Source organism: Endozoicomonas ascidiicola (genome assembly GCF_001646945.1).
Lineage (GTDB): Bacteria > Pseudomonadota > Gammaproteobacteria > Pseudomonadales > Endozoicomonadaceae > Endozoicomonas > Endozoicomonas ascidiicola.
Map to the genome: position 1 here is coordinate 98689 of NZ_LUTV01000010.1, position 57671 is coordinate 156359.

Consider the following 57671-nt stretch of genomic DNA (forward strand, 5'->3'; position numbering starts at 1 on the left):
TTAGCCGACAGACTCCATACCAAGACGTCTCTTGACGAGGAGGAAGAGGTGCTCAGAAAACCGGTTAAGCCAAAACCAAAATAAAACCGATGGTTTCAAGTGAGTTTTGGTTTAATTCGATCTGCAATACTTCAGGCCAGTGAAGAAAATGGTGCTGGCATCCAGTCATGGGAGGCTTTTACTCATACTCCCCCATCAGAGGCTCAAGGCAATGGGTTCTGGACCTGGCTAGAAAAACCATCCAGCTGGATACCAGAAGCTCAGGGAGCTGCAGCAAAATACACTGAACAAGCCTGGATAAAAGCACTAAACCTTGCGAAATCTCATCCGGAACAGCAGGTCATTGCCTACAAAGGCGGCTTTGGTGCTGGCAAAACCTCCCATGGCAAAGCGGAGTTTGGAGATCAATTTTCGGGTAGTGTAGCGCCGGATAGCGCAAAGAGAGTTGTTCGTAAAGCACTACCCGTGTCGCACGCCACTGCACATACTCAGGGCTCAGATATGGCCTTTAAACTATTTAATGGTCTGATCAAACGCCCTATGGGCACCATCATTTATGATAGCTCCCTATCTTCCGCAGGCGATGTCAAAGATTTAAGCAGAAAATCCTCAAACGCAGGCAAGCCGTTGAAAGTCATTGATATCACCAGAGACGATAAAGCAAGAGCTTTAGCCGTCCTGGCACGAGAAATAGATGGAGAAGACCCAAGAATACCACTGAGTTTTATAGAGATGGGAGCCGAACGGGATAGAAAACAACGGCCTGATTGCATGAACGCCATTTTAGACAGTCAGCAAGTTACTACCATTGAGTCAAAGTCAACGCCCAAAAAAAACAGACCACACACCTATGAATTTCATTGTGCCGATTCTCTTGGAGCTGATCGTCAGCTGGTATGCACCCTCAAATCGGGCAAGTCACCAATCTGGAATGAATCGCTTACAAAAGATGAAATTAATACACGATTAGCCAGTCAAGGCATAAAATTCAACACCGATACTGATCGGTTTGAGCAACTAAATCCCAATGAGGTATGGAAAGACAAATTGAGAGACCAGTTAAAAAAACCTGTTCACGAGTTGATCCAAGGACTCTCTGATGGAGAAGCAAAAATAAGACGCGCCTGCTTTTCAGAACGCTCTCTCCCTCTAAAGTTCAATCTGTATGAACTCACACCAAGAACACTTTATACGAAGTTAACTGCCGATATTAGAAGCAAAATTTCAGTAGAAGCCTTTGAAGCCAGCTTTGAGCCACTTTCTGAACAAGAACGAATAGACACCCTCAAGCTCTTCCAACAACCCATTAATACCGAAATAAGTACGACATACCTGGATCTGCCCGCTGTCGTAGCAATAGAATTGCATAGGGCTTTTCGTTCAACACCAGAGTGCTGGAAAACAAACAATAAATCTTGAACATAAAAAAGCCGGTTCATTTTAAAATGAACCGGCTTTTTTACCAGTAAACGTCACTTCACCACTTTAAGATGAGGTCGTCCTGGCTTAGGCGGTTTGGAAGGTTCATCCGTCGCTTCAGGCTCATCAGTTTCCGGCTCCTGAAACGCGTCTTCTTCCTCTTCATAGGGCTCAGTTTCAAACACCATGCCCTGTCCATTCTCCTGAGCGTAGATAGCCATCAGGGCTGGAATCGGTACAACAATCGTCAGAGCGCGACCACCAAAGCGGCCATCAAACATAACGAAGTCATTAGCGATATTCAGAGTTCGCACCGCAGTAGGGGAGATATTCAGAACAATCTGACCATCCTTAACATATTCCTGAGGTACCTCGACACCTGGTCGATGAGCATCCACCAGAATGTAAGGGGTACAATCATTATCAAGAATCCACTCGTACAACGCTCTGGCAATGTACGAACGACTACTGGTCATTGTCATATCTATCTCCGGGCCACCACTCTATGCTCAGAACCTTTTGCGACAGCATTACTGATCACAAACACGCTTACTCGCGCATTTCCTTTTCAAACTCAGAAAGGCTTTCCTGGAATGATTCGCGCTCAAACAAGCGATCAGCATAGTCCAGAATTGACTTGCCCTGTTTCGGCAGCTCAACACCCAGAATCGGCAAACGCCAGAGAATCGGTGCAACGCAGCAATCAACCAGAGTGAACTCTTCACTCATAAAGAACGGCATTTCTGCAAAGATTGGCTCCACCGCCAACAGGCTTTCACGCAGCTCTTTACGAGCACGAGCCGCTGGCGTCTCTTTGGTCGCCGGATTCAGAATAGTGTCCACCAGGGCACACCAGTCTTTCTGAATACGGTGCATCATCAAACGGCTCTGGGCACGACTGACCGGATACACTGGCAACAGTGGTGGGTGCGGGAAACGCTCGTCAAGATACTCCATCATGACGTTTGGTTCATACAGAACCAGCTCCCGATCAACCAGAGTCGGCACATTGTTATAAGGGTTCAGATCGGAAAGTTCCCTGGGTGGGTTTTCCGGGCTTACATTCTGAACATCAACAGCAACGCCCTTCTCAGCAAGGACGATACGAACCCGGTGACAATAATGGTCAACTGGATCCGAGAAAAATATCATGGATGACTTTTTGGCAACTACGGCCATGAAGTACCCCCGCCTTCATGAAAAGGATGAGAGAATTCGGCAACAATCCCTACCGATCGGTCATTAGCAACTTTTCTAACCACTGCTGATCACTGATCGATGGGCAATTCAGCCGCCCGTGAAATAACGGTGTATCATAGCAAACTTTGCCTACATCATCATAGCCCTGCTTGCGTCAATTCCGAAAGATTCCTCCGAAACACCGTTATTCCCCCAACCAATCTACTTACCTCACCATGCAGAGGGGGAAATACTCATCAAAAAGCCTATTCTGAAACCGTTTCTTCATTTGCACCGTATAGGCTGATCTGATAACCATTAGTGATAAGAAAAATAACTACGTATGGAAACACGTCATTGAAGCCGGATCTTCCGCCGAGCATCACCTGACACTCAACGAGGATAAATCCCTTGGATATTACTGCCAGCACCCTTGATAACACCAACACCGAAGCGATCACTCGCACGCCGATACTGAACACAGGCACCCCAGAAGCAAAACGCAGTGAGCTGCTGAATTACTTTCAGGCCACCTGTGATCAATACGAGCAACTCTTCCAAACTCTGGCCAAAGAGGATGCCTGGTTTGAAAAAGCCATCCCCCTGCGTCACCCGCTGATTTTTTATTACGGCCATACCGCCGCTTTTTTCGTCAACAAGTTAATGACTGCCAAGCTAATTTCGGAGCGTGTAGATCCTTACATTGAATCCACTGTTGCCATCGGTGTGGATGAAATGTCCTGGGATGATCTGGATGATAAAAATTACCGCTGGCCCTCTGTGAAACAGGTTCACGAGTATCGTCAGAAAGTGCGGGCAGTGGTGTGCGATTTTATAGAGTCAATGCCCATTGAAATGCCCATCCACTGGGAAAGCCCGGCATGGATTATCCTGATGGGCATTGAGCATGAGCGCATTCATCTGGAAACTTCGTCGGTACTTATTCGCCAACTCCCGATCTCATGGGTCACTGCAAATGATGATTGGGCACCCTGCCCAGAAACCGATATAGCCCCCGAAAACCGTTTGATTAATGTGCCAGGGCAATCCCTAAAACTCGGCAAAGATTACGATAACGAGCTTTACGGCTGGGACAATGAATACGGCCGTTTCGAGGTAAATGTCGCACCTTTCAAGGCCAGTGAGTTTCTGGTGAGCAATCAGGAATTCAAAACCTTTATGGACGCCGAAGGCTACGACACCGAACGATGGTGGACCGATGAAGGCTGGGCCTGGGCCACCTTCAGCAAAACCCGCCACCCCGAGTTCTGGGTATCGGATGGCAAGAATTATCGCTATCGCACAATGCTCGAAGAAATAGAAATGCCCTGGAACTGGCCCGTGGATGTCAATTGCCACGAAGCACAGGCTTTTTGTCGCTGGAAATCGGAAGTCAGCGGGAAGCAGATTCAACTGCCCAGCGAAGCGGAGTGGTATTGTCTGCGGGAGTCTATCGATACCGACCAACCCTATTGGGATACAGCACCGGGCAACATCAATTTGGAATACTGGTCATCCTCCTGTCCGGTGGATCGTTTTCGTACCGGCGACTTCTGCGATGTTATTGGCAATGTCTGGCAATGGACGGGCACGCCCATCGATGGCTACGACGGATTTCGGGTTCACCCTTGCTACGATGATTTTTCCACCCCGACCTTTGACGGCCGGCACAACCTGATCAAAGGTGGCTCATGGATTTCCACCGGCAACTACGCTATCAAAGATTCTCGCTACGCCTTTCGAAGGCACTTCTTTCAACATGCAGGTTTCCGATACGTGGAGTCCACCGCCGTGACCGATACTTCTGATAATCCCTACGAAACTGATGAACTGGTTGCGCAGTATCTGGCCTTCCACTTTGGAGAAGACTATTTCAATGTCACCAACTACCCCAATGCCTGCGCACAAATCTGTCTTGAAGCCTCAAAGAGCACTGCGCAAACACGAGCACTGGATCTTGGCTGTTCAGTCGGCCGAACCAGTTTCGAGTTAGCCAGGGATTTTCAACACGTCGACGGCATCGATTTTTCAGCTCGTTTTATTTCTGCGGCCGTAGAGCTTCAGGAAAAAGGCAAAGTTCGCTACTTCATCCCAACGGAAGGTGAACTGGGCGATTACGCCGTTGCCGATATTACTGAACTGGGCTTCGATGATATTGATATAGGCCGAATCCGTTTTACTCAGGGTGACGCTTGCAATCTGAAACCCATTTACAACGATTACGACCTGATTTTTGCGGGCAACCTGATTGACAGGCTCAACAATCCAACACAGTTTCTCAGCACAATCCACGAACGACTTCGCCCCGGTGGCATTTTGGTGATTACGTCACCCTACACCTGGCTGGAAGAATACACACCGAAAAAGAATTGGCTTGGTGGAATACGGGAAAATGGTGAGGCTGTGGACACCTACACCGGATTACAAAGAGTGCTAAACGAACACTTTGAAGAGGTGCAAGCGCCTCAGGACGTGCCTTTTGTCATCCGTGAGACAGCACGAAAATATCAGCACAGCGTGGCACAGTGTACTGTCTGGCAAAAAAAATAGGCTTCATTAATGAATAAGGGCAACGTGCTGCTGCCCTTATTCATTAATGCTCTCGCTTACGAATCCAGAAAACATACTGATTATCCTGCTCATTCTGGTCCAACAAAGGATGATCCAGAAAATTGCAGAACTTCGGAATATCTCTTTGGGTAGAAGGGTCTGTGGCAATCACTCTGACCACTTCGCCACTTTTCATATCCCGAATCTTATTGTGCAACATCATCACCGGCTCCGGGCAAAACAGGCCGCAGGTATCCAGCTCATGATGCACTTCAAACGCTTCATTTTTTACAACAGCCGTCATATCAGACTCATTACACACTTAAGGGAGAAGAAATAAAGAATTTACCAAACACCCGTCATTCCCACGTAGGTGGGAATCCACCACGAACAGTGGATCCCCGCCTTCGAGGCTGTTGCAAAAGCCCAAACATCTCGTTCCCATGCTCCGCGTGGGAATGCATACCTCTTAATTTTCAAAGAGATAGATGTATGGGTTCCCACGCAAAGCATGGGAACCAGTGCTTTTGCGACAGCCTCCTTCGCGGGGATGACGATGGGATGAAACTGAATGCCTCTCCCTTAGTATCTCTCAAACCAGTTCCTGCCGGTGGGCAAACCACCTATCCCGAGCGCTGAATCGTCGGAAGACCCAAATCAGGCCAACACCTCGCGCGCCCATAAACAGGGTATAAGCCAGCCACAACCCCTGATTCCCCAGCCCTTTAAAGGCAAACCACAAGGGAAGGAACACCAGAACCGTAGCCGCCAGCATCGTGTGCTGCATCATATCGGTTCTGACGGCACCAATAAAGACGCCATCCAGCCAGAAACACCAGACAGCAATCAGCGGCATCACCACCAACCATGGCAGATAAACCGATGCTTGATCCACCACTTCTGGAATATCGGTCAACAGCCCCAGCAAGGCATGACCACCAACGCCCAGAATAAGGCAGAATAAACCACCGCAGATCAGGGAACACCAACCCGTCACCCGGATCACTTGCGCAAACAGTTTACGATCTTTTCTTCCGATGGCTTCACCGGTCAGCGCTTCTGCTGCATGAGCAAAACCATCTAGGCCATTAGAAATCAACACCATCAAATTTAATAACAGGGCATTAGCGGCCAGAATGTCATCGCCGAGCCGAGCACCCTGGGCAGTGAAGAAACTCTGAACAAACAACAGACACAGAGTTCGTACAAATAAGTGGCGATTCAACAACACCAGCCGGCGGAACCCAACGGCATCCAGCAGCATCGCCCATGAAAACTGGCCGCCGGTTTCCTGAAGTGTTCGATTTACAATGTATAACCCACCAGCCAGTGCCATATAATCCGCAATCACGGTGGCCAACGCAGCGCCCTGTGTCGCCCAGCCAAGCCCGAGCACAAACCAGAGATCCAGCACAATATTGACCACATTACCCAGCACCAGAATAAACAGCGGGCCTTTGGGTTTCTGTATTCCGATCAGCCAACCAATCAACGCATAGTTAATCAATACTGCCGGCGCGGAAAAAATACGGGCGGAGAAATAGATGTCAGCCTGCCGGGCAACCACAGCACTGGCATCAAAATAAGGCAGCACCACTGAAAAGATCGGTGACGAAAAGAGAATCAACAACACCCCAATCGCTGCAGCACAAGCCACGGACTGCAACAGCCATTTTCGGCAGGCATCTCGATCACCACGACCTTTTGCCTGAGCCACCAGGCCGGTCGTCCCCATCCGCAAAAAACCAAATGCCCAAAACACCATGCTGAACAAGGTTGCAGCAATGGCAACACCGCCTAAATATTCAGGTGAAGGCAGGTGACCCAGCACCGCTGAATCCACTAAACCAAGCAGTGGGACTGAAATATTTGAAACGATTGCTGGCCAGGCAAAGTACCAGACTTTACGCCTTATAGAAAAAGACAACGCAGCAGCCTCACTGAATCTAATCATCAAAAAAGCATTCTAGTTTTTTCACCGCCCGATCAAAATAGTAAAATTCAACCTTGCAAATTCAACTTTCTCATAGCTTGTCGTATATCCTCTCGCTCTTTTTCTGCTTCCTCAAAAATAACATCCGCCTGATTTGCAACAACACCAGCCTTTAATTTATGATGACTTTCGCCACAACTTGCAATTATCGCCATGCGTTCTTTAATGGTCGTGAACGTAGACTGATCCAACATCATAGAACTTATCTTTTCAGAAGAATCACGCAGCATATTTTCGAATTTTGCGCTCTGCAGCGCTGGCAATCTTGCATCCAATTTTCGGGCTTTTTCGCGAATTTCGTTATCATTGCTGCCTTTAGCAAATATCAAATCATCTAACGCTTGAAGGATCGTTTTTCCATCGACTATTGACTCATTCTCCAGAACCTCACTGGCATTGAGCAAGCACGCTTTTGCCAACAACACCTCAACTTCTTTAAAACCCTCACTATAAACGGTTCTCAAGTGTTGCAATACGGGTTCTGACATCTTTCCGGTCTTTAGCAAATGCAATGAATGCAGGTAAGTCATTCGAAAATAGCTCTGAACTATCACTTCATTCGCTGGATATTCTCCCACTATTTTTCGTAGTTCATCTATTAACTCGATGGATCCAAGCTCCAGACATCTCTCCAGCTTCTTTAATCGAATACGGCAATCGAGCATACGAAGCTGTTCGATCTCATACTCGCAATCCCAGCCATAATTCTCGGCCTCATAAAACGCATCCATAGCGAGCTCACGGTCAAATCCGGGTATGCCCCCTTCATACCCGCGCTTATACTCCTGTCCAATCCAATATTGGGACTTCGCATAAAGCTCCCTATAACCACCCCCTTTGCCTACCAATCCCAATAGCGCCTCCGCATCGTGGGCAAAAGAACAAAGATTGTCGAGATTAAGACATTCGTCACCTGCAGTTATCCTGACAACCCATTCAAGCACCTTATGGAAAGCATTTTTTCTGCCCCCCCATTCCTTAACATAAGGTTCGACATCCTCAACTCTGCCAATGTCTCTTTGACAAATATCACAGTGGATGATTGAGCTTCCCTCCTTATCTCGCATTTTCAATTCCAGACACTCTAAATGCATCAGGTGGGGGCCTTCACATCTGCCAACACCAACAACACCCAAAGATCTGTACTGCCATGTTGTCAGGCTCTGAAGATATATCTGAGCATCATCCAAAAATGGTTCTTTACAAATAGAGCAACTCTTTTCTATATTTTCATCAAAAGGGGCCTGATAAACAGGTGCTGCTGAAACGGGCATATAAAACCTTATCTGATACCAATAAATATGCTCAGTATGGACAACTCGTTTTATAATTTGTTCAAACAAATATCCACCATATTGATTTCTAAAAATTATAATTTTACGATTCACCCGTTGAATGATGGATAAACAATCAACTAAATATTCAGGCTTGACCTGACGCCCCAGCAAAGCAGTAAAAACCTTAAGGCTATAACCATGCCAACCCCCCAAACCGGAATATTACCCAACGCCAATACGGATGCACTGTTTATTGTGATTTCGATCAACAGCACTAACAATCTCGGGCTGGAACGCATCAAACAGAATCTATCCTCAATTCCTGCGCTAACCCGAACCCTTAGCAATCAACATCCTGATGCGCAACTGAGCTCTACTGTCAGCATTAGCAGCAAAGCCTGGGATCAACTGTTCCCCAACACCAAGCCTGTAAATTTACACCCATTTATCGCCCTGGAAGATGGCCATAGAAAAGCCCCCGCAACAGCTGGCGACACACTCCTGCACATCCGCTCCAACCGAAAAGACCTGAACTTTGAATTAATGCAGCACGTGATGGGGTTGTTTGGCGATACCGTAAAAGTTGAAGAAGAAGTGTATGGCTTCCGCTATCTGGACTGCCGCGACCTTACCGGCTTTGTAGACGGCACTGAAAATCCGGAAGGCGACAACCGTGCAGCCGTGGCGATTGTCGGTGAAGAAGACAGCGATTTTGCCGGCGGCACGTACATTCACACTCAGCGTTATGTGCATGAGCTGAAACAGTGGGCACAGTGTCCGGTTCACCAACAGGAAACCATGATCGGGCGAAGCAAAGAAGAGAACATCGAATTCAGCTCTGACGACAAATCACCGGATGCCCATATCAAACGGGTCAACCTGAAAGATGCAGATGGAAAAAGTATGGAAATACTCCGCCACAGCATGCCTTATGGCGATTCAAAAGAATCGGGGTTGTACTTTGTTTCTTACTGCAGAACACCGGTGCATTTTGAGCTGATGCTAGAAGCCATGATTCATGCAGACAGCGAGGGTCACTACGATCACCTGATGAAGTTTTCAGACGCCGTTACCGGCTGTGCGTTCTTTGCACCATCGATTGAGTTTCTGGAAAACGCTTCAAACTAAAGCGCCTTCCTTTAACAAGCCGCGCAAAACTCGTGAATACAAACAACACTGGTTTGCAGATGATCTTCGTGAGAAAAGCCTGATACCTTTCTGGGTTTCAAGTCATGATTACCGTCTGCCAGCCAGTGAATACTCACATTAGGAGACAATAAATATTCACCGACAGTTTCCCTATCTCCCATGGCATCCCGCTCACCCTGCATCACCAATATAGGCATATTTATTTCCTGTAAATGGTCAATTCTGGGTTTGTCTTGCTTACCTGAGGCATAAAAGGGATACCCCAGACAAACCACACCCTTAATAGGAACCGGACTTTCCCTCCCCTCACTTTCATACTGAGCAACCAATAATGTTGCCATTCTTCCGCCCATGGATTTGCCACCAATAAACACCGGCCTGCCCACTTCTTCATACACTGCGTCTAACACCCGCTCCCAACAAGCCAGTAATTTTGGCTGACGATCTGGCGGTCGACGAGAACCTGTTTCCCGACGCTGCTGCATATAATCGAATTCAAAACGGACGACAGTGACTCCGGATTCACAGATCAATTCAGCCATTCGTTCCATAAACTCGCTGTCCATTGCCGCACCTGCGCCATGGGCCAGTATCAGTACTTCCGCATTATCTGATGCTTTATTCCAGATTAATTCCATATAAGAACCTCAGGCTAGTCGTACATAAATACCACTGGAACCACGATTAAGTACAGACCGAAAAAGCATTAGCGGGCACACCTATATTTCGGTATCATGGCGGCGGAATGTGGGGGCATCCTCTTACAAGATGCTCTGATTCCGATGAGGATAACTGAAGCGTTAAATGACCAAAAAAGAGTCATACACGGCTGAGAAAAAGAAAGTCAGGACTGTTACGACAAGACGTCTGTTTTTATAAGTAGGTTTTATAGAACAAGAGTAAGCAGGAGCTGGTGTTTGCAATTTTCTTTCAGCATGATGTTGGCTGCACCATCATACGAAAAGTAATTCAAAAGACACGGTTCATCTTCCACTTTTTCAAACTGTTTACATGGACGAGAACGGTCGTTCACTGGAACTGCTTCGCAAAACAGATAACGCTACAACACTTCTGCCTTCCAAACAAAGCCCTCAGGCTCAGTTTTTGACCGGATACTGATCTGTGTCAATACAATTCCATTTCGGTTTACCCACAATATTACGAACTCTCATAAGTATAACCCGAAGGTAACATGGAGCATGAGTACTGCAACGTTACAGCCGAGCTATCAAGACACGGCATATAACTACAACGTAGTTCGGCAGTTTGCCATCATGGCCGTGGTCTGGGGTGTTGTCGGTATGGCGGTAGGCCTGCTGATCGCATCTCAAATGGTCTTTCCTGAACTCAACCTGGGCCTGCCATGGACCAGTTTTGGACGCTTACGACCACTGCACACTAATGCGGTGATTTTTGCGTTTGGAGGTTGCGTATTGTTCGCCACTTCCTACTACATCGTACAGCGCACCTGTCAGGCGACACTGGCTCTGCCAAAGCTCGCTGCCTTCACCTTCTGGGGATGGCAACTGGTGATCGTGCTGGCCGCCATCACATTGCCACTGGGCATGACCTCTTCTAAAGAATACGCCGAGCTGGAATGGCCCATTGATATTTTGATCGCTGTGGTCTGGGTCAGTTATGCGATCGTGTTCTTTGGCACCATTATGAAGCGTAAGAGCAAGCACATTTATGTGGCGAACTGGTTCTTTGGCGCGTTCATTATCACCGTTGCGGTTCTGCACATTGTCAACAGTGCCTCTCTGCCGGTGAGCTGGACCAAATCCTACTCCGCCTATGCCGGTGCAATGGATGCCATGATTCAATGGTGGTACGGTCACAACGCGGTAGGCTTCTTCCTGACGGCGGGCTTCCTGGGCATGATGTACTACTTCGTACCGAAGCAGGCGGAACGTCCGGTTTACTCTTACCGTTTGTCCATCGTGCACTTCTGGGCACTGGTGGCGATTTATATCTGGGCTGGCCCTCACCACCTGCATTACACCGCTCTGCCTGATTGGGCTCAGAGTTTGGGCATGGTGATGTCTCTGGTGCTGCTGGCGCCTTCCTGGGGCGGGATGATCAACGGTATCATGACGCTTTCCGGCGCATGGCACAAACTGCGTACCGATCCAATTCTGCGCTTCCTGGTTGTCTCTCTTTCCTTCTACGGTATGTCTACCTTTGAAGGCCCAATGATGGCGATCAAAACCGTTAACGCCCTGTCTCACTACACCGACTGGACCATTGGTCACGTGCATTCCGGTGCGCTGGGTTGGGTTGCCATGGTGTCCTTCGGTTCTCTGTATCATCTGATTCCGAAACTGTACGGCAAAGAACAAATGTACAGTGTCAGCCTGATCAACACGCACTTCTGGCTGGCGACTATCGGCACCGTGTTGTATATCGTTGCCATGTGGGTGAACGGCATCATGCAAGGTCTGATGTGGCGTGCAGTGAACGAAGACGGCACCCTGACTTACAGCTTTGTTGAGTCTGTTGAAGCCAGCCACTTTGGTTATGTGGTACGGGCGATTGGCGGTGCATTCTTTGTGCTGGGCATGCTGTTGATGGCTTATAACGTCTACCGCACAGCCACTGAAACAGAAGACACTTCTGTGAATGAGAATGCTCAGCCGGTTGCAGGGAGCTAATAACAATGATTAAACACGATATTGTTGAAAAGAACATTGGCTTGATGGTGATACTGGTGGTGGTTGCCATCAGTTTCGGCAGCCTGGTGGAAATCGTCCCCCTGTTTTTCCAGAACGAAACTACTCAGCCGGTTGAAGGGCTGGAGCCGTATAGTGCGCTGGAACTGGAAGGCCGCGACATCTACATCCGCGAAGGGTGTGTTGGTTGTCACTCCCAGATGATTCGCCCGCTGCGTGCAGAAGTGGAACGTTACGGTCACTACTCTGTTGCCGGTGAATCTGTATATGACTTCCCATTCCTCTGGGGTTCCAAGCGCACCGGGCCTGACCTGGCGCGTGTGGGCGGTCGTTACTCCGACGATTGGCACCGTGCTCACCTGATCAACCCAAGAGATCTGGTGCCACAATCCATTATGCCGGCGTACCCATTCCTGGCAGAAACACCGGTGGATAACAGCCTGACTGCAAAGAAAATGAAAACTCTGCGCACTCTCGGCGTTCCTTACACCGATGCGGATATTGCCGGCGCTAAAGATGCAGTGAAAGGCCGTACCGAGCTCGACGCTCTGGTGGCTTATCTGCAGGGTCTCGGAACCAACATTACGAGTAAGCGCTGATGGATATCAATACGATTCGAGGACTGGCGACAGTTGTCGCTCTGATCGCCATGCTGTCGGTGATCATCTGGGCTTACAGCAGCAAGCGCAAAGGCGAGTTTGATGAGGCAGCTTCACTGCCTTTCGCTGACGACTCAGATATTAATATTCCGGTTACGGAACACCGGGAAAATGACAATGCCCATAGCGGGACAAAGAACTCCCCAGAAAGAGGAGTAGCATAACGATGAGTAATTTCTGGCACTGGTGGATTGTTCTACTAACCTCCGCCTGCCTTGTACTGGTCACCTGGGTATTGTTTTCTACCCGTAAAGCCCAGCGCAGGGATATGACTGACGAGACAACCGGTCACGCCTACGACGGTATTGAGGAATACGACAACCCAATGCCACACTGGTGGTTTGTGATGTTCGTCGCCACTCTGGTGTTCACTGTGGGCTACCTGATTCTTTATCCGGGCATGGGTAAATGGGCAGGCGTTCTTGGCTGGACGCAGGTGGCCGAATTGGAAACTGATCAGCTGAAACACGAGCGCAGATTCGCACCAGAGTTTCAGCGTTACGCGGCAACCCCCATTGAAGAACTGATTAACAATCCGAAAGCCCTGAAAATGGGTGAGCGGGTGTTTATCAACAACTGTGCACTTTGCCACGGTATGGATGCAGGCGGTAACTTCGGCTTTCCAAACCTAGCCGATAACGACTGGCTCTACGGCGGCTCTGCAGACGCTCTCAAGACCTCCATTGCACAAGGTCGCCAAGGGCAAATGCCAGCCTGGGGCGCGATCATTGGCGACAAAGGCGTTAAGCAGGTTGCCAGTTATGTACGTGAGTTGTCTGGTATTGATTCTGGCGCCAGCCAGGATGACCTGGATGCAGGCAAGAAGGTGTTCAGTACGACGTGTGCCGTTTGTCACAGTGCAGATGGTACTGGCAACTATGCACTGGGTGCGCCGGATCTGACCAATAACGTTTGGTTATACGGCTCCAGCCAGACTCAGGTTGAATACACCATTCGAAAAGGTCGTAACGGTGTGATGCCACCTTGGCATAACATTCTCGGCCCTGAGAAAGTTCACCTGGTGACTGCGTATGTTTACAGTCTCACTCATAAGGCTGAGTAAAACCCTCCCCCCGACCTCTGGCTCCCATGCTCTGCGTGGGAGCCAAACTATCAGGCAGTGGTATGCATTCCCACGCAGAGCATGGGAACGAGTATCGAGGGGGGTGTTCTAAACCAATCTCACCGGTAATTTCGGCGCTATGAACACACAAAATGCCAACCAGGAACCGGAACTGATAGATCTCTACCAGAAGCCCGAAAAAATATACACCCGAAGCTTTTCCGGCCTCTATCGTAATTTACGGCTGGCCGGCGGTACTTTCCTGTTTCTACTGTTTTTTGGCACCGCCTGGCTCAATATCAACGGTCAGCAAGCGATTCTATTTGATCTGCCTGCCCGACAGTTTCATATTTTAGGCACCACCTTCTGGCCCCAGGATTTCATTCTGCTTACCTGGTTGCTAATTATTTGTGCCTTCGGTCTTTTTGCTTTGACGGTTTTTGCTGGTCGAGTCTGGTGCGGATACACCTGCCCACAAAGCGTCTTCACTTGGGTATTCATGTGGGCAGAGCGTGTTACCGAAGGTGAACGCAACCGCAGAATGAAGCTCGATAAAGAGCCCATGTCTGCAAATAAGTTTCTAAGAAAAGCCGCCAAGCATGCCATTTGGGTTGCCGTTGCATTCACGACGGCACTGACCTTTGTTGGCTACTTCACCCCAATACGGGAACTAGTGGTTGATCTCACCACGGGTAACGTCAACGGCTGGGGTCTTTTCTGGCTGGCCTTCTTCACTATTGCCACTTATGGCAACGCCGGTTATCTGCGCGAACAAGTATGCATGCACATGTGCCCTTATGCCCGCTTCCAGAGTGTCATGTTTGACAATGATACCCTCGTTGTCGCCTACGACGAGCGTCGTGGGGAAAGTCGTGGTGCGCGAAAGAAAAGCGTTAACCCGAAAAGCGTAGGCCTTGGCGATTGTGTTGATTGCAGCGTCTGCGTTCAAGTCTGCCCAACCGGTATTGATATCCGTGATGGCCTGCAATACCAATGCATCGGCTGCGCCGCTTGTATCGATGCCTGCGACACCATTATGGATAAGATGGGTTATGAAAAAGGACTCATCAGTTACACCACTGAGCATCAGCTTGCTGGCGGTAAAACCCACTGGTTGCGTCCACGCTTAATCGGTTACGCCGTTGCCCTGATCGTCATGATCGGACTATTTTTCGTTACTCTGAACAGCCGGGTTGCACTGGAGCTTGAAGTATTGAGAGACCGAAATGTACTCTATCGCACACTCAGTGATCAGCGCATTGAAAATATCTACACTCTGAAAATTGCCAATAAAGATCATGTAGCCCATGAAGTGCAGATTCAGGTAGACGGCTTTGATGGTCTAACCATTTCCGGTAAGACATCCCTTATGATCGAACCCAGCAGTGTGGCACAGGAAGTCATTCGCGTGATTGCACCTCAGCTCGATGGTGCGCCAATAACTCGCCCTATTGAGTTCAGCATCATTTCAAGCAAACCAGATCTCGACGCTATCACTGCAGAGAGTCGTTTTATGATTCCTTCCAGGTAATCTGATCAGCCGTGTCGCGCCATGCGTCACGGCCACTTTGCCCACCATCCCATCACTTTAAACATCTAAACGGATGGTAAAAGTACTGCCAAGACCCGGCTCAGATTCCAAATGAATGGAGCCCCCCAGATTATCAACAATGGCAACGGCCAGAGAGAGCCCCAGGCCATAGCCTGCAGAAACATTTCTACTGTCGTCTACTCGATATAATCGTTCAAACACCATGCCCTGATAAGGCTTTTCAATACCAATACCGGTATCTCTGACACTGATCTCAATCCTGCGCTGATCCAGACAAATTGCGCGAACACAAACACTGCCACGATCCGTATACTTAATGGCATTATCAACAAGGTTTAACAGTGCCTGTGTCAGCTTTTCTGGGTCAGACTGAATGATGGTCGGTTCGGGGACATCAACCTTAAGCTGAACCTGCTTGTCATCCGCAACGTCTTCGTACCATGACACAACAGTGCGAACAACGTCTCCAACATCCGTGGGATTATACACTCCCTGACGTTTACCGATCAGCTCATCATTCAACTTCATCAATGTAGTGAGCATGGTATTGGCCTGCATGGCATATTCTGCACTGTCAGACAGAGCTTCCCTCATTTTCTGGAGGTTTTGATCGTCCAGCAGAGCCGATTGTGATGAAAGGATAATTCTCGACAACGGCGTTCGTATATCATGGGCAATGGCGTCTACTGTCGTATTAAGGGTAGTGGTCATCTGATGCAGTCGTACCATAGCATCATGGACACTGGCACTGATCACACTCAACCCGCCAGGGACTGGTTTCGGAATAGCTTCCGGATTCAGGTTGCCCTGCTGAATCTTCGATAATGTTTCACCCAGTGAAATCAATGGCGACATAACTCCCCGTATCATTCTCTGGGTGAAAACAGTGGTCACAATAACAATCAGCACCATTGCCAGAAGCGTCATCACCCATTTGTTATAGGCGATAAAATAACGGGCGCGATTATCAAGCACCAGCCAGAAATCACTGTCCATCCCCGGAATCACATAAGTGGTGTAAGGGTTTAGAAGAAATGTTTGCCACCAGGGCTTCTCTCCAATGGTATACAAAGGGAAATCAATATCGGAGGGAACGTTTGAATAACCCGCAAGAAATTTTATTGAAGAACCATTTTTTTGTGCGTGTTTTTTTGTGCGTTCAAACGCGGCAATATGATTGCCCAATAAGCGTTCACTACCAGCTCGAAAGACATGCCGCAATCTGTCAGCAGAATCATACGTCAGTATTCGTTGATACTCGGCGCTCATGTTGGTCATCACTCTTTTTTCCTGCCAGTAAAGATCCAGAAAAAACAGCGAACCAACAATAACCTGCACCACCAGCAAACAGAGCAGCAGCAACAGGATAAATCGTCTGAGCAATGTGTTGTGTACTTTGTTTAGTGCCCGTTCAATATTACCCCCTGAGGACATACCCAACGCCTCTCAAGGTATGAATTAACGGAAGCTCAAACCCTTTATCCACTTTGCCCCGTAAACGACAGACTAATACGTCCACCACATTGGTTTGCGGATCAAACTGATGCCCCCAGACCTGTTCCAGAATGGTCGCCTTGGAAATAACCACCTCCGGATTTTCCATCATTAGTTTGAGTAAAATAAATTCACGCTGATTGAGGTGAATCACCTCTCCACTGCGTTCAACTTCATGACTTAATAAATCCAGTGATAAATCCTGATAACTCAGACTCAAACTTTGCACCGTGTTCTGATTCTGACTCTGCCGACGACACAGTGACTGACAACGGGCAAACAACTCTGAAAATGCAAAAGGTTTGACCAGATAATCATCCGCTCCCGACTGAAGCCCCTGAACCCGCTCCGACACAGAATGCTTGGCACTCAGAATCAATACTGGCGTCAAATGCCCCTGCCCTCTTAACTGTGATAAAACACCAAAGCCGTCCAGTTCTGGCAACATGATATCGAGAACGATCACATCATAGGAGCCGGTAGTTGCTTCATGCAGCCCATCCACTCCGTTGGCAGCATGAGTGATCGAACAACCTTCCTGCTGAAAGCCGGTGATAAGAAAGTGCGATATGTGGGCATCATCTTCGATCAAAAGTATTTTCATTGGTATCAGTACATCAATAGCAACCCCGGGCAGAAAGACACTATCACACAATCGTTTAATTCTGCTGAACATTGCAGTTTTGTAATGCTTCTGAAAGCCCTTGGTAATTCGTACTTGGTTAGAGTGGTCGCCGTTGAACAATAAAACCCTGAAGGAGTGAATATGAAAACGATTAAAATGACCGCTCTGGCCGCCACCCTTGGCTTAATGTCCATCTCTTTTAATGCGTCCGCCGCAGACAAAGACCACACTGTTTCGGTTACCGAAATTTCTTCAGCCACTGCTTTTCAACTTGCACAAGGTGCCGTGAACCAGTGTAAGGCACAAGGCTATAAAGTGTCTGCAACCGTGGTTGATATGTCTGGCAACGTACTTGCCCAACTTAGGGAAAATGGCGCAGGCATCCACACTCTGGACAGCTCACGTAAAAAAGCATTTACGGTTGTCAGCATGAAACGCCCTTCCGGAGATCTGATGAAACTGGTTGCCGACAAGCCAATCCTGCAACCACTGCAAAACATGGATGAGAATCTGTTATTCCTGGCGGGCGGTATTCCGGTTACTTTGAATGATGTTCAGATTGGTGCTATTGGTGTTGGTGGTGCTCCAGGCGGACATTTAGACGTTGCCTGTGCTGAAGAAGCCATCAAAGCTGTTTTCTAATAACAATCAGATGTCGTAATAATAAAAGGCTGAGGTGTCCGTCAGATTCACTCAGCCTTCTAAACATCCTTAGTCATTAGCCGCACATAATTGTTTTATTCTCCATTCATTCAACATCAACGGATGTTTAGCAAAATCCATCAAGTCAGCTATATTAAATCACGCTAACTGACATCAATCACAGACGCTATTCATCGCCTTCGAAAAATAACAAAACAAGGCTTACGATATGCTGCTTAGAGCACTGTGCCGTTCGATCGAACAGAAATACAGATACAGTCAACCAGTACCTATCAATGGTGAAGCTTGAACAGGTGACACCCCATGAACTCACAACGTGTACCTGATACCTCCACCAGATTATTTCAGGTCATTCGTTTAGAAGATTCACCACTAGGAAAACATGCTGACTCAATAAAGAGTAAAGGTAATAAACCGGAATCAAAGCACTCGTCTTTTCAGAACCATAGGGTCAGAAAAGACCATTTTGTAAAGCCGGAAGTGATATTTATAGGAAGCCTGAAGCATCCCTACCGGCCTCAATCCGCCGGCCAGCCCCTGAATTCAAGAACACATAAAAGCTTCACACCTATGGAACGACATGATGAGACAAGTGCACATTATAGTCATATGGCTCGACCCAAAAGGCGTAGCCAATGCAAAACAGAGCACGATAAAATCGCGGATATCACTGTAAAAATCACACTAAAAACCAGAACGACGGGGGTCAGCTACAACTGCACACTGACTTATTCATCAGCTGTATTTCGACCACCACGCTCAAGTGATCAGCCACGTTGCTACCTCATTAAGGAGTTTACTGGCGCAGATATGCAACAATATACAAACTTTTCAGAAATAAAAAAAACAAACCGGATAGCTTCTGCTGAATGTGAGTATTTGAAGGTTATTATTTTTACCTCGAAAGACAGGAAAACGACAGCTCTGGAATATGCCCCCACTCGGAAGCTAACAGTCAATCACATGACGTCTGAGCAGGCTCTGTATCCAATATCAAAATTAAAACTCCTTGAAGTAACGCCTATCGAAACACTAAGCCAGGACGAATTAATAGGCGCCTATTTCTCAGAAACAGATCCAAAAGCTCTAAAGCGAGAATTTAAACAGCAAGAAAAAATAGTTCAGAAGAAAGCTCTGGCAAGGCTGGCAAAACTCCCCGGGTTTGGTATGCCAAAGGTAGACGGCTTCATTAATCCCAGTAAAGAAATTATGGACGGAGGCAGTACTACAAGCCCCGACTCCGTATAAAAGAACGATATTCGATTATTCACCATATATATTTGTAATTAATTATACGCATCATAAAGCTCACTCAATGCGACAGCCTGACCTTTCAAAGAAGACATTCGCTTAGGATAATAGGCCAACGCTTTTTTGTAATAATGCAGAGCTTCTCCGAAGCGTTTCTCTTTCAATAAAAACTCAGCATAAAGCTCATTCGCTGGCTTCACAATCAATGGAATACCATGTTCATGCACCATAGTGACTTCTAGATTAGCTGCTCGGGATAGCTTCAACTCACTGGCGTCAGAACGTCCATTTTGCAAATCTTCAAGCGCCCGGGTTAATAAGCCCATTATTTTTGCAGCATCCTGCTCTGGTGGCGATAAATGCTGCAGATCATTATCCATTAGCTGATGATAACGACGATTAGCCTTGGCAATCATACCGTTATTTTCCATCTGCCAGCCAAGGTAAGCCTCCGCCAAAAGGTCAGCACCAGTTGCTGCCGATATCATCCTTTGGTGATCAACCCGCTGCTTAAGAACGAGCTTACTTTCTTTACTACCAACAGGTGCATCAACCAGAAACCCGGCCCGTGCAAACAACAGATAACGTCTAATGGTTGAAGACGGTTTTTTATCAAACTCCCGATACAGCTTGTTCATTTCAGCCAGTGCTTCTTGATAGTTACCCTGTTGTAACAGTCCATAGATCACCCAGCCCTGACCGTGATACTCAAAAGTGTCGCTGCCCAACCCTGATTCATAAGCCCTGCGAATAGATGCGCTCCAAGCCATACGATTAATATCCACAACCTCCTGCCAGTCGCCCAGTGCGATGTAGTAGTGCGACGGCATATGAAGTGTGTGAATGGCGGCAGAAACCATTTCATTGATCGTTTCTGCCGCATGTCGGGCAAGATAAGCTTGGACAGGATTTTCTGCGGCATGAAGCATCAAGTGTAACGCTCCAGGATGCTCAGGATTTTCATCAAGTACTTCATCAAACTGTGTAATGGCTTTCAGATTGGTTTTATAATCACGAACTCCCCGGCGAGTTCCAAGAAGACTGTAGCCGTATAAAACCTTCACTTCATGATTCAATGGAAAACGCTGATATAAGCCCTCCATTTTGTTTCTGAATTGCCAGGCAGACGATCCTTTTTCAAAAGGTTTCAGTGTCTCATCTTTGGAAACCAATACTTTTGCTGCACCGATCAGCCCTTTTTCCAAATCAGTAAGCCGGGATAAATCTGCATTTTCCTCCAGTCGTTTCAAGGCGGATTGCCCCTGTTCATCATTACGGCTGTACCAGACCAACATCCGACTGGCGATAATCTCCCCCCAATAAGCCATGGCAAACCCGGGATCCAATTTCTGTGCAGCTCTTAGAGACCAGGTGGCTTCTGAGAATTCATAAGCATGGAGTAGTTTAAGCCCCGTCAGAAAATGCTGACGAGCTGATTCATTTTCAGTAGACACCTCCAGGGAAAGCTCTCCAAGCCCCCGGCCTTTCTGCCAAGGCGGAAAAGCTTCCACATCATCGTGATAATGCGCTGAATAGGTAGCAGAAGAAAAACTGAGAAATAACAGAAAACAGCCAGTAAAACGGAGCCATATCATTATGAAATTCCTTTTTCACTATGAAGCCAGTGGACGTTTTTTTAAATCTATTTGATCAATAACCAAAGTAACATTTTTTGTACATTTCAAAAAAGGCTAAGTACCCGTCCATATGGAATCGAATATTTCTGGCTTGTTGATCAGGTTCTCTGCAAGGCGCAACGGCGGGAGCATAGCAAGCTATGTGACCAGAGTTGCAACGCAGTCAGAGGGGCTAATCAATGAGTCAGAAAATATGATTTCATATGGTTGGGTACTTAATGCTGATACTCAGAATTAAGCCTCTGATTGCAGAGCAATTCCATCAAAATCATTTTTGTCGTCCCAACTTATTATATTGCAGAGCAAGCCCATCACCAGAATTAACAATTTCATGTTTTTGCATACCTTGCAATAGGCAGGGTTTAATAGCCTGAAACACGTCTTCTTGGTCATCTTCAGTTTGTGGGCAAGTACACCTATCCTGCCATTAAATAGCCCACCCTGGTGACTGAACAATCTGCAAACGTCATTTTACGAAGGCACCTATATCTATGATAACTCGCGGCTCAGGCATAATTGTTAAAAAGTACCCAAACCGTCTGCAGACAGTGTGCTCCATAGAAAGTCTATTTTTTACAGATAGTTATCAAAACATATGAGAATAAAGACACACATTCGGAATGGTAATTCTTCTGGAAATAAACCCTAACAATCTATATTCTACGTGCTTATACACAGATGCCGGTGTTTCTACTCACTCAATCATCGGCAACACCCACAGGACGGGTAATACCCGGAACCCTGCCTTCCGGAACCACGCAAAGACAATAAACACTCAGGAAGCTGTTTCGTGACTGATCTCAAAGAACCAGAACCGTTCACCCCCTGGTACCGCGAGCCCTGGGCCTGGTACATCGTTGGTATATTACTGGTCACTTTTGCCTGGGGTGGTTTTCAGGTCTACACCGCTTTTACTCATAAAGACAGTGTCGTTATTGATGATTATTACAAAAACGGTAAATCCATTAATCAGGACATGACCCGGATTCACAATGCCTCCAATCTACTCATTGAAGGCACTCTCACCATTGATGATTTGATCGGTGAGGTTCGAGTCAAGCTAACTGGTAACACCGAACAATGGCCTGAACAGTTGAGCATGAGCTTTCTTTCTCCGGTTTTTAAAGACAAAGATAAGCGCATTCTGCTTAACCGTTCTTTTGGCCCGGATTCTGATACTGGAACACCTGTATATGTTGGCCAACTGGAAGCGTTGGTGTCCGGTCGTTATTACCTGCAATTGGCAACACTGGATGAGCTAATTCCGGAAGTGGGTTATGAAACCGGTTGGAAAATCAGCCAGGAGGCCAAAATCACACCCGGCATCCCATTAGTTCTGAAAAACCCGGAAATCTGATGAGCAAAACCCAATGCTTTCATTGCTCACTGCCGGCACCCGAGCCGGTGGTGTTTTTTGCAGAAGTTGAAGGCAAACAGCAACCTATGTGTTGCCCCGGCTGTAAAGCCGTTACCGAGGCAATTATTGCTGGCGGGCTGGAAAACTACTACCAACACCGCACCGAGAGCGCCAACCCAATTGCCGACTTAAGTCAGCGCATATTGGAAGAGCTCAGAATTTATGATCGCCCGGAAATCCAGAAAGACTTTGTCCAGCCTGTAAATAATATTCAAAACGACGATAGTCGCTTGGTTGCCAATCTGTTGATTGAAGGCATTACCTGTGCCGCCTGTGTCTGGCTACTGGAAAACCACCTGCAATCTTTAGACGGTGTTGAACGAGTGATCGTGAATCTCAGCACCCATGAAGCTCAGGTCACATGGCACAGCGATCAAATTCCTCTGAGCGATATTCTTCTGGCTATCCATCGAATCGGTTACAAAGCGTATCCATGGCGAGCCGATCACCAAGAAGCCATGCTGAAGCAGGAAAACCGCACCTTTATACGACGACTGGCGGTAGCAGGCCTTGGGGCCATGCAGGTAATGATGTACGCCATTGCGCTATATTCTGGTGCCATCAGCAATGATATGCCGGAAATGTATCGCAACCTGCTTCGGGTGGTCAGTGCCATTGTTGCAACACCTGTCGTGTTTTATGCGGCAGCACCCTTCTTTAAAGCGGCGTGGCGCAATATTAAAACCCGGCATTTAGGAATGGACGTACCGGTCTCCATTGCCATTGGCGGCGCTTATCTTGCCAGCCTTTGGGCCACGTTCTTTGCCAATGGCGAGGTGTATTACGACTCCGTCTCCATGTTTACCTTCTTTCTGCTCACCGGGCGCTACCTGGAACTGCGGGCACGCCACGCCACCGCCAGAGCCGCGCGGGCATTAACCAACCTGATGCCGCCCAGCTGTCTGAAAGAGATCGACGGTGAGTTTGTGCGGGTACCAGTTTCCGAGCTGCAACCAAACGACAAAGTAAGAATACTGCCCGGCGATGCGATTCCGGCGGATGGTATTCTATTGAGCGGCTCCACCAGCGTGAATGAATCCATGCTCACTGGTGAATATTTGCCCATTGAAAAACAAACTGGCGACACGCTGCTGTGCAGTAGCCTGAATGTGGATCACCCGGTTGAGATTCAGGTCACCAAGATTGGCGACGAGACCCGTGTTGCCAGCATCATCAAACTGTTGCAAAGAGCGCAACAGGATAAACCCGCCATCGCTAAACTGGCGGATAAAGTGGCCGGATGGTTTGTTGCTGCTGTTCTGCTGGTGGCCATTTGCGTTTACTGGGGGTGGAGCGGCGTTGCACCGGAAGATGCCTTCTGGATCACACTCTCGGTGCTTGTGGTCACCTGTCCTTGCGCCCTTTCTCTGGCTACACCGGCAGCACTCACGGCAGCGACAGGCTATCTGCACAAACTGGGCTTGCTGGTCACTCGCGGGCATGTTCTGGAAGGCCTGCACACCATTGATCATGTCATCTTTGATAAAACCGGCACCCTGACAAAAGGTGAGCTCTCACTGACCCAGGTTATTCCTATTGAAGACTGCACCCTGTCTTTGGATCAACTGACAGCCATGGCAGCGGCACTGGAAGCGCATTCAGAACACCCCATTGCCAGGGCTTTCTCCATAACCAGCCAGACTTTTACCGCCAGCGAAGTAAAGAATCATTTAGGCATGGGGATTGAAGGAACGATCAATCAACAACAATTACGTATTGGTCGCCCTGATTTTGCGTTTCCGCAATCAACACTGAAAACTCCAGAAACCGACGGTAAATGGCTGCTGCTGGCAGACGACAACAAACCACTATGTTGGTTCCGAATTACCGACAGCCTTCGCCCGGAAGCTGCTGCCACTGTGAAACGGCTGCAGAAAATGGGTAAGACTGTCATTCTGCTCAGTGGCGACACCGAAAGCATTGTCGCCAATACCGCAGAATCTCTGGGTATTAAACAGTGGCAGGCTGGAAGCAGCCCAGATGATAAGCTGTCGTATATTCAGAACCTTCAGTCAAAAGGCCACAAAGTTCTGATGGTAGGTGATGGAATAAACGACGTTCCCGTTCTGGCCGGTGCTGATATTTCAATGGCTATGGGTAACTCATCTGATCTTGCCCGCACCAGTGCTGATGCCGTATTGATCTCCGGCAATCTGGAGCGCTTGGCAGATGCTTTTAACCTGACCACCAAAACTCGCAGAATTATTGGTCAGAATCTCGCCTGGGCGCTGGGTTATAATCTGGCGGCGTTACCACTGGCCGCTGCGGGCATGATTGCTCCCTGGATGGCGGCAACCGGTATGGCGCTGAGTTCCCTGATCGTCGTTGCCAACGCCCTGCGCCTGAGCCGTTCTGCGAAACAAGCGTATTCACCAGGGCATCAGCACGCTGACACTTTCACCAAGGAGGCTGTCGTCTAATATGGAAAGCCTGATTATTCTAATCCCTATCGCCCTCGTATTGATTGCGTTAGCGGTCAAAATATTTTTCTGGGCTGTGGATGATGGTCAGTTTGATGATCTTGAAGGGCCTGCTCACAGTATTCTTTTTGACGAGCCTCAAAGAAAGCCATCATCAAACAGTGATACAACAAACACCTCTGATAACAACCAATAATGCCTGTCGTTTATTGATACCGAGCTATCACCATGACTATCAATGAAGCTCCCACTTTGCTTTCAGCCCTTGTTCTGGGCTTGTTAGGCAGCGCCCACTGCATTGGCATGTGTGGCGGTATTACTTCCGCTCTCAGCTTATCCCTGTCTGGGCGATCGAAAGCACAGATTTTCTGGCTGATGCTGACTTATCATCTTGGCCGTGTCACCAGTTATGCTTTTGCCGGTCTATTGCTGGCCAGTGTTGGCTGGTATCTGGGCGGCATCACCCCCGAAGTTAAAATGGCGCTTCGTTACTTTGCCGCCATCATGTTGATTACCATGGGGCTCTATCTCACCGGTTGGTGGAGAGGACTGACCTATCTCGAGCGCGCTGGCAGTAAGCTGTGGCAGTATATTCAACCCAAAGCCAAAGCTCTGCTCCCCATTAAAAATACGCCAAACGCCTTTGCCATTGGTTTGCTCTGGGGTTGGTTACCCTGTGGATTGGTGTACAGCACACTGGCCTGGAGTGCTACTCAGGGCGATCCTGTTCAGGGCGCTCTTTTGATGGCAGCATTTGGCTTTGGAACGATTCCCTCTGTCTTCTTATTGGGTGCATTTTCACGACAGTTTGTAGATATCATTCAGGCCAGCCTCACTCGCAATCTTGCCGGCATCACCATCATTCTTTTTGGTCTTTGGTCAATGCCTGGCCCTCATCAGAAATGGGTTATGGCCACACTTCATCATTTGAGTATGTAACACCACTCATCAGGCAATACCTTTATGCATTGCCTGATGAAATATCGATTCTTCATCTACAACTGTATATAATGCGCCTCCTTTGACTTACTCCTGATTAGATTAAATTTTCAACACCTGTTATACGAATACAACCCGATCACAATTCGGTTCATACCTATTGACACGAATCAAAGAACACTGAGCCACAGCCCTTTAAAATAACACCCAACATTATGCCCGTTTGCCCACGATAGAGACGCAAGACGCCTTTACTATCCAGAACTCTGACGGCACCCATGACCCAATAAATGTAGATTGAGACTGATGATGAATAGCACTCCTATCTGGGATCAGAACCTGATTCAACGATACAACGGGGCAGGCCCCCGTTACACTTCCTATCCCACAGCCGTGCAGTTCGACAGTCAGTTCGATATCCAGAAATATGAGAACAATGCCTGCTACAGTGCCGAGCAAATTAAGCCATTGTCGCTTTATTTCCACATCCCGTTCTGCTCCCATATTTGCTATTACTGTGCCTGTAACAAAATCGTCACCAAGCATCGTGATCGTGCTGACGCTTACCTGGATTACCTGTACAAAGAAATTGAAATGCAGGCTGCGCTCTACAGCCCGGAACAACGGGTAGAACAACTGCATTTTGGCGGCGGCACGCCAACCTTTCTGAGCGAAGGACAAATCACCGCCCTGATGAACCACATCAGACAGCACTTTAACCTGATGGACAGCGAATTCGCCGATTACTCCATTGAGCTGGACCCAAGAGAAGTGGACTGGTCAATGATGGGAACGTTACGAGATCAAGGGTTCAACCGAATCAGCATGGGTGTTCAGGATCTTGATCCGAAAGTTCAGGCAGCCGTTAATCGCGTGCAGCCAGAAAGCATGATTCAATCCATTCTGGACGCCTCTCGGGTGATGGCTTTCCAGTCCGTTCATATGGATTTGATTTACGGCCTGCCATTTCAGAACACCAATAGCTTTATGAACACCATTGATCGGGTTATCGACATGGCGCCGGATCGTCTGTCCTTGTTCAACTATGCGCATTTACCACACCGCTTCAAACCACAGCGGCGCATCAATGATGCGGACCTGCCAGCCCCGGAAATGAAACTGGAGATTCTCCAGAAATCCACAGAAAGGTTACTCGAGCAAGGCTACGTCTATATCGGCATGGATCACTTCGCCCTGCCCGATGATGATCTTGCTATTGCCCAGGAAGACGGAACTCTTCACAGAAACTTTCAGGGCTACACTACCCACAGTCATTGCGACTTGGTCGGTATGGGCATTTCGTCTATCAGTCAGGTAGGCGACACTTACATTCAAAATTCGACAGAAGAAGCGCAATACTACGGCGCGCTGGATAAAAACCAGTTACCCACTGTTCGAGGCCTGCAAATGACGGCTGATGATAAAATTCGTCAGGCGGTGATTACCCGGCTTATTTGCCAGTTTGAGCTTGAATTCGACAAGATAGAAAAACAGTTTGGTATCAACTTCAGAGACTATTTCCATCAGGAGCTGGAAAGACTAGAGCCCATGTTGAACGATGGACTGCTGAGCCTCTCCAATGACAACAAACTTAAAGTGTCGCCAAGTGGCAAACTGCTGATTCGTAATATTTGTATGCAGTTTGACTATTATCTGAACCAACCCGAAATGAAAGAAAAGCCGCTTTATTCAAAAGTCATATGACGTATAGAAGGGTCGGAAATACATCTGACCCTCTTCCCACCTACACAACACCTGCCCAACAGCTCCAACTGAAGATCACCTATCGGCATAAATACTCACATTGATTTAATCAAAACATCAGTGCAAAATCCCCTTCCAGCCGTAAGATGATCTATATCAAGTTTTTATGGTCGAATATTGTTCAATAAAGTAATGGGGTGAACCCCAAATGACTGTTAATTTATAAGTATTTGCCAGATTGTCTCAGTGATAACATTTTCCTTACAATAGTGTTAAATCTTGCAAATACGACTTTGAGGCCTCTCAATGACGTCAAAGCCCAACGTCCGACAGCCCAGCCATGTTGCCTGCAGAGACTGCAGTCTAAGTTCGCTGTGCCTGCCACTGGCACTCAGCATCAAGGATATTGACCAGCTTGATCACATCATCAAGCGTGGGCGTCCGTTGAAAAAAGGCGAGCACCTGTTCCTTGAAGGTGATCCTTTTGACAGCCTCTACGCCGTTCGTTCCGGCGCTATCAAAACCTACACCGCCACGAACGAAGGTGAAGAACAGATCACCGGCTTCTACCTGCCCAGCGAAGTACTTGGTTTGAGCGGTATGGACACTGATGCCTACCCGGTATCAGCACAGGCCATGGAAACCACCATGATCTGTGAGATTCCTTTCGAGCAGCTGGAAACACTCTCTGATCAGTTCCCTGAGCTTCGTCGTCACATGATGCGCCTTATGAGTAAACGCATCCGTGAAGACCAGCAGATGATGATGTTGCTCTCCAAGAAAAACGCCGATGAACGTATTGCGACTTTCCTGATTAATCTGGCCAGCCGTTTCCGACGCCGTGGTTTTTCATCACAGTCGTTCCGCCTGTCCATGTCCCGCAACGAAATGGGTAATTACCTTGGACTGGCTGTAGAAACAGTGAGTCGTGTATTCACCCGATTCCAAAAAAGTGGAATGATTTCTGCGGTGGGCAAAGAGATTGAAATCCACAACCCGGTTGAACTCTGCTCTCTGGCCGGTGGCAAGAACATTGATGTAAATCAGATCGCCACCAGCGCCTGACTTTATTCTCGCAAGAAGCTACCATGGTAGCTTCTTATCATTTCATTCCGCCCAAAAAAAAGACATGCATACGAACGAAACCTCCGACGTTCAGGGTTCTTTATCCGTTCAGGACTACCTCCAGTCACAGATCAGAACCATTCCGAACTGGCCCCATGAAGGCATCCTGTTCAGAGACATCACCACTCTGTTTGAAAACCCTGAAGCTTGGCGTAAGACCGTAGACGTTCTGGTAAAACGCTATGAGCAGAAAGAATTTGATCGTATCGGTGCTCTTGATGCCCGTGGCTTTCTTATGGGTTCTACGCTGTCTTACCTGATGAATAAGCCACTGATTCTATTTCGCAAGAAAGGAAAGCTGCCAGGAAGTACATTAAGCGTTGAATACGATTTGGAGTACGGAAAGGCGACACTGGAGATGCATGAAGACTCAGTTAAGGCCGGTGAAAAAGTCCTTCTGGTTGACGATCTGATCGCCACCGGCGGAACGTTGCTGGCCGCGGATGAACTGTTAAGGAAAGCCGGAGCAAGCACACTGGAAGCGGCCGCCATTATCAATCTACCTGATTTGAAAGGTGCAGACAGATTGAATCAGGCTGGCATTGCCACCTATTCATTGTGTCAGTTTGAAGGTGAATAAACCTCACTTGAATTGACGTTTATTCCAGGTAAAGAAAAGGGGCTTCAAAGCCCCTTTTTTTGCTTCTTAGCGAACCAGATTAATCTGATAAAGTGCAAAACCGTTGTCGTCCATTCCAACCTTCTTCACATCGTATGCTGATTTAGCCTGAATAAACTGGCTAGCCTTCTCGGATGGAGAGGTTTCAAAGGTGACATTCAATTTCTTGTCAGACTTGATTGGTGCCAGACGCCAGTTATTATCCGTACTCGGGATAACCTGACCCTTTTCCTTGGTCTGAGCCGAAATGTAGTTAGACAAAATCGTACGGTTTTCATCGGGAGAAGCAAACACAATAAAATCTTCACCGTTACCAGCGAAGTTACCACCGCCGTAGGCACGATAATTATTGGTTGCAATGATAAACGGCTGATCATCCTTCACCGGTTTCCCTTGATAACTCAGGCCGATTATTCGATGTGTGTCGTTAGCCAGCTCACCTTTATCGTTGAAGCGGGCAGGCTTGGAAACATCGATCTGATACTCAACGCCATCAATAACATCAAAGTTATAGGTACGGAACGTATCCCAGTTTAAGAGAGACTGCTGCTCAGAACTGTTCACATCAATCTGGTTGAATTGACCAGCTGCACGCTCCAGCCACGCTTTCACCTCTTTACCAGTGACTTTCAGTGCCACCAGTGTATTCGGGTACAGGTACAAATCCGCGGCATTACTAAACGTCAGAGTACCGGATTCCACTTCGGTGTAGCCGGATGGGTCATCTTTACGACCACCCGCTTTGAAAGGCGCAGCCGCTGAAAGGACAGGAATGCCTTCCAGATCCGGATCGCCCTGAATGAAACGCTCCACATAATCGATCTGGGCATTATTGACGATCTGAACCGTTGGATCGTCCTGAACCAGTGCCAGGAAGCTGTACATTACATCAGACGCTTTACCAATTGGCTGATTGACAAAATCCTGAGTGCCTTCATGCTCAGCTTTTATACTGGCCACCAGCTCAGCATCCGCTTCAACCGTTGGCTTGCCGGAAGCACGGTCAAAAATTGGACGCACAGAGGCTTTACCGGAAACCACTTCCCAATCACCACTCGCGTCATCCAACGTCAGATCAACCATTCCCAGATGACTGCCCCAGCGACCCGGCATAACGGAAGGTACGCCATTGATGGTGCCTTTTTCCAGGTCAACGCCCGGGATTTTTTCAAAGCCTTTGCCCGGGAACACAGCATGAGCATGACCAAACATGATGGCATTAATGCCTTCCACTTCTGACAGGAAGTACACCGAGTTTTCAGCCATCGCCTTATAAGGCTCAGAGCTCAGACCAGAATGAGGAATGGCAATGACGACATCTGCCCCCTTCTTCTTCATTTCCGGTACGTATTTTTTGGCAGCTTCAAGAATGTCGCCAGCAATCACTTTACCTTCGAGGTTTTTCTTATCCCACTGCATCACCTGAGGCGGTACAAAGCCAATGTAGCCTACCTGAATGGTTTGCATTTTACCGTCGGAGTCTTTGAACGACTGATCTTTGATAATGTATGGCTGGAAGATAGGCTTGCCGGTTTTGGCATCGACAACGTTGGAGCAGATATAAGGGAAGTTAGCGTCATTGACGGCTTCGTTAAGGAACTCGAGACCGTAGTTAAATTCATGATTACCAATGTTGCCAACATCATAATCCAGCAGATTCATTGCCTTGTAAACCGGGTGAACATCCTTGGGGTTCAAGCCTTTGGCTGCCATATAGTCACCCATGGGGGAGCCCTGAATCAAGTCGCCGTTATCAACCAGCACACTGTTGGTCACCTCATCACGAGCCTGGTTAACCAGCGTCGCTACCCGAACCAGACCATGCTTGGCGGTAGGTTTGCCTTTGTAATAGTCGTAGTCCATAACATTGGCGTGAATGTCCGTGGTTTCCAGCACGCGAAGATCAATAGTGGCAGCCGATGCAGCTCCGGTGATTGATACCAACCCCATCAATACTGCCGCAGATAATGCAGTCCGACGTACTTGCATACTTCCCCCTCGTTTTGAGGCTATTAGTTTCCGAGCAACCTACCTCAAAAAAGACGGCCATGTAATTAGTACGATCCACCAAATTTGCTTTCAGCTATCTGTTTAGAAATCCGATGGTGATACGATATTTGAATAAGGCTAATGACAGGCGTTGTTAGCATTTTTTATCCCACAAAAGGACTTGAGGAATGGGAATCTGCGCCAAGGAGCTGAGGCATTATGTGGTCCGTCCGGCTCTGAAACATCTGGGCATGTGGAGCCCAACCGCTGAAAACTTGTTGCTTGGCACCGCCGCCAGAGAGTCTGGCCTTGGCTTCCACCTGAAAATTGCTAATCAGCACGCGCTTGGGATTTATCAGATATCCCCCAGAATGCACCGTAAAGTCTGGGATCAGTTTTTAGCCACACAGCCAGAACTCTCAAGCAAAGTAAGGGGGCTGGCCAGCCAACGGGAGTTTCTCGCCCATCCTCACCATGAGCTGGCGACCAATCTGGCCTATGCAACGGCTATTGCCTGGATGATTTACCTGCGTTCAGGCACTACATTGGAGTTAATTGGCAAGGATGATGTTCGTTCCATGGGCCGACTTTGGTACAAACATTTCCACAGCAGAAACCCTGGCACTATCAAGAGCTTCTGTGACAGTTATCAGAAACAGATCATTGAATCGGGGAGCTCTCGAGAGGAATCTGACTACTTTAATCAGAACGCAGATATAAGAAGCTGTTCATGATCTTTTGCGAATAGCGAAAACGAGGAGAAAATGTTCCTGTTTTTCAGTTTTTTGAGGAGCATAGTGGCGCTACGTAACGAAGAAAACTGAAAAACAGGGGCGTTTTATCATCGTTTGCAGCTCGCAGAAAGATTGTGAACAGCTTCTAAAGCCTGCTTGAGGCATTCGGCAGGCTTTATCTTGATAAACCGTTGTCAGAGGCCTTGTGCTTCTGCGCACCCGACACAATAATCCGCATAGGGCATCACTTCCAGGCGTTGCCCGGGTATCTCCTGACCACAGCCATCACAGTAGCCGTACTCACCTTCATTAATCCGATCCAGCGCCTTATTAATCTTGCGAAGTTCCATGACTGCCTCGTTACCGAGAGCATCCATCACCTCGTCGTTTTCACGCTCCTGAGCCTGCTCCGACCAGTCTGCGCTGTTTTTTCGGGTCACATCATCTTTGATGCTTCCCAGTCTGATATTCAGCTCGTCACGACGAGCCAGCAACCTGATTTTTGACTTTTCATGGTCTGACATTTTGCAACCCCTGCTCCAATACTGGAAACACTATTATTGTTAACCCCGTTCCGAGGTTTATAGAATTTCATCAGATGGTTTTGTAGCTATGAGAGACATCCTGACAATATTTATATTACCGCCAGTGGCGTTCGATCGTAAACTGTCCCTGATCAATCCCAATTATCAATAGTAGATCATCGTTCTCAATATCGTGGCATCGCTGCCAATATAATTAATCGATACCTACCGTCGATTCCTAAAACCCTGACTTGGTTGAAAGCTGAGCGGCAGATATAATTAACGGATTTCCTTTTAGACACAGCTGAAACCAACCCTATGACCACAACCAACCTGACCGGTTCTGATAAGCACGGCTTCAATAAACTGCAGAAGAAGCTGAGACGCATGGCAGGCAGAGCCATCGAAGACTTCAATATGATTGAAGACGGTGACCGGGTCATGGTCTGCCTGTCCGGGGGGAAAGACAGCTATACAATGCTCCACATCCTGATGAGCCTGCAGAAAAGCGCACCCATCCACTTTGAGCTGGTTGCCGTGAATCTGGATCAAAAGCAACCCGGCTTTCCGGAAGAAATACTGCCTGAGTATCTGGATGGCCTTGGTGTGCCTTATCACATCATCAACCGTGATACCTACTCGGTTGTTAAGGAAAAGGTTCCTGAGGGTAAAACCACCTGCGGCCTTTGCTCACGACTGAGACGGGGTACACTCTACGCCTTTGCTGAAGACATCGGCGCCACCAAAATCGCCCTTGGCCATCATAAAGACGATATCGTCGAAACTATGTTCCTGAACATGTTTTACGGTTCACGACTGGCCGGCATGCCGCCAAAGCTTCGCTCTGATGATGGCCGAAACGTCGTGATTCGCCCTCTGGCCTATTGCCGGGAAAAAGACATCACCGCCTTTGCTGACCAGATGGAGTTCCCAATCATTCCATGCAACCTTTGCGGCTCTCAGGAAAACCTTCAGCGCCAGAATATCAAAGCCATGCTGACAGAATGGGAAAAGAAGCACCCTAGTCGTATCGAGTCCATTTTTACGGCCATGCAGAATATTGCGCCATCACAGATGGGCGACACAGAGCTGTTTGATTTTAAAAACCTGACGGTCGATCGCAGCTCAGAACGTAAAGATTATGAGCATGCTGATAACCAGTTTATTTTTTCTGGCAATATCAGCATTCAAGAAGAAAATAACGGGGTACAGGTGCTCAACTTCGAGCCCTGATTGCTTTATTGCGGTTCGTTCAGCCGCCAGTCATACCGGTACTTCACAATACCGGTATGACTCTTGATTTTTTTCGCAGTATCAGGCCGGGCGTATTTCTGTAAATGCAGTAACACGCCATCTTTGTCGACAAAATCCACTTCATACCATTCATAAATTCGCGACAGAACCAACCTGCCGTCAATCCAGGTTACACCTTTCTCCTGGCTAACAAACCGATCGGCCAGTTTATCCAGTAATTGCTCTGTATTGGCCGCGGTAAAAACCTGTGGTGATAAATCCGGACAACCCATGCTGGCACAATTCACCGCATAATGAATCCGGTTATCTTCCCATAAAGGCCTGAGTATTCTGTGCTCGATATCATTCAGCGTAAGCGGCAGGCCAGCAACGGTAATCACCTTTTCATCCCATGGGCCAAAACGATACCAAGGACCGATATCCGTTATGGACTCAAGAGGATAGTTTTTCAGAATAAGATCCACAGTCAGGGCATTATACAGATTGATCCAGAACGCTTTCTGTTCCGCCTTTGAATAAGACAAAGGCTCAACGGTTGATAGACGACTCAGGTAATCTTTTAGTTTCTCACGGTCTGCTTGTGAAACTGCCTGATACCGAAAAGTATTACCCGCTGAATGGACGACAAGATATTCATCCAGAATATCCTGCCAGTTCTGATGATTCACTGTTTTTCTGAAACCCTCATCACCACCATCCCAAACAGCCCAGTACTCACTGGCCTGTGCTGCCTGAGTATTGACTGAAAATGCGACAGAAAATAATAAAAACAGAAACCAGAAAGGCCGGCGAAGAGAAGGAGAACGAGTCATTATTTTATCTTTGTCATTCATAGGAACTCCCTCTCTCTTGGGTTATGTCAACAGAGTCTGATTACCCCTGATCATCGTCATCATACTGGATAAGCTCGTTGCTGTTAATCATGGCAATCAGTTCCTGAATGTAGTCATCACCACGAATCGAGTATGCACCAAGCCCCTGGGCAAGGTTTACACCGGATACTGGCAAGCGCTTTTCCCGGTTACTCTCACGCATCGTTCTCAACGACTGATAAGAATGATTGGTGTTCAGGTTATGCATATACGCCTGCACAGAAGCGTAAACCGTCTCAAACTTTTGCACTTCATAGGTTTTCCCTTCAGGGCGGCCACTAGGAACAATTCCGCAGCCCGGACTGAAACACCATTGTCCAAAAAAGTTATTACCCTGCGTCGCAAAACGGGACGTTCCCCAAGCACTCTCATTGGCAGATTGCGCCAGAGCCAGTGAGGCGGGAATAATATCCACCCGGGGCAGCAACGTTTCAAATAGCGCTCGGTCAACCGTTTCAATATTTTTTAGACGATACCGTTTGGCCAGGCTCTTCACCCAGCCAGCTTCATCCTCAGAGAGCGTCGTTTTTGCCGACAACTCAAGCAACTGTTGGCGATTCTGCAAGATGACTTGATTCTCTCGCTCTACCATCGGTAGAACGTAATCAAAGAAAGCACTTTTCTTGCTTTTTACATCGACGATGCTGCCAAAATCCGGCAGATGAGAAGGAATTTCTTTCAGTTCAGCCACTTCCTGTGGCTCGCTTGTTGGCAACAACCAGTGATAACCCGCTGAAAGTGCAATCAGCCCCAGTAGTGTTCCCAGCATGAGTTTGTCGATCCTTTTAAGCATACTTTCCTCATAAAAAATGTGATTTCTATAGAATACCTACTGACTCACAAAATTGGCATTAAAAATATTTATTTACATCACCAATATTTACATTTATAAAAATACATGTAATCACTGTGGGGCGGCTACAAGCGGTTCTGTCATACAACGCTGCACACAAAGCAGCGACAGATAGCCAATAACTATAATAACAACAAACGGTCAACCGCCGGTGAGCATCAGCACCTTCTCTATTAACGACCGAGAAGGCTGATTGCTAACCAAGACATGGAGGCACAACCATGATCCTTAGCCATTTCTGGGGTTTACTTACTGAGCCGGACCACGAGTGGAACAGTATTCGTAAAAACCCGCCCGGTCTTCTTCAGCTTTACCTTGGTCAAATCATCTGGCTGGCAGCCTTGCCAGCTATTTCAACCTACATCGGTACCACCATGGTGGGCTGGTCACTGCCCGGCAATGATGATGTCGTGCGTCTTACCAGCGACAGCGCCCTTTGGATGGCCCTTCTGGCCTGGCTCGCCACCATCAGCGGTGTTGCCGTCATGAGCTGGTTCATGCAATGGATGAGCAGCAACTTTAACAGCAATCCCAGCCTGACCGACTGCACAGCCTTCACCTGCTATACCGCCTATCCACTGTTTCTGATTGGCCTCAGCGGGCTTTACCCTTCACTCTGGGTAGCAATCTGTGCAGGGACAGCCGCTGTTTCAGCAACAGCTTACCTACTCTATAGTGGACTCCATATCTTCATGAAAATTCCCAAAGAACAGGGATTTATTTACGCCAGTTCCATTCTTTGCATTGGTTTAGTGGTTTTAGTGTCCATTATGATCACCACCGTGATCTTCTGGGGCATGGGCATTGGGCCCGAATACGTCCAAAGCTACTGAGCCCTGCTTTTCAGATTTGGCCGCCTTGTGCGGCCATTTTTATGTCTGTGATTTATCACCGGCGATTATACCCATTTTCCAGCTACCGATAATCCGCTATCCTTCCAGCTCAACCTTCCAGCTCAACATCAGGAGGATAATAAACCGTTGCAGAACGACCTTCACCAAATCGAACAACGCGTGCTTGAGCTGTATCAGGAAGCCGAACGCTTTTTCCAGAAATCATTTAAACGACCTTACATTCGTCTGGATCTCACCGGCGCAACGGCTGGTCAAGCCTGGATCGAAAAGCATCAGCTGCGTTTTAATAAAGTGCTGTTACAGGAGAACCGCGAGCATTTTATTCAGCAAACTGTCGCTCACGAAGTAGCGCACCTTCTGGCCTATGACCTTTTCGGCCCACGAATTCGGGCTCACGGAAGGGAATGGCAGGGTATAATGATAAAGGTATTCAGACTGCCAGCGGATCGCTGCCACAGTTACGATACCGGCAGAAGCAGCCGAAGACAGTGGCTTTATCAATGTCATTGCAAAGGCAGGGAAATCGCCCTCAGCACTGTGCGACACAACCGTTCACAGCGAGGAACGATCTACTTGTGCACAACCTGTAGAGGACCATTGACGTACGCAGGAAAAGCACAGGCCACAATCAACTGAACAACCGGCAGAAATATTCAAGACTCCACTGACGCAGCCATCACTTTTTTCTAAAGACCTATTTCGTAAGCAACACTCTCACCCTCAATAGGAACACGCCTGCTTACTGCTCTGCTGCCAAAGCCCCAGAACTCAAATACAGCGCACCCAGAGTGCTCCTACGGTGAAAGTGAATACACACGAATAGACATAGACGATCCTTTAATTGATTTCAACGTCAACAGTGCCTAACACTGCCAACAAATCGTCACCGTATTTTTCCAGCTTATGTTGGCCGATCCCGGAGATACGGGAAAGCTCAAGATGCGTTGTTGGTCGATGCTTTATCAGCTCCATCAGCGTTTTATCATTCATGATGACATAGGCTGGTACGCTCTGTTCTTCTGCATGGCTCCGGCGCCACTGCCTCAGGGTTTCCCAAAGTTGCTGATCGTGCTCTTCCACCACCACCCGGCCGACTTCTTTGTACTCCTTCTGATACTTAGTAGAAGGCTCATAGCGATCACGCCGCAGCTCTATACGTTCATTGCCCTTAAGAATTGATCGACAACTATCGTTTAGTTTCAGGGCGCCGTGGCCATCAACATCCACATTTACATACCCTCGTGCCACCAATTGTCGGAATACTGAGCGCCAGCCATTCTGATCCAGTTCGTTGCCAATGCCAAAAGTACTTAACCGATCATGACCAAAGCGGCGAACCTTATCATTTTGCTTACCCTGCAACACATCGACCAGATGTGCGACACCAAAACTCTGACCGCTGCGGTAGATACACGACAGTGCTTTCTGTGCTGCTTCTGTGCCATCCCACACTTCTGCAGGTTCCAGACAGAGATCGCAATAGCCACAGGGTTTATCCAGTGGTTCATCAAAATAATTCAGTAGTACTTGACGACGGCAACCGGTGACTTCACACAGCGAAAGCATCGCTTCCAGCTTCTGCCGCTCCACCTGCTGCACTTGCTGACTCGCTATTGATCGAGCCTGCATTTGCCGGAGCAATACCACATCCTGAAGACCATAAACCATCCAAGCTGTTGCGGGCAGCCCATCACGCCCACCACGGCCGGTTTCCTGATAATACGCTTCGATACTTTTGGGCAAATCCAAGTGCGCAACAAAACGCACGTCTGGTTTATCGATCCCCATGCCAAAGGCAATGGTGGCCACTACGATAATGCCTTCTTCCGCAATAAAACGATGTTGATTAGCTTTTCGCTGCTCAGGCGGCAAGCCTGCATGATAGGGAATGGCTTTACGCCCAGCCTGGCTCAACCACTCTGCCGTTTGTTCAACCTTTTTCCGGGAAAGACAATAAACAATGCCAGAATCTTCTGGATGTTCTTTCTCCAGAAATTTCAATAACTGCTGCTTACCCTGCTTTTTCTGGCTGATACGATAAAAAATATTGGGACGATTAAAACTGTCAATGAACACCCTGGCGGATTGCAATCCGAGACGCGCACGAATTTCCTGACGGGTGCGCTTATCCGCTGTGGCCGTTAGGGCAATTCTTGGAACGGCAGGAAAGCGTTCCTGCAGGTGGTGCAACTGAAGGTATTCCGGACGAAAGTCATGCCCCCACTGGGAAACACAGTGCGCTTCATCGATAGCAAAAAGAGCAACTTGCATTTGATCCAGCAAACGCAACATAGATTCCGTCAACAGTCGCTCTGGAGCCACGTAAAGCAGATCCAGATCGCCCATCAACAGCTCTCGCTCCACTTGCTGACGATCTTCTGGAGACATTCCGGAATGCAAGCAATCCGCTCGAATGCCGAGCTCCCTCAGGCTATTTATCTGATCTTCCATCAGCGCGATCAGCGGAGACACAACAACTGCCGTGCCACCTCGTATCAATGCAGGAATTTGATAGCAGAGAGACTTCCCTCCACCCGTAGGCATCAGAACCAGAGCGTCACGGCCAGCCACTACTTCTGCAATGACATCTTGCTGAAATCCTCGAAACGATGGATAGCCAAACGTGTCGTTTAAAATATTGAGAGCAGGGTCTGACATGAACTTCAAAAACAGCCAAATTCAAAAGTGAAAAGTATACGGAGTTGCTTAAGCTTCCGCACCCCATGTTTTACCAAACGACTGTTTCCTTCCTATGAGCGGAGTAAGACGGCTGTCCGAGGGTGGATGGAACATAGCTCCTGAGTTTAATCAATGCTGCATCATAAATCTGATCAATCTCATCCGGCTTGTCAAAAGATGGGTTAAAACCCTCTACAACGTCGGCACACTGATCAAAATACAAAATAGAAGTGTCGTCACCTGCTACACGCCCCCTAATTTTTGCCAACACATCCGGAACAATAACTCTGAGGAGATTGCACCCCATAGTAGAAACTCCATTACTAGTACCAATAATATGCTTTACATCATCACCTATTTCAATATTTCCAATCTTTCCAAATCCCTCTTTTGCACATCTGAAAGACATATTGTGTTTCATTAATTCATAACTGGCTTTTAAGCAACATACCATAACTTCCTTAATTGTTATGACTGAAACATCATTATTCAAATATTCATAAAGTAACTTCAACTCTTTCACTGACGTCAATGCCTGCTTGAAGACTTCTGCAGAACGAGAAATTCTATTACACGCTTCTATAAAATAGGCTGGCTTACCTGCATTAATCAAAGAGCTCCTATCCTTTTCAATAATCGTGATCAAATCCAGCGCTAGATATCGATCTATTACTGAAGACAGCTGCTTACCCCATACTTCTTGACAAGCAGTTGCCAACGATCCCATAAATTCATCCTGATCATCCTGATTCAGCGACCCCATTACTGTCACACTACCAAAAATAAACTCTTGATACCTATTAGTTCCTGGTGAAAATTGTTTTAGCGTCGAAATTAATCCTCCAATTTCCAAAGGCATTGGCACATCTATTAATCCTCCTTCAATTTTCTCCCAGCTTTTTGCCACTAATGCTTCAGAAAAGTTCTGACTAATTTTACCTATCTCCAGCTTTGCCTTCGCAAGGTGTACAGGAATACTAGCCAGCCACGCAGACTCATCATGCTGGAAGAAGCCATCAGGTTTATAGAGTTCAGAGAAGCAAATCGATTTCGACCTCGTCACTAGATTCAACTCACAAGGAATACCAGTTGATCTTTTTACTGCCTCTGCCCTTCTTCCCGACAACCGATTATTTTGTTTGTTTTTTTTCAATACCGTCTCAAACACCATATCTATTGAGCAGCGTTTCAGGCTCCAGTCACCGAACACATCTCCAAGTTTATTTTGCACCAAATATATATTTGCAGTTATTGCACAATCACCGTCCAACGGCTTGACTTTCATTTTATCGAAAAAACTAACGTATTTTATTTTTTCATAAAAATTCACAGATCGTTTCTCTTTATCCTCTGTTATTTCTATGCTTACTTCTCTTAAATCATCCGGCGTTTTATTAGTGAGAGCATAATTAAATGTGGATGCAATATAAAGGCTGGGATTATTTACAAAGTTTTCCTCCAATATTCTCAACAAGAAGACTGGTAGCCCCGGGAGTTCCTTATTAAGAGATTCAACCAAATTATGACATACAGAATCAGCTTCTGAGTCATATATCGGTATAACAACATCCCCAGAACGTTTTTGAAAAAGGATACGTTTATGAGGAAGCATCTTCTTATCTATCAACATGGGCTCTTTATCAGGAAAATCCAATCCAATCAGCGATGAATGTTTAATAAGGGGTTCAAAGCCGCAAATTTCCTTTTGATCCTCATGTGTTAAAACTACCGGCTTCCTTTTATGGGTGAATAGTTTAATTTCTACTGGAATAACAAATTCAGGCACTCTCTTTAACAACCTATCAGCGTTTGGCAAAGACAATACCCTGGCAGGTGTTGATCGCGATGAATGCTTAACCGATATACCGCGAGCATCCACTTGAGATATCCAGCATCGAGGCACATGAGCAGGAACGTTGTTACATGCCCGAGGACTATTGGCGTTAGAGAACACCATTCCACCTTCCTCAGTAAACATCATCGGACTAGCAACACTTCGCAGCCCACAGGCTTGTCTATCAAGAACAGATTTCCAGCCAACTTCACTCAATGACCGCTGGTAACCGACAGGAGCAGGCAATTGATTTGCGCCAGAGGTAACAAAAACAGAGCTGCTTCGGCGATCCTTTCCAGAAACATCATGCGCTGCTAAATTGCCCATAGATCTTGATGTACACCCAGACATACCATCTGATTTTTCCAATGTTTATCCCATCCGTACTGGAACTACGGGGTAGTTCTTGATAATTAAAAAGACCGGTTTCTTACTCAACCATAAGCAGAAAAGTATATGTGACATATTGCCGATGACTGCTTCATATAAATGTTTATTTTTAAATGAGCAAAGAAATCACTCTGCTTTTCAGCGTCATGCAGGCAGAGTAGAATGCTCATCTCGTATTCACAGGACATGATTCCATGCCAAACACACGGGCCTCGCTGGAAGCTTTTCTTCAGCCATTCTCTGAAAAAAATGAAGGTACTCTCGACTACCACGGCCTTCATGGATTTCTGACCGCCCTGACAATCTGCCCAACTGATCTTACCGAACATGAGCGTAACGAGAGTGTTTTTGATCAGAAGGTTGACCTGCCTTCAGAACAGGCCAAAGAACTGAACAGACTCATTCAGAAAGTTCAAACCACTATTGACCGTGGCTTCAATGATGAGGAAGAAGGGTTTTTCCTATCCTGCGAAGCCGAGCTGGAGGATCACGATGATGATGCTCTGGCCAACTGGTGTACCGGCTTTATGGTGGCACATTTCCTGAACGAAGATGCCTGGTTTGTCAGTAATGAACAGGAAGTATGTGAACTTCTGTTGCCCATTATGCTGGCCTCCGGTCTGTTTGATGATGAGCAGGAGTTTAAGGATATCCGCAAAAATGAAGAGCTGGTTGAAGACATGTGCAGTCAAATTCCTGAAGTTTTAATGGAACTGTATCTGGTCTTCAACGCGCCTGAAGAGAAAAAGCCCTTTAAGCCCGGTAAGCGGCGATAGTTTAAAAGTCATTAAACTTATTGACTTTGAACTAAAATCAATCTGGATATATATTTAACTCAAGGAAGAGATTATGGATATTCAAGGTAGTAATCACGGTAAAAATCAGGAAATCTCGGATTTACGTCAAAGATTTGAAGCTTTTCAAACAACTGAAAAAGACTCATCCGTCACCAGAGCTTTAAAGTCAATTAAAAGACACTTCAGCACAGATTACAAAAGCATCAAGTCACAACTGGCAAAAACTCTTGGAAAGGAAAATATCTCTTCCATTTCTGATAGGCGTGCTCAAAAAGTCTCCGCTGATCAAGTACGCACCTTTCTTAGCCAATATGATGGTTTGCAGCAAGCACCTACTGAATCTGTGCCATCCAGTAGAGATGACGATTACATGTTCATAGGCCCACAAGGATTAGCCAGGCAAAACAACTCTCAGCCTTCGGTCGATTATAAAGTCAAGTTTAACAACTTAGCCTCAGAAACTAAGCAGGTTTTAGCAAACCAAGAGACTTACCAATTCGATCAAATTCATGGTGGTGCACGATTTAGCAATATACTCCCCCCTGTAAAAACAGCTGTTCATACTCTTACAGATCAGCCTATGAACGCCAACTACGTATTTAATAATTCCTATATTGCCACTCAAGCTCCGCTGATTGGCGCCAAAGATAAAGATCAGAACTCTATCCCTGCCTTCTTCAGCATGATTAAAAACAGCGATTCAGATACCGTAGTCAACCTGACAGGCCAAGCTGATGAAAAAGGAGATCTCAAATCACAGTATTGGCCTGATCAGGGTCACGTAGAGAGCTATCAGTATGGAAACGAAACTGTCGCTGTAAACACTATGTCTGTGACAAGCGAAGCAGGATACGACATTGTGAAACTGTATATTCAAGAAACCATCGATGGTCAATGGCCACTTACAGATGACGGTGAAGCTAAAGGTAAAGAAACCACCGTCTTTCACTTCAAAGAATGGCCAGACCACGGTGTTCCCAAAGGGGAGCAGCTCGGGTATTACAAAAACTTCAAAAAAACAGTGGAGAGCCACGACGGATCACCACAAAAAATCGTTCATTGTAGAGCAGGTGTTGGTAGAACCGGCTCTTTCATTACCGAGAGCGAAATTAAAAAAGAAATTGATAACGGAAATATTACTGAAGCAAACCTGGAACAGACGATAAATAATATTATTTTACAGGGCAGGACTGACAGAGGGCCATCATTTGTTCAAACGGACTCACAATATCAGCTGATCATGGAAGAGGCCAAGATACAAAGCAGTCAAACCGGCCCATTATCTAAATTTTTCAATACACTAAACAGTGACAATCTGAATCCTGACCAGCTCCAAAATGAAAAAGATATCATAAATATCCTAAACTCGCTTTCACCGGAAGAAGTACACGACCTGCTTAAAACAAAATTTCAAACTAAGGTCAATAATACTGAAGTACGTACTGCTGCAAAAAAATTAGTTGCTGATGTCCACGGAAATAATAAAGGACAAGCCTGTATTAAAAAAGCTAACAATTTGGAAGAAGCTTTAGAAGAAGCAAGCAAAATGTATACCTCAAAACAATTAGCCGGTGATTCCTTAAAGCAAATTGTCCAAGACAGCGCTATCAGACATATTAGAATGCAAATGTCCAAACCGGCTATAGCGCCGAAGCCAACAAGCCGTTAGAAAGGCGCTCCGGAGTAGTTGAATCACCTCGAAGGCTGGGTTGACAAAAATAATCCATCAGAGGGTGAATATGACCACGTTAATAGCCCTCGTCGCAGGCAATAGAATGAAAATTAGAGACTCAGGCTGCTTAGTCTGAGTCTCTGGAAGGCGTAACCAACTCAGCCGGCCATACAAACTCATGGAATACTAAGCGATACAGGGCATAGCAAGCCCTCTGTAAATCGCTCAATAAGCCAAGAGTGTTTGGACAACCAAACGAAAAGCCACCACTCATTCAGCCGGATAGCCCATTTTTATCCGCTGTCACTACCAACCACACTTCAACTCGCCGATCACGAATTTCACGTAACTGACTCACTTCAAGATTTTTATCAACCACCGGCACATACCCTAAAAGCTCTATGCTTCTACGAGGCACTCCGGCACGAACCAAATGTCGTCTAACCACATCAGCCCGTAGCTTTGCCAGCGTCTTGGAAAAAGGAGAGTCATCGTTCGTATCTCCAAAACCAATCAGGCGAATTGATCGATCATCTATTGTCAGAAAATCTGCCAGCCGTCCGATATCTCGAACCGCCTTGTTATCAAGCCTGGCCTTACCCTGTTCAAATCGAAAGTTCACCGACAGTCTTGCAAATGAATTAACCAGCTTTTGATAGTCTGCTGGCATGGCACTTTGGTCGGAAACTTTGGGTTGAATGCTCTGAGCCACATACCCGACACTCTCCACAATAGACTGCCCTTCTTTGCCAGTAGCGTACTCCAGAAATGCTCTGGCCATTGGCTTATCATTATTTTCTGGCATATACATGTAAAGGCGACGGCTTAGCAGATAATCCTCCGTAGATACATTGATCACCGAAGGAGACAGGCTCTTGCCAGCTGCGTCAGCCACTTTCAAAGGTTTGGCTGCACCAATCGTATTAAGGCTGACAAAGCCAATTCCACCGAGTGTACTCACTACCGTTGCAGACAGAACTTCATTCGACTCAAAGCGCTCTACCCGATTTTCAAGCTTATGTTTTTTGGCCAGAACCAGTGATTTGAACGTGTCCCAAGTGCCAGACTGTTCATCCCGGGCCAACGGTGTTACGGCCAGATCCCTCCCTCCTAACTGTTTCCAATTGGAGATTGATCCGGAAAACAACCTGGCCACCTGATCAACACTCAGAGCGCTTACCGGGTTATCGGGATGCACAATAATGGCAAGACCATCAATACCAATAACATATTCAGATTGCTCACTGAACAAATCACCGTTTGCCCATAATAGTGATCGTTCAGACTCTTTACCTCGCCGGGAGGAAGCTGCAATATCGGCTTGTCCAGAGTGAAGCCCTTTGAAACCCGTTGATGAGCCATGAGCCTCAATTTTAATGGCGACCTCTTTATTATCAGCAGCCATAAAACCTTTGATCATGCTTTCATTGATGGACTTATCAGATAGAACTCTGACATCAGAAGCCCCCTGATCTTCAAGAAACCCTGCAGCCAGTGCCGGGCCAAGTGAGGCTCCAACCGTATTAGATCCATGTATGGTAAAAAGAATCTCTGAAGCCAGCACATTACGGCATAGAGTTGCCTGAACGATAAGCAGGAAAATATAGAACAGCGGTCGTTTTATTATCTTTATCATGGTGACTACCCAACTTCTGAAAACCTGACCATTTTATGAATCATTTATGACAATCAGATGACAATGGGTACCTAAGGGCAGTCTACAGAGAAATAATCGCTGCTAATCAACAGTCAGAGATTAAAAGTGTTTATTAAGGAAAGGCTGTAAGTTTAATTTAGAATGTCAACCACGCTTTCCAGCTCAGCAATAACCTGGTCAATCGTAACATGATGCTCAGCAAGCCGTTTGCTGGAGGCATTTTTCTTCAATTGCGTTCTTGCGCCATCAATAGTAAATCGCTGGTCATAGAGAAGATCGCGGATCTGCCGCACCAGCAGCACATCTTCATGTCGGTAATAACGGCGATTCCCCCTACGAACAGGTGACAGCTGAGGAAATTCCTGTTCCCAATAGCGAAGTACATGGGTTTTTACACAACACAATTCACCGACTTCACCAATAGTAAAATAGCGTTTACTGGGTATCGCCGGAAGTTGACTCGTCCTGAGTTCCGTGTCCTGCATGGTCGCTTCCTGAGTAGCTTTCCACTCTTGCCTTGAGTTTCTGACCGGGCTTAAACGTCACTACTCGCCGGGGTGAAATGGGTATTTCTTCCCCTGTTTTTGGATTTCGTCCAGGCCTTTGTCGTTTATCCCGAAGATCGAAGTTACCAAAACCAGACAGCTTTACCGGTTGATTATTTTCCAGAGATTGACGAATTTCTTCAAAAAACAGCTCCACCATTTCCTTGGCTTCCCGTTTATTCAAACCCAGCTCGGTATTCAGGCGTTCAGCCATATCCGCTTTCGTCAGAGCTCCCATAATCAACTAATCCCCTTCTGTGCTGTTCCACAGTATAAACTGCCTTGAACAAGACTCTTTAAAATACTACCTGAAGACAAAGAGCACGATCACCATGTTCTTGTTTATTATTCGCCATCAACGAGTATACACACTCTCAGGCTGCAAGACATTGCTCTATGGCTTTACTGCTCAAGCCCTAGCGCTTTGATACCCCACTAATCTTTAGATTGCGTGAAGCCAGCCAGTAGGTCAAGCCCAAAGGTTCAGGGTCACATAAATCAAAATCCATGAATCAGATTATCCTCTCTTCTGCTGGGGAAAAATGAGAACCCGGTCTAATACTATCTACACAGCTAGGCTACTTTAACTACACCCATAACCATTATTAAAATCAATATCAGGAAATGTATGCATCTATCATCGAACATACAAGCTGTTAATGTGCAAGTTCATTATGAAGAAGTTCCAACATCAGCACCTTCATCTACCGGGTTACCCTCTCCTCAATCGGTACCAATAGAGAGAGATCAACCCAGCACAATACTAGAAGCCTGTCGTACCGGTGACTTGAATTTTATTAAAGACGCCCTAAAACAAGGCTCTCCAGATATTTTCCACGATTGCATAGATACTGAAACGGGAAAGCCAGAACACCCCATTGCCATAGCATTTGAAAAAGGACATATAGATATTATCAGGTTCCTGATAGAGCAGCATATTGATCTGAACATAACCCACAACGGCGATTCATTGTTGGCTATTGCTTGTACCAATGGTCATTTGGAGGCGGTTAAATTACTTATAAATAATGGCATTCCAGAAGCACCTTCACCCAACGGAGCATCTCCTTTATTACTTGCGCTAGAGAATAAAAAAATGGATGTGGTTGAGTTTTTATTATCAACTGAAAACTCCTGTCACCAAAATTATAAAAGTAGCTTTCTTGCAGAAGCTGCTCAACAAAATGGTTATGCAAACGTAGCAACGTACTTGCTGGATCAAGAGAAAAATAAGAAGGTCACTATAGAGACAGAGCTTTCGCCACGAACCATCACATTACTAGAAGAAGCTTTTGAACGTACTTTGTCTGCTAGCAATAAAACAAAAGAATTAATTGAAACTTATTTCATTAAATATATTCCAAAATCTTCAAATATAGCTTCCCAAACCAAAAGGCTTTTACAATGCATTAATTCAGATAGCTTAGAAAAACAGATAGTAAAAAATGTTACGGCCAGACAAGCACTGTGGAATCTGACCGACACAATAAGTAGTACGCAGCAAACACCTGACGCTTCAGAGGATGTGCTCCAACACAAACACAGTGTAAGTACTCATCAACTGAAATCATTGAATGCCATTCTTCCGAAATTGGTACCAGGATCGTCAACAACTGCAGATATTGCAAAAAAGTTGATTTCGCATTTACTGCACCCAAACGAATCCGATCCTCTAAATTTAGTTCACAAGTTCAAAGACTTCCTCAGGGGAGAATACACTCAGCATCGGCCAGAATTAATCGGCACCGACATCACTGCTATTGATATAGCCACCTGCTATCTGGGAAAGCCTCAGAATAAAACAAACCCAAAAAAAGCAACTACAATATCTGAGCATAATGTTGTAGAAATGAATATAAACTCAACCAGCATAAAAGAGCGCCCTGCAACAGACTTTTTCTGGACAAATCAACATTTAACAATACTGAAAGAATCCCAAATTGAGTTTAACAACCGCCTAATTACATTTAATTGTTTATGTGATTTCATTAAACGCCAATACATAAATACTCCAAATGAAACTGAGCATGTTCAAATTCGCGATGTATTGATGAAAAAAATTGGCCAGGATATTCCCACAACAAGCAGTCAAATCCCCACCCATCGCTCACAACCAGAAACCTCGAATTTAAAGAAACACCAACAGGTGGAAGCCACGATTCACGACACGGCGGTGTAAATCAATATTTTCTGAGGATGACACTATTTCTGCCATGATGTAATCATGGCAGAAATAAAGTTTGAAGCTTACTGTCTTAGACTTGCATTAAAATCTTGCTTCAGTCGGCTGACAATGCGCTCAACCACTTCATTCACTTCTTCATCCTTCAAGGTTTGGGAAGGATGCTGCAGGATCAGACCCATGGCCAGACTCTTGTAACCTTCTTCAATACCTTTACCGGCATAAACGTCGAAAGTCGTTACTCGACGCAACAGATCACCGGCTTCGCTGGCAATCATCTGCTCAATAGCACCCGCCGCCGTAGACGCTTCAACCACCAGAGCCAGATCACGGCGCACTTCAGGGAATTTAGACAGTGATGTGAAGTGCGTGACCTTACCAACAATCACAGCATTCAGTCGCATCTCAACAACATAGGTTGAAGCCGGCACATCCAACTTCTTCGCCAGTAATGGGTGAAGAGCACCAATGTGACCAACAACCGCACCGTCACGAACAATCTCTGCACACTGACCAGGATGCATGGCAGCGTGTTCCCCTTTACGGAAGGAGAACTCGTTACCTGCCTGACCAAGTTCCAACACGGCTTCCAAGTCGCCTTTCAGGTCAAAAAAGTCGACAGACTCTGCTTTGCCCTGCCAGCTTTCTGGATGACGGCTGCCAGTAATCAGCGCCGCCAGCATAGATTCCTGTTTCAGCTCATCGCCTTCTTTGATAAAAGTCAGACCTGTTTCAAAAAGACGAACCCGGCTCTGTTGACGATTCAGGTTGTAACCAGCAGTTTTCACCAAACCCGGCAACAGTGTCGTACGCATAACCGATAGGTCACTGGCAATCGGGTTTGCCAGCGCTACAGGTTCACGAGCAGGATCAAACAGCTGATGCAATTCAGGCGCAATAAAGCTGAAACAAACCGCTTCCTGGTAACCACGGGCAGCCAGTGAACGACGAATGTCGGATTCCTGAACCAGCGCTTCATCCACCTGCTTCATTTTCAGCAAGGCTTCTGGGGTGCTTTCTGGCAGGTTGTTGTAGCCATAAATACGACCCAATTCTTCTATCAGGTCTTCTTCAATGGCAATATCGAAACGCCAGCTTGGTACAGAAACGTTCCATCGGCCTTCACCCGTTGAAGTCAGATCAAGGCCCAGACGGGAAAGCAGCGCTTCAATATGACTGTCTTCAATAGACATTCCCAGTAGCGAAGTCACTTTCTCAGAACGCAGAGTCACTTCACGCAGGGCTGGCAAATATTCTTCGCTGGCCACTTCTGTTACTGGGCCGGGCTCACCGCCACAAATATCCAGAATTAACGACGTCGCACGTTCAACGGCTTTTTTCTGCAGCTGGAAATCCACACCACGCTCAAAGCGGTGGGAAGAATCGGTGTGCAAACCATAAGAGCGGGCTTTACCGGCAATGGTGATCGGATCAAAGAAGGCACTTTCTAAAAAGATGTTTTTGGTGTTTTCGCTGACACCGGAACCTTCACCACCCATGACACCGGCAATCGCCAGCGCTTTCTGCTCATCAGCGATAACCAAGGTTTTATCATTCAGGGTCACTTCCTGACCATCCAGCAACACCAGCTTTTCAGCAGGCTTAGCCATACGTACCTGAATGCTGCCGGACAATTTGTCCAGATCAAAGCCATGCATTGGCTGACCCAGTTCCAACAGAACGTAGTTAGTGACGTCTACCACCGGATCAATGGAACGAATACCGGAACGACGTAGGCGTTCAGTCAGCCACAGCGGCGCTTGACGGGAAACATCCACATTGCGAATCACACGGCCAACATAACGCGGGCAACCCTGTGGAGCATCAATATTTACCGGGAAAGTGTCGTCAATCACTGGCGCAATATCAGAAACCGTTTCTTCAGTAACATCCGCCAGAAAGTTAGCACTGACTTCACGAGCAAGACCGGCAATACTAAGACAGTCACCACGGTTAGGCGTCAGATCCACATCGATGATTTTATCGTTAAGAGACAGGTATTCACGGATATCCTGACCAACAGTGGCATCCAGCGGCAGTTCCATCAAGCCATCAGACGAATCGGACATACCCAGCTCTTCTTCCGCACAGAGCATGCCGAAAGATTCTACGCCACGGAGTTTCGCTTTCTTGATTTTGAAGTTGCCCGGCAGAACTGCGCCAACCGTTGCAAAAGGAATTTTAATCCCGACACGAGCATTCGGCGCACCGCAAACCACCTGAAAGGTTTCACTGCCGGTGCTGACCTGAGTCACACGGAGTTTGTCGGCATCCGGATGTTGTTCACAGCCAACGATTTCTGCCACTACCACACCGGTAAACTCGCCAGCAACTGACTCAACGTCGTCTACTTCCAGACCGGCCATGGTGATTTTATCCACCAGCTCCTGAGTGCCGACCTCAATATTGACCCACTGCCTTAACCACTGTTCACTGAATTTCATAGTTTTTACTCAAATCCTGTAGCCATCTTTAAAAAGGAAACTGTTTTCTCTTCAATTCTTAGCGGAACTGGTTAAGAAAACGCAGATCGTTCTCAAAGAACTGGCGCAGGTCATTCACGCCATAGCGCAACATGGCAAAACGCTCAACGCCCATACCAAAGGCAAAGCCGGTGTACTTCTCAGGATCAATGCCGGAATAACGGAACACATCTGGGTGCACCATGCCGCAACCCAGCACTTCCAGCCATTTAACAGAACCGTCTTCATTGCGGCCCCATTCGATATCCACTTCAGCAGAAGGTTCAGTGAACGGGAAGTAAGAAGGACGGAAACGCACCTGCAGATCATCACGCTCGAAGAACACTCGCAGGAAATCGATCAGCACGCTTTTCAGATCTGCAAAGCTGACCTTCTCAGCCACGTAAAGACCTTCCACTTGGTGGAACATCGGGCTGTGAGTCTGGTCGGAGTCGCAACGGTACACCTTGCCCGGGCAAACAATGGCAATGGGTGGGTTTTCATTGTTCTTGATGAATCGTTCCATAGTACGAACCTGAACCGGTGAGGTGTGGGTTCTCAGTACGGTGGACTCATCAAAGTAAAACGTGTCGTGCATGGCACGAGCTGGATGGTGACCGGGGATGTTAAGGGCTTCGAAGTTGTGATAATCGTCTTCGATTTCAGGCCCTTGTTCAACATTAAAACCGATGCGACCAAAGTAATCGGTAATGCGTTCCATGGTGCGAGTGATCGGGTGAATGGTACCCAGATCCTGACCACGACCCGACAACGTAACATCAATGGATTCACTGGCCAGCTTGGTGTCCAGCGCCTGCTGGTCAATCAGGGCCTTCTTCTGGTTAAGGGCATCCTGAACCTGCTGTTTGCCTTTATTGATCAGGCCACCAGCTTTCGGACGTTCTTCAGCGGACAGCTGTCCCAGGGATTTCAGCAGAGAGGTCAACTCACCTTTCTTGCCGAGGTATTGGACGCGGATTTCGTCCAGAGCTGGGGCGTCAGTAACCGTTTCAACGGCACTGAGTGCGCTGGCCACCAGCGTATCAATCGTGTTATCCAGATTCTCCATGGGATTCCCGAACAGATGAGCAACAGAAAATAAACGGTCAATTCTAGCGGTTGGTGGGGGGCTTGGGTAGCGTTAGTCTCTTCCAATATGAAATGAGCCTGAACGGAGCCCTTGTTTCCAAAATGAAATGAGCCTGTAATTTCTGATCTTTCGTCCAAAATTACTGGATGAAAATCATAATGGACACACGGCTCATCAAATCGCTCCAGCAGGTGGAGGAGCTGCTTCAGGCTACACCGCAGATACAGCCTGGTTGGAAGTCAAAAGACGAGTGCTATCAATGGATTGCAGGCACTCTCAAACACTTTCGATACCGCACTCTGAGCAAGCCTGAGAAAGGGCTGATCAAACGCTATCTGATCGTCGCTTCAGGCTATTCCAGGGCGCAAATAACCCGGCTAATTAAAGAAYACCTGAATCTGGGGCTTCTCAAGCGCAAACAACGGACAACGAAGGGGTTTGAGACAAAGTATTCCAAGGCTGACATTCGCCTTCTTGCCGAGACTGACCGACTTCATAATGGCCTGAATGGGCCTGCAATAAAGAAGATCTGTGAGCGAGCATATCAACGTGGAGATGGTCGCTATAAGCGACTGGCTGGCATCTCTGTTTCGCACCTCTACAACCTGCGGCAGTCAAAGACTTATCAGACAGTTCGCCTGCATAAAAACGTCACCCGACCTGTAAATCGTGCTATTGGTACTCGACGCAAACCGCGACCCAATGGTCAACCCGGTTATATCAGAATTGATACAGTACATCAGGGTGATAAGGATAAGGTCAAAGGGCTTTACCATATTAATGCGGTGGATGAAGTTACTCAGTTTCAAGTGATCTGCACCGTTGAGCGGATCAACGAGCACTTTCTAATACCGGTACTCGAAGAGCTTTTGGCGACTTTTCCCTTTAAAATACAGGGTTTTCACTCCGATAACGGCTCTGAGTACATCAACTATCCGGTGGCAAGTTTATTGGATAGCCTCTACATAAAATTCACAAAATCCAGATCACGAAAAACAAACGACAATGCACTTGTTGAATCAAAAAACGGAGCCATCATCAGAAAAATGTTGGGCTATGCTCATATACCGCAACATCATGCTGCAGAAGTGAATGCGTTTAACAAAAATTACCTGACACCTTACATCAATTTTCACCGGCCTTGCTTTTTCCCGGAGACGATAACAGATGAAAAAGGCAAAGAGAGAAAACGTTACCTTTACGAAAACATGATGACACCTTATGAAAAACTGAAATCTTTGCCTGACTGGACGCAATATTTGAAGAAAGGAACTCCGCCGCATGCATTGGAGTCAAAGGCTGAATCAATGAGTGATAACGAGGCTGCCCAGCAACTGCAGTCTGCCAGAGAATCACTGTTTCAAGGCATCTTTAAGCGAAAGGCCTGAAATCATGGGTTTATACTCTTTTCAGGCTCATTTTGGGATTGGAAAATACTGCGTTCTATGATCGCTCACCCATAATGAGTGGTATTTTGACCAGCGTATTTGTACATACAGTCCTGTTTCTTTAGAATCACGGCTCCAAGATAGGGCTAGCCATGCAAATTACAATAAATAATCAGCTGATGGAGGTTGAGGCTGACCTGAGCCTTGAGGCCTTGCTTGGTCAATTGGGACTTCTTGTCGAAGAAAGTTCCCAAGGCATAGCGCTTGCTGTCAATCGAAAAATCATCAGCCGGTCTCAATGGGTCTTCTGTCAATTGAACCACGGTGATGAGATTACCCTGATAAAGGCAACCGCAGGTGGCTGAAGCGCCTACCTGATAAACGTATCCCGTATAGCACGGATTAACAACGAATAAACCAGCATGCTGAAAATTGCGGATAAAACATTTGCCTCTCGTCTATTTACCGGCACGGGGAAGTTCTCCAACAGCCTTGTGATGACCGAAGCCATTCTGGCTTCCGGCAGTGAGCTGGTGACCATGGCGCTCAAACGGGTCGACCTGAACGAGCAACAGGACAACATTCTTGGCCCGCTCGTCGAAAACAATCTGAACCTGCTGCCCAACACCTCCGGTGCGCGTAATGCCGATGAAGCCATTTATGCCGCTCAACTGGCAAGAGAAGCCCTCGGTACCCACTTCGTCAAAATAGAAATCCATCCCGATCCCAAATATTTACTGCCTGACCCCATCGAAACCCTGAAAGCCTGCGAAACACTCAGCAAGATGGGGTTTGCCGTTTTGCCTTATGTTCATGCCGACCCGGTACTCTGCAAACGACTGGAAGAAGTGGGTGTTGCCGCCGTTATGCCCCTTGGTTCTCCCATTGGCAGCAACCTTGGTTTAAGAACCAAAGAGTTTATCCAAATCATCATTGAGCAAAGTTCAGTGCCGGTGGTTGTGGATGCGGGCATTGGCAGCCCTTCTGATGCGGCGCTTGCCATGGAAATTGGTGCGGATGCAGTGCTGGTCAACTCTGCCATTGCTGTCGCCCGCGACCCGGTTGAAATGGCCATTGCTTTCAAAGAAGCCGTCATTGCAGGCCGACGTGCTTATACAGCCGGGCTGGGTGCTCGTTCTCTACAAGCACAGGCCAGCAGCCCGCTCACTGCATTTCTTGATGATTAACAGGATAACAAGCTGACATGTCGTTTCTTGAACGGTTCAACCAGATCAACTGGGATGAGTTGAAAATGTCCATCCACAGCAAAACCGCTGCCGATGTGCAACACGCTTTGAACAGTTCAAGGTTGACCCACGATCAGTTTCTGGCGTTAATTTCTCCTGCTGCAGAACCGTACCTTGAAGCCATGGCGCAAAAGAGTATGGTGCTTACACGACAGAGGTTTGGCAACACGCTCCAGCTCTTTATCCCACTTTATCTCTCCAACAAATGCACCAATATCTGCACCTACTGCGGTTTCAGCCTCGGCAATAAAATCCGCCGAAAAACCCTGAAAATGGAAGAGCTGGATAAGGAAGTGGCCGCCATCAAAAAGATGGGGTTTGACCATATTCTGCTGGTCACCGGTGAAGCGCCGGGAACCGTTGGCGTTGAGTACATCAAATCCGTGCTTGAACGAATTCGTCCACACTTTTCTCACATCAGCATCGAAGTGCAGCCACTGGATCAAGCAGATTATGAAACCCTGATGGCAGCAGGGCTTGATGCGGTTCTGGTGTATCAGGAAACCTATAACCGCTCCGCCTACAAGGAATACCATCTCCGTGGCAGCAAGATGGACTTCGATTACCGCCTGGAAACCTCTGACCGACTGGGCAAAGCCGGTATTGATAAAATCGGTGTCGGCGCATTAATTGGCCTAGAAGACTGGCGAACCGACTCAGCCATGGCAGCAGCTCATTTAGACTATCTGGAAAAAACCTACTGGCGCACCCGCTACTCAATCTCCTTTCCCCGGCTGCGCCCATGCGAAGGTGAGTTTCAGCCGGTATCGGTAATATCCGATCGCCAACTGGTGCAATTGATCTGTGCCTACCGTCTGTTTAAACCCGAAGCAGAGCTTTCTTTATCAACAAGAGAGTCTGCAAAATTCAGAGATAACGTGCTGCCGCTGGGCATCACCACCATGAGCGCCTATTCCAGCACGCATCCGGGTGGCTATGCGGATGACAATATTCTGGGCAATGAAGATCTGGAACAGTTTTCAATCGACGACAATCGACGTCCGGAAGTGGTAGCCAAGGCTATTCAGGAAAGAGGGCTCGAGCCGGTTTGGAAAGACTGGTCACCGTGTTTTAACCACTGAGCTGTTCTATCGCCCAATCAATTTGATATTATGGTACACCTTCAATATCAATCATTCTGACCATGAACCACTCAGAAGATAACAACGATTACAACGCCTTCCTGAAAGAGATGGCAGACGTTACCCCCGTAAAGCGAAAGATTCTGGCGGATATTCAGAAATCTCAAGCCGTGACACCCGGACAACAGGTTCGTAAAGCCGCTGCTGAAGACACCTTTACCGACCCGAATTTTCTGTCACTACTGAACCCAAAGATGGTGAGGCCCCATGACTTTCTGGTGTGAAAACGGGACGGCGTTCAAGAAGGCGTTTTCAAAAAACTGCGGCTAGGAAAATACGAGGTAGAAGCGCGGCTTGACCTACACCATAAAACCGGCAAAGAAGCCCGGGAAAGTGTTTTCCAGTTCATCAACGATTGTCGCGAACACGAACTGCGTACCGTTTTGATTGCCCACGGTCGGGGCGAGAAAAGCAATCCACCGGCCCTATTAAAAAGCTTGCTTTACACTTGGCTGCCACAACTGGAAGCTGTGTTGGCTTTTCACAGTGCCCTGAAGTTTCATGGTGGTTCGGGAGCGCTGTACATTTTACTGCGCAAGAGTGATCGGGAAAAATTAGAGAACCGTGAGCGCCATGCAAAAAGAACACTCCATGGGACTATATAGCCCCATGGATAACTCCCTTATAAAGTATAAGCCAGACTGACTTCCTTTGAACCGTTCTCACGATGAAGCATCGTTCTTGCTGGCTTCGTAGAAGCAATCAGCTTTCCATGTCGAATTGAGTGAGTAACACTGGCCTGACGACGCACCGCATCAAACACAGTTTCAGAATCCAAGAGAATCAGGTTGCCCGGTTTACCGATATCAATGCCATAGCTGTCCTGAATATTCAGACATTGGGCACTGTTGCGGGTAATCAAATCAATGCCTTGATTGATCTGGTCAAAGCCAGTCATCTGGCAACCCACCAACCCTGTAAACAACACCTGCAGCATATTGCAGCCCTGCATGGGGAACCACTGATCAACAATATCATCCTGCCCGAAACAAGCATTCACACCCGCTTCCAGCAATTCAGGAATGCGTGTAATACCGCGACGTTTTGGATAAGTATCCATCCGCCCCTGCAAGTTCAGGTTCGTCACTGGGTTAGCAATAAAATGGATGCCGGAATGTTTCAGTAACCGCATGAGCTTAAATACATAGGCATTGTTGTACGAATGCATCGCCGTAGTATGACTTGCCGTAACACGGTGTCCCATGGAACGCTCGAGCGCCATGGTGGCAACGGTTTCCACAAACCGGGACTGATCATCATCAATTTCATCGCAATGAATATCGATCAGACGATCGTATTTTTCCGCCAGTTCAAACACAGTCTTTAACGATTCAAGGCCATATTCTCGAGTGTATTCAAAATGAGGAATACCACCCACCACATCTGCGCCCAATTTCAAGGCCTCTTCCATCAGTTCCGCACCTTTTGGATAGGACGGAATACCTTCCTGAGGAAAAGCGACCAGCTGGATATCAATCAAACCTTTCACTTCTTCCCGAAGCTCCAGCAAACCGTGCAGTGCGGTCAATGATGGGTCTGTCGTATCCACATGGCTGCGAACGTGCTGGACGCCCTGGGCGATATACCATTCCAATGCTTTGGAAGCCCGCTGTTTTACATCATCACGGGTCAGGGTTTTCTTGCGTTCAGACCAGTTTTGAATCCCCTCAAACAATGTACCTGAGCGATTCCATACTGGCTCACCGGCCGTGAGTGCCGTATCGAGATGAACATGAGGATCCACAAAAGGCGGCAATGCCAGTTGACCATTGCCGTCAATCACATCAGCATCCCGTGAAGGCTCTTTTCGCGAAGGCTCTTTTCGTAAAGAGCCCGCCGGGGAAATGGCAGAAAATACGCCGTCGTTTATTTCAATATCAAACAACCCCTGCTGGTCATGCAGCCGGATATTGTCAATTCTCATTGTTAAGCCTCAGTCTGGGAAAGCGTCTCTTTGGAGACGCCCTGAAACATCGTGACTCTCTGCAGCAATACATGGGTGACAGCGGCAACCACCACACCATTGATTGGTGCAATACCCGGCAGAAAAGAAGCAGCGGCAATACCTGCCACCCAGGCCACCAGTGCGGATGGATTTACAC

At 47.2% G+C, this 57671-nt stretch carries 51 protein-coding genes and 1 pseudogene (1 of these 52 running past the window's edge); 30 read left to right on the forward strand and 22 right to left on the reverse strand.

What is annotated here, in order from left to right; genetic code table 11:
- The first annotated feature begins 99 nt into the window (after positions 1-99).
- The gene (locus AKL11_RS22610; protein WP_067522263.1) at positions 100-1419 is read left to right on the forward strand and encodes a hypothetical protein; all 1320 of its coding nucleotides are present in this window, start codon (positions 100-102) and stop codon (positions 1417-1419) included.
- A 53-nt stretch (positions 1420-1472) separates the two neighbouring features.
- Here the strand turns inward: AKL11_RS22610 and AKL11_RS22615 are convergent, their stop codons facing one another.
- Both AKL11_RS22615 and AKL11_RS22620 read right to left on the reverse strand, forming a co-directional pair.
- The gene (locus AKL11_RS22615; protein WP_095210636.1) at positions 1473-1901 is read right to left on the reverse strand and encodes a ClpXP protease specificity-enhancing factor; all 429 of its coding nucleotides are present in this window, start codon (positions 1899-1901) and stop codon (positions 1473-1475) included.
- Between the two features lie 67 nt (positions 1902-1968).
- Positions 1969-2598, reverse strand: coding sequence for a glutathione S-transferase N-terminal domain-containing protein (locus AKL11_RS22620; protein ID WP_067522265.1), 630 nt, complete (start codon positions 2596-2598; stop codon positions 1969-1971).
- Positions 2599-3009: 411 nt separating this feature from the next.
- Between AKL11_RS22620 and ovoA the strand changes: the two genes are divergently transcribed.
- Positions 3010-5148, forward strand: a complete 2139-nt coding sequence (gene ovoA / locus AKL11_RS22625) for a 5-histidylcysteine sulfoxide synthase (RefSeq protein WP_095210637.1) — start codon at positions 3010-3012, stop codon at positions 5146-5148.
- 43 nt (positions 5149-5191) lie between these two features.
- Here ovoA and tusA read toward each other — a convergent pair whose 3' ends face one another.
- From tusA to AKL11_RS22640, 3 genes are all read right to left on the reverse strand, one after another.
- Entirely contained in the window at positions 5192-5452 is a 261-nt protein-coding gene (gene tusA / locus AKL11_RS22630; RefSeq protein ID WP_067522267.1) for a sulfurtransferase TusA, read from the reverse strand.
- A gap of 288 nt (positions 5453-5740) precedes the next feature.
- Entirely contained in the window at positions 5741-7102 is a 1362-nt protein-coding gene (locus AKL11_RS22635; RefSeq protein ID WP_067522269.1) for an MATE family efflux transporter, read from the reverse strand.
- Between the two features lie 47 nt (positions 7103-7149).
- Positions 7150-8631 (reverse strand): hypothetical protein, encoded by a 1482-nt coding sequence (locus AKL11_RS22640; protein WP_172807361.1) that lies wholly within the window; start codon positions 8629-8631, stop codon positions 7150-7152.
- Here AKL11_RS22640 and AKL11_RS22645 point away from each other — a divergent pair.
- Entirely contained in the window at positions 8617-9546 is a 930-nt protein-coding gene (locus AKL11_RS22645) for a Dyp-type peroxidase (protein ID WP_067522273.1), read from the forward strand. The two genes, AKL11_RS22640 and AKL11_RS22645, sit on opposite strands and share 15 nt — an antisense overlap.
- 11 nt (positions 9547-9557) lie before the next feature.
- On the opposite strand, the gene AKL11_RS22650 is transcribed toward AKL11_RS22645, so the two are convergent.
- Positions 9558-10205 carry an alpha/beta family hydrolase gene (locus AKL11_RS22650; RefSeq protein ID WP_067522275.1) on the reverse strand — a complete coding sequence of 216 codons (648 nt, stop codon included), beginning with the start codon at positions 10203-10205 and terminating at the stop codon, positions 9558-9560.
- A gap of 561 nt (positions 10206-10766) precedes the next feature.
- On the opposite strand from AKL11_RS22650, the gene ccoN reads away from it, so the two are divergent.
- The 5 genes from ccoN to ccoG all read left to right on the forward strand — a co-directional run bounded on the left by ccoN (position 10767) and on the right by ccoG (position 15489).
- Entirely contained in the window at positions 10767-12218 is a 1452-nt protein-coding gene (gene ccoN / locus AKL11_RS22655) for a cytochrome-c oxidase, cbb3-type subunit I (protein WP_067522277.1), read from the forward strand.
- A gap of 8 nt (positions 12219-12226) precedes the next feature.
- The gene (gene ccoO / locus AKL11_RS22660; protein ID WP_067522388.1) at positions 12227-12835 is read left to right on the forward strand and encodes a cytochrome-c oxidase, cbb3-type subunit II; all 609 of its coding nucleotides are present in this window, start codon (positions 12227-12229) and stop codon (positions 12833-12835) included.
- Positions 12835-13059 (forward strand): CcoQ/FixQ family Cbb3-type cytochrome c oxidase assembly chaperone, encoded by a 225-nt coding sequence (locus AKL11_RS22665; protein WP_067522279.1) that lies wholly within the window; start codon positions 12835-12837, stop codon positions 13057-13059. Before ccoO ends, AKL11_RS22665 begins: the two co-directional genes overlap by 1 nt.
- Before the next feature lie 2 nt (positions 13060-13061).
- Positions 13062-13958, forward strand: coding sequence for a cytochrome-c oxidase, cbb3-type subunit III (gene ccoP / locus AKL11_RS22670; RefSeq protein WP_067522281.1), 897 nt, complete (start codon positions 13062-13064; stop codon positions 13956-13958).
- A 139-nt stretch (positions 13959-14097) separates the two neighbouring features.
- Positions 14098-15489, forward strand: coding sequence for a cytochrome c oxidase accessory protein CcoG (gene ccoG, locus AKL11_RS22675; RefSeq protein WP_067522283.1), 1392 nt, complete (start codon positions 14098-14100; stop codon positions 15487-15489).
- 57 nt (positions 15490-15546) lie between these two features.
- Here the strand turns inward: ccoG and AKL11_RS22680 are convergent, their stop codons facing one another.
- Together AKL11_RS22680 and AKL11_RS22685 are read right to left on the reverse strand one after the other, a co-directional pair.
- Complete coding sequence (locus AKL11_RS22680; protein WP_067522285.1) at positions 15547-16944, reverse strand: sensor histidine kinase; 1398 nt, start codon at positions 16942-16944, stop codon at positions 15547-15549.
- The gene (locus AKL11_RS22685) at positions 16928-17680 is read right to left on the reverse strand and encodes a response regulator (protein ID WP_245673429.1); all 753 of its coding nucleotides are present in this window, start codon (positions 17678-17680) and stop codon (positions 16928-16930) included. Before AKL11_RS22685 ends, AKL11_RS22680 begins: the two co-directional genes overlap by 17 nt.
- A gap of 90 nt (positions 17681-17770) precedes the next feature.
- Here AKL11_RS22685 and AKL11_RS22690 point away from each other — a divergent pair, with 90 nt between their 5' ends.
- Positions 17771-18271, forward strand: a complete 501-nt coding sequence (locus AKL11_RS22690; RefSeq protein ID WP_067522287.1) for a GlcG/HbpS family heme-binding protein — start codon at positions 17771-17773, stop codon at positions 18269-18271.
- A 324-nt stretch (positions 18272-18595) separates the two neighbouring features.
- Positions 18596-19540, forward strand: a complete 945-nt coding sequence (locus AKL11_RS22695) for a hypothetical protein (RefSeq protein ID WP_067522289.1) — start codon at positions 18596-18598, stop codon at positions 19538-19540.
- A gap of 38 nt (positions 19541-19578) precedes the next feature.
- Here the strand turns inward: AKL11_RS22695 and AKL11_RS22700 are convergent, their stop codons facing one another.
- Positions 19579-21138: a hypothetical protein gene (locus tag AKL11_RS22700; protein ID WP_067522291.1), complete on the reverse strand. Its 1560-nt coding sequence runs from the start codon at positions 21136-21138 to the stop codon at positions 19579-19581.
- 832 nt (positions 21139-21970) lie between these two features.
- Between AKL11_RS22700 and AKL11_RS22705 the strand changes: the two genes are divergently transcribed.
- The 7 genes from AKL11_RS22705 to AKL11_RS22735 all read left to right on the forward strand — a co-directional run bounded on the left by AKL11_RS22705 (position 21971) and on the right by AKL11_RS22735 (position 29365).
- Positions 21971-22537 carry a FixH family protein gene (locus tag AKL11_RS22705; RefSeq protein WP_067522293.1) on the forward strand — a complete coding sequence of 189 codons (567 nt, stop codon included), beginning with the start codon at positions 21971-21973 and terminating at the stop codon, positions 22535-22537.
- The gene (locus AKL11_RS22710) at positions 22537-25017 is read left to right on the forward strand and encodes a heavy metal translocating P-type ATPase (protein ID WP_067522295.1); all 2481 of its coding nucleotides are present in this window, start codon (positions 22537-22539) and stop codon (positions 25015-25017) included. The genes AKL11_RS22705 and AKL11_RS22710 overlap by 1 nt, the downstream gene beginning before the upstream one ends.
- Position 25018: 1 nt before the next feature.
- On the forward strand, positions 25019-25213 hold the full coding sequence (gene ccoS / locus AKL11_RS22715; RefSeq protein ID WP_067522297.1) for a cbb3-type cytochrome oxidase assembly protein CcoS: 195 nt from the start codon (positions 25019-25021) through the stop codon (positions 25211-25213).
- Positions 25214-25245: 32 nt separating this feature from the next.
- Positions 25246-25956 carry a sulfite exporter TauE/SafE family protein gene (locus tag AKL11_RS22720; RefSeq protein WP_067522298.1) on the forward strand — a complete coding sequence of 237 codons (711 nt, stop codon included), beginning with the start codon at positions 25246-25248 and terminating at the stop codon, positions 25954-25956.
- 306 nt (positions 25957-26262) lie between these two features.
- Positions 26263-27660, forward strand: coding sequence for an oxygen-independent coproporphyrinogen III oxidase (gene hemN / locus AKL11_RS22725; protein ID WP_172807362.1), 1398 nt, complete (start codon positions 26263-26265; stop codon positions 27658-27660).
- Between the two features lie 306 nt (positions 27661-27966).
- Positions 27967-28725 carry a fumarate/nitrate reduction transcriptional regulator Fnr gene (gene fnr, locus AKL11_RS22730; protein ID WP_067522300.1) on the forward strand — a complete coding sequence of 253 codons (759 nt, stop codon included), beginning with the start codon at positions 27967-27969 and terminating at the stop codon, positions 28723-28725.
- A gap of 64 nt (positions 28726-28789) precedes the next feature.
- Positions 28790-29365 carry an adenine phosphoribosyltransferase gene (locus AKL11_RS22735; RefSeq protein WP_067522303.1) on the forward strand — a complete coding sequence of 192 codons (576 nt, stop codon included), beginning with the start codon at positions 28790-28792 and terminating at the stop codon, positions 29363-29365.
- 66 nt (positions 29366-29431) lie between these two features.
- On the opposite strand, the gene AKL11_RS22740 is transcribed toward AKL11_RS22735, so the two are convergent.
- Positions 29432-31393, reverse strand: coding sequence for a bifunctional 2',3'-cyclic-nucleotide 2'-phosphodiesterase/3'-nucleotidase (locus tag AKL11_RS22740; RefSeq protein ID WP_067522304.1), 1962 nt, complete (start codon positions 31391-31393; stop codon positions 29432-29434).
- A gap of 188 nt (positions 31394-31581) precedes the next feature.
- Here AKL11_RS22740 and AKL11_RS22745 point away from each other — a divergent pair, with 188 nt between their 5' ends.
- A complete protein-coding gene (locus AKL11_RS22745) occupies positions 31582-32127 on the forward strand; it encodes a hypothetical protein (RefSeq protein ID WP_067522307.1) in 546 nt (181 codons plus the stop codon).
- A 194-nt stretch (positions 32128-32321) separates the two neighbouring features.
- On the opposite strand, the gene AKL11_RS22750 is transcribed toward AKL11_RS22745, so the two are convergent.
- Positions 32322-32651: a TraR/DksA family transcriptional regulator gene (locus AKL11_RS22750; RefSeq protein ID WP_067522309.1), complete on the reverse strand. Its 330-nt coding sequence runs from the start codon at positions 32649-32651 to the stop codon at positions 32322-32324.
- Positions 32652-32969: 318 nt separating this feature from the next.
- Between AKL11_RS22750 and ttcA the strand changes: the two genes are divergently transcribed.
- Entirely contained in the window at positions 32970-33884 is a 915-nt protein-coding gene (gene ttcA, locus AKL11_RS22755) for a tRNA 2-thiocytidine(32) synthetase TtcA (protein WP_067522311.1), read from the forward strand.
- A gap of 5 nt (positions 33885-33889) precedes the next feature.
- Here ttcA and AKL11_RS22760 read toward each other — a convergent pair whose 3' ends face one another.
- Together AKL11_RS22760 and AKL11_RS22765 are read right to left on the reverse strand one after the other, a co-directional pair.
- Entirely contained in the window at positions 33890-34738 is an 849-nt protein-coding gene (locus AKL11_RS22760; protein WP_253705280.1) for a DUF547 domain-containing protein, read from the reverse strand.
- 40 nt (positions 34739-34778) lie between these two features.
- Positions 34779-35570, reverse strand: a complete 792-nt coding sequence (locus tag AKL11_RS22765) for a glucosaminidase domain-containing protein (RefSeq protein ID WP_067522312.1) — start codon at positions 35568-35570, stop codon at positions 34779-34781.
- 281 nt (positions 35571-35851) lie between these two features.
- Here AKL11_RS22765 and AKL11_RS22770 point away from each other — a divergent pair, with 281 nt between their 5' ends.
- A complete protein-coding gene (locus AKL11_RS22770) occupies positions 35852-36463 on the forward strand; it encodes a Yip1 family protein (RefSeq protein WP_095210638.1) in 612 nt (203 codons plus the stop codon).
- Positions 36464-36610: 147 nt separating this feature from the next.
- Complete coding sequence (locus AKL11_RS22775) at positions 36611-37120, forward strand: SprT family zinc-dependent metalloprotease (RefSeq protein WP_067522315.1); 510 nt, start codon at positions 36611-36613, stop codon at positions 37118-37120.
- A 201-nt stretch (positions 37121-37321) separates the two neighbouring features.
- Here AKL11_RS22775 and recQ read toward each other — a convergent pair whose 3' ends face one another.
- Both recQ and AKL11_RS22785 read right to left on the reverse strand, forming a co-directional pair.
- Entirely contained in the window at positions 37322-39142 is a 1821-nt protein-coding gene (gene recQ, locus AKL11_RS22780; RefSeq protein WP_067522316.1) for a DNA helicase RecQ, read from the reverse strand.
- Between the two features lie 70 nt (positions 39143-39212).
- The gene (locus AKL11_RS22785) at positions 39213-41366 is read right to left on the reverse strand and encodes a hypothetical protein (RefSeq protein WP_157673730.1); all 2154 of its coding nucleotides are present in this window, start codon (positions 41364-41366) and stop codon (positions 39213-39215) included.
- A gap of 215 nt (positions 41367-41581) precedes the next feature.
- Here AKL11_RS22785 and AKL11_RS22790 point away from each other — a divergent pair, with 215 nt between their 5' ends.
- Both AKL11_RS22790 and AKL11_RS22795 read left to right on the forward strand, forming a co-directional pair.
- Entirely contained in the window at positions 41582-42163 is a 582-nt protein-coding gene (locus tag AKL11_RS22790) for a YecA/YgfB family protein (RefSeq protein ID WP_067522320.1), read from the forward strand.
- A 73-nt stretch (positions 42164-42236) separates the two neighbouring features.
- Positions 42237-43853, forward strand: coding sequence for a tyrosine-protein phosphatase (locus AKL11_RS22795; protein WP_067522322.1), 1617 nt, complete (start codon positions 42237-42239; stop codon positions 43851-43853).
- A 277-nt stretch (positions 43854-44130) separates the two neighbouring features.
- Here AKL11_RS22795 and AKL11_RS22800 read toward each other — a convergent pair whose 3' ends face one another.
- The 3 genes from AKL11_RS22800 to ihfA all read right to left on the reverse strand — a co-directional run bounded on the left by AKL11_RS22800 (position 44131) and on the right by ihfA (position 46296).
- Positions 44131-45492, reverse strand: a complete 1362-nt coding sequence (locus tag AKL11_RS22800) for a phosphate ABC transporter substrate-binding/OmpA family protein (RefSeq protein WP_067522324.1) — start codon at positions 45490-45492, stop codon at positions 44131-44133.
- Between the two features lie 152 nt (positions 45493-45644).
- Positions 45645-45998, reverse strand: a complete 354-nt coding sequence (locus AKL11_RS22805; protein WP_067522326.1) for a MerR family transcriptional regulator — start codon at positions 45996-45998, stop codon at positions 45645-45647.
- The gene (gene ihfA, locus AKL11_RS22810) at positions 45949-46296 is read right to left on the reverse strand and encodes an integration host factor subunit alpha (RefSeq protein ID WP_067522328.1); all 348 of its coding nucleotides are present in this window, start codon (positions 46294-46296) and stop codon (positions 45949-45951) included. The genes AKL11_RS22805 and ihfA overlap by 50 nt, the downstream gene beginning before the upstream one ends.
- A 390-nt stretch (positions 46297-46686) precedes the next feature.
- Between ihfA and AKL11_RS22815 the strand changes: the two genes are divergently transcribed.
- Positions 46687-48237, forward strand: coding sequence for an ankyrin repeat domain-containing protein (locus AKL11_RS22815; protein ID WP_067522330.1), 1551 nt, complete (start codon positions 46687-46689; stop codon positions 48235-48237).
- Between the two features lie 68 nt (positions 48238-48305).
- Here AKL11_RS22815 and pheT read toward each other — a convergent pair whose 3' ends face one another.
- Positions 48306-50684, reverse strand: a complete 2379-nt coding sequence (pheT, locus tag AKL11_RS22820) for a phenylalanine--tRNA ligase subunit beta (RefSeq protein ID WP_067522332.1) — start codon at positions 50682-50684, stop codon at positions 48306-48308.
- A 58-nt stretch (positions 50685-50742) separates the two neighbouring features.
- A complete protein-coding gene (gene pheS, locus AKL11_RS22825) occupies positions 50743-51771 on the reverse strand; it encodes a phenylalanine--tRNA ligase subunit alpha (RefSeq protein ID WP_067522334.1) in 1029 nt (342 codons plus the stop codon).
- A 179-nt stretch (positions 51772-51950) separates the two neighbouring features.
- On the opposite strand from pheS, the gene AKL11_RS22830 reads away from it, so the two are divergent.
- The 6 genes and pseudogenes from AKL11_RS22830 to smrA all read left to right on the forward strand — a co-directional run.
- Positions 51951-53180 (forward strand): integrase catalytic domain-containing protein, encoded by a 1230-nt coding sequence (locus tag AKL11_RS22830; protein WP_216636836.1) that lies wholly within the window; start codon positions 51951-51953, stop codon positions 53178-53180.
- A gap of 152 nt (positions 53181-53332) precedes the next feature.
- The gene (thiS, locus tag AKL11_RS22835) at positions 53333-53545 is read left to right on the forward strand and encodes a sulfur carrier protein ThiS (protein WP_067522338.1); all 213 of its coding nucleotides are present in this window, start codon (positions 53333-53335) and stop codon (positions 53543-53545) included.
- A gap of 57 nt (positions 53546-53602) precedes the next feature.
- Positions 53603-54367, forward strand: a complete 765-nt coding sequence (locus AKL11_RS22840) for a thiazole synthase (protein ID WP_067522340.1) — start codon at positions 53603-53605, stop codon at positions 54365-54367.
- A gap of 17 nt (positions 54368-54384) precedes the next feature.
- Positions 54385-55509 carry a 2-iminoacetate synthase ThiH gene (gene thiH, locus AKL11_RS22845; RefSeq protein ID WP_067522341.1) on the forward strand — a complete coding sequence of 375 codons (1125 nt, stop codon included), beginning with the start codon at positions 54385-54387 and terminating at the stop codon, positions 55507-55509.
- Positions 55510-55571: 62 nt separating this feature from the next.
- On the forward strand, positions 55572-55793 hold the full coding sequence (locus AKL11_RS26355; protein WP_253705281.1) for a Smr/MutS family endonuclease: 222 nt from the start codon (positions 55572-55574) through the stop codon (positions 55791-55793).
- Positions 55794-55805: 12 nt separating this feature from the next.
- Positions 55806-56174, forward strand: a pseudogene (gene smrA / locus AKL11_RS26360) (DNA endonuclease SmrA); the annotation flags it as partial.
- A gap of 17 nt (positions 56175-56191) precedes the next feature.
- Here smrA and codA read toward each other — a convergent pair.
- Positions 56192-57493, reverse strand: coding sequence for a cytosine deaminase (gene codA / locus AKL11_RS22855; protein ID WP_067522343.1), 1302 nt, complete (start codon positions 57491-57493; stop codon positions 56192-56194).
- 2 nt (positions 57494-57495) lie between these two features.
- On the reverse strand, positions 57496-57671 hold the final stretch of the coding sequence (gene codB, locus AKL11_RS22860) for a cytosine permease (RefSeq protein WP_067522346.1). It continues 1084 nt past the right edge of the window; 176 of the gene's 1260 nt are visible here — the last part of the coding sequence; its start codon lies off the right edge, out of view; it ends in the stop codon at positions 57496-57498.

Coding starts and splice junctions, on each gene's coding strand:
- ccoG (WP_067522283.1), top strand. CDS start 14,098: ATGAACACACAAAATGCCAACCAGGAACCGGAACTGATAGATCTCTAC.
- AKL11_RS26355 (WP_253705281.1), top strand. CDS start 55,572: ATGAACCACTCAGAAGATAACAACGATTACAACGCCTTCCTGAAAGAG.
- AKL11_RS22750 (WP_067522309.1), bottom strand. CDS start 32,651: ATGTCAGACCATGAAAAGTCAAAAATCAGGTTGCTGGCTCGTCGTGAC.
- AKL11_RS22615 (WP_095210636.1), bottom strand. CDS start 1,901: ATGACAATGACCAGTAGTCGTTCGTACATTGCCAGAGCGTTGTACGAG.
- AKL11_RS22635 (WP_067522269.1), bottom strand. CDS start 7,102: ATGATTAGATTCAGTGAGGCTGCTGCGTTGTCTTTTTCTATAAGGCGT.
- AKL11_RS22745 (WP_067522307.1), top strand. CDS start 31,582: ATGGGAATCTGCGCCAAGGAGCTGAGGCATTATGTGGTCCGTCCGGCT.
- AKL11_RS22815 (WP_067522330.1), top strand. CDS start 46,687: ATGCATCTATCATCGAACATACAAGCTGTTAATGTGCAAGTTCATTAT.
- AKL11_RS22685 (WP_245673429.1), bottom strand. CDS start 17,680: ATGTTCAGCAGAATTAAACGATTGTGTGATAGTGTCTTTCTGCCCGGG.
- AKL11_RS22680 (WP_067522285.1), bottom strand. CDS start 16,944: ATGTCCTCAGGGGGTAATATTGAACGGGCACTAAACAAAGTACACAAC.
- AKL11_RS22665 (WP_067522279.1), top strand. CDS start 12,835: ATGGATATCAATACGATTCGAGGACTGGCGACAGTTGTCGCTCTGATC.
- AKL11_RS22690 (WP_067522287.1), top strand. CDS start 17,771: ATGAAAACGATTAAAATGACCGCTCTGGCCGCCACCCTTGGCTTAATG.
- AKL11_RS22700 (WP_067522291.1), bottom strand. CDS start 21,138: ATGATATGGCTCCGTTTTACTGGCTGTTTTCTGTTATTTCTCAGTTTT.
- AKL11_RS22840 (WP_067522340.1), top strand. CDS start 53,603: ATGCTGAAAATTGCGGATAAAACATTTGCCTCTCGTCTATTTACCGGC.
- AKL11_RS22720 (WP_067522298.1), top strand. CDS start 25,246: ATGACTATCAATGAAGCTCCCACTTTGCTTTCAGCCCTTGTTCTGGGC.
- ttcA (WP_067522311.1), top strand. CDS start 32,970: ATGACCACAACCAACCTGACCGGTTCTGATAAGCACGGCTTCAATAAA.
- AKL11_RS22770 (WP_095210638.1), top strand. CDS start 35,852: ATGATCCTTAGCCATTTCTGGGGTTTACTTACTGAGCCGGACCACGAG.
- AKL11_RS22645 (WP_067522273.1), top strand. CDS start 8,617: ATGCCAACCCCCCAAACCGGAATATTACCCAACGCCAATACGGATGCA.
- AKL11_RS22695 (WP_067522289.1), top strand. CDS start 18,596: ATGAACTCACAACGTGTACCTGATACCTCCACCAGATTATTTCAGGTC.
- AKL11_RS22710 (WP_067522295.1), top strand. CDS start 22,537: ATGAGCAAAACCCAATGCTTTCATTGCTCACTGCCGGCACCCGAGCCG.
- codA (WP_067522343.1), bottom strand. CDS start 57,493: ATGAGAATTGACAATATCCGGCTGCATGACCAGCAGGGGTTGTTTGAT.
- ccoN (WP_067522277.1), top strand. CDS start 10,767: ATGAGTACTGCAACGTTACAGCCGAGCTATCAAGACACGGCATATAAC.
- fnr (WP_067522300.1), top strand. CDS start 27,967: ATGACGTCAAAGCCCAACGTCCGACAGCCCAGCCATGTTGCCTGCAGA.
- ccoS (WP_067522297.1), top strand. CDS start 25,019: ATGGAAAGCCTGATTATTCTAATCCCTATCGCCCTCGTATTGATTGCG.
- AKL11_RS22735 (WP_067522303.1), top strand. CDS start 28,790: ATGCATACGAACGAAACCTCCGACGTTCAGGGTTCTTTATCCGTTCAG.
- AKL11_RS22760 (WP_253705280.1), bottom strand. CDS start 34,738: ATGAATGACAAAGATAAAATAATGACTCGTTCTCCTTCTCTTCGCCGG.
- AKL11_RS22790 (WP_067522320.1), top strand. CDS start 41,582: ATGCCAAACACACGGGCCTCGCTGGAAGCTTTTCTTCAGCCATTCTCT.
- AKL11_RS22620 (WP_067522265.1), bottom strand. CDS start 2,598: ATGGCCGTAGTTGCCAAAAAGTCATCCATGATATTTTTCTCGGATCCA.
- tusA (WP_067522267.1), bottom strand. CDS start 5,452: ATGACGGCTGTTGTAAAAAATGAAGCGTTTGAAGTGCATCATGAGCTG.
- hemN (WP_172807362.1), top strand. CDS start 26,263: ATGATGAATAGCACTCCTATCTGGGATCAGAACCTGATTCAACGATAC.
- pheT (WP_067522332.1), bottom strand. CDS start 50,684: ATGAAATTCAGTGAACAGTGGTTAAGGCAGTGGGTCAATATTGAGGTC.
- AKL11_RS22800 (WP_067522324.1), bottom strand. CDS start 45,492: ATGATAAAGATAATAAAACGACCGCTGTTCTATATTTTCCTGCTTATC.
- ccoP (WP_067522281.1), top strand. CDS start 13,062: ATGAGTAATTTCTGGCACTGGTGGATTGTTCTACTAACCTCCGCCTGC.
- AKL11_RS22805 (WP_067522326.1), bottom strand. CDS start 45,998: ATGCAGGACACGGAACTCAGGACGAGTCAACTTCCGGCGATACCCAGT.
- ihfA (WP_067522328.1), bottom strand. CDS start 46,296: ATGGGAGCTCTGACGAAAGCGGATATGGCTGAACGCCTGAATACCGAG.
- thiS (WP_067522338.1), top strand. CDS start 53,333: ATGCAAATTACAATAAATAATCAGCTGATGGAGGTTGAGGCTGACCTG.
- recQ (WP_067522316.1), bottom strand. CDS start 39,142: ATGTCAGACCCTGCTCTCAATATTTTAAACGACACGTTTGGCTATCCA.
- AKL11_RS22740 (WP_067522304.1), bottom strand. CDS start 31,393: ATGCAAGTACGTCGGACTGCATTATCTGCGGCAGTATTGATGGGGTTG.
- AKL11_RS22765 (WP_067522312.1), bottom strand. CDS start 35,570: ATGCTTAAAAGGATCGACAAACTCATGCTGGGAACACTACTGGGGCTG.
- AKL11_RS22650 (WP_067522275.1), bottom strand. CDS start 10,205: ATGGAATTAATCTGGAATAAAGCATCAGATAATGCGGAAGTACTGATA.
- pheS (WP_067522334.1), bottom strand. CDS start 51,771: ATGGAGAATCTGGATAACACGATTGATACGCTGGTGGCCAGCGCACTC.
- thiH (WP_067522341.1), top strand. CDS start 54,385: ATGTCGTTTCTTGAACGGTTCAACCAGATCAACTGGGATGAGTTGAAA.
- AKL11_RS22795 (WP_067522322.1), top strand. CDS start 42,237: ATGGATATTCAAGGTAGTAATCACGGTAAAAATCAGGAAATCTCGGAT.